The organism is Planktothrix tepida PCC 9214 (assembly GCF_900009145.1).
GTDB lineage: Bacteria > Cyanobacteriota > Cyanobacteriia > Cyanobacteriales > Microcoleaceae > Planktothrix > Planktothrix tepida.
Window position 1 is genome coordinate 591,483 of the sequence record NZ_LN889782.1, and the last position, 57,671, is coordinate 649,153.

Sequence of the window (57,671 nt, forward strand, 5' to 3'; positions counted from 1 at the left end):
ACTGATATTCTTAAATATAAACTTGTCATGGGTAAAATCCTATAATGGTCAATACTTCTGCTGTTTCCATTCGAGAACAACAACACTCCCTCATCCGCCAACTCGCCAACCAAATTGAAGTGAGTTGGAGTCAATATTTGGATTTAGAACCTTACCATCTCCCTGAAGATTTAGGGTATGTGGAGGGTCGCCTAGAAGGGGAAAAACTCATTATTGAGAATAGATGCTATCAAACCCAACACTTTCGTAAGCTGCATTTAGAATTAGCTAGAGTTGGCGAAACCCTGGATATTCTTCATTGTGTGATGTTTCCCAGAGTGGAATATGATATTCCTATGTTTGGGGCTGATTTAGTCGGGGGACGGGGGCAAATTAGTGCCGCCATTGTTGATTTATCCCCAACCCATTTAGACCGTAGTTTACCGTTATCTTATCAACAACAATTACAACCACAACCCCAACAATCTTTTTCCCATCCCCGTGAAGTTCCGACTTGGGGAGATATTTTTTCAGAATTTTGTTTATTTGTACGACCCACAACACCGGAAGAAGAAACGCAATTTTTACAAGTTGTTACTCAATATTTGAAAGTTCATTGTGAATATGCGATCGCTCAATCTCCTATTTCCGAAGAACAAAAATTGGAAATGATTGCGGGTCAAAAGCATTATTGTACACAACAACAACAAAACGATAAAACTCGCCGTGTCCTGGAAAAAGCCTTTGGTCAAAACTGGGCAAATTATTATATGACAACGGTTTTGTTTGATTGTGTAGAAACCTAACGGCTTAAAAAATAATTCCCTTGTTTAGTTCAGTTCAGTTTGCCTGGGTGAATCTACTTCCAGTTGTTAATTCGATTTTGTAACTTCTGATTTATTGCGTTTTTTACCTTGGGTTTTACCTTGAGTTTTGCCTTGAGTTCTACCTTGGCTGAGATCTCCAGAATCCATATCATGGGGTGAGGCTTTAACTCCTCCAGGTCGAGTTGTGCGGAAGGTAACATTCACCCCTTCATTGGATTGTTCTAAGACTAACAAGGGAGTCGGTTTTGCTTTTTGATCCCATTCAATATGAACAATACGTCCTTGGATGGTGGGTTGCCAATTATCATGTTCATCGGTAGGACTTAAATAGGTTTCCAAACAATCAATAATTTCATTTATGGTTGTTGATGTGGATTGAGTGGGTAATTTCATTAGGCGAATTTGGATACGAAATAACACCCGTTTTTTAGTATCTCCAGCAATACCTGTTTCATATTCAACATCAAAGATAGAATCGACTTGGCGGGCTGTTCCTGCATTACTTTGTTCTCCAACGGCGGCTTGCGTTGGACGAAGAGCAATGGAGATTTGTTGTTTAACTTTCATCTTAATTTGAACGATAATGGCGTAGTGGAAAACATCCTCAGCCATCCGCATTCTCAAATAATCTAAGTTAAATTCCCGTGAATGAATTAAATCGGGATTTTTCTCCATTTTGGCAATTGTACCGACTGCCAATTTATATTTTTTTTGGAGTTCTTTATTCCTAAACAGTTCCGTTTTTAATTGTTTGTCCAGGGAACGAGTTTTGAGTTGAAAAAAAATAATACTTCCTAACAGTAACAACAACAAAACACCAGACGCACCCATCCAAATTGCATCACTACCCAGTTTGCTAGTGGTAGCGGGATTGGGTTTAGGGGGAGTTGCTGCCAGCCAAGGCTGAACACTGATCAGTTGATTAGACATACGTTATAATGACTAAGCTGTATACTTAATTTACTCAATTTGGGGTTAAAAGGTTTCAATAGATTCAGAATACGTTAAAATAAAAACAGGGCAAAAATCCTGGCTCTGTAGTTTTTTAACGTGCTGAATTTATTGCTTGGAAATCGTCAGTGTTTCTCTCCTTTAATGTCAGTCCGAAATTGCACCCTTTTCAGTTTGATAAATTTCCGATCAGGTTATTAAGAGAAACCCCATTAACTCCCTGATCTTGCCAAGATGACCCTACTTAACTCTAAGTTATCAAAAATTCACTTACATTGCCTAGGATTTGGGTAAAACTCAGTGAATGGTTCAGGTCAGTTCAAGGTGTAAAATTGTACTGATTCCATCCTAAACAGTGATGCTGGACAATTCCCTCTCAGCAATACGGTCATCCTTAAGTTTTTATGCTACATTACAAGCCCAGTTTATCTTTCTACTCTACTGCAATTCGAGCTAAGAGTGTTTCCTGTTCCCTTGATTTTGGTGTTACGTTGTGAGTTACGAGCCCCTACACCACAAATATCGGCCCCAAACCTTTGCCCATTTGGTCGGACAAGAAGCGATCGCCACCACCCTCACCAACGCGATCGAGTCTCAACGCATCGCTCCCGCCTATCTCTTCACCGGGCCAAGAGGAACGGGAAAAACCTCTAGTGCGAGAATTTTAGCCAAATCTTTAAATTGTTTGGCCACTGGGAAGCCGACCGCCACCCCTTGCGGTGTTTGTGATGTTTGTAAAGGCATTACCAATGGGTCAACATTGGATGTGATTGAAATTGATGCTGCTAGTAATACCGGGGTTGATAATATTCGAGAATTAATTGAGCGATCGCAATTTGCCCCCGTTCAATGTCGGTATAAAGTGTATGTGATTGATGAATGTTTAACTGGAGATAGTTTAGTTCAAACCCGTGACGGACTAATCCGAATTGATCAGCCCCAATTGAAAGGAAAAGAAGTTTTAAGTTATAATGAAGATCAAGAAATTTGGGAATATAAAAAAGTTCTTCGATGGTTAGATCAAGGAGAACGTTCTACCCTGATTATTAAAACGAATAATTGCGAAATTAGATGTACAGATAATCATTTGTTGAGAACAGAAACAGGATGGATACAAGCCAAAAACGTCAGAGAAGGAATGAAGATATTATCTCCTGTGAATGTGGGTGTGGAACGTTCTTTGAACAGTATTCAATCCCGTCAATGGAATACAAGTTTAGAAACAGTGGTATCTGTTCAGGTCGGAGAAATCACTAAAGTTTATGATATTGAAGTAGAAGATCATCATAATTTCGTCGCTAATGGACTTTTAGTTCATAACTGCCATATGTTAAGTACGGCAGCGTTTAATGCCTTATTAAAAACCTTAGAAGAACCTCCAGATCGAGTTGTATTTGTATTAGCAACCACCGATCCACAACGGGTATTAGCTACCATTATTTCCCGATGTCAACGGTTTGATTTTCGACGAATTCCGTTAGATTCAATGGTGAAACATTTACAGTATATTGCTCAACAGGAAAATATTAATATTGCGTCCGATGCTATTTTTATGGTGGCTCAAATTGCCCAAGGGGGGTTACGAGATGCGGAAAGTTTACTCGATCAACTTAGTTTATTATCCGGTGAAATTACCGTTGAAAAAGTTTGGGATTTGGTAGGGGCGGTTCCTGAACGAGATTTAATCAGTTTATTAGAAGCTATTAACTCAGGAGATACAGCGATTATTTTAGACTGTATTCGTCAGCTTCTCAACCGAGGACGGGAACCTTTAATTGTTCTGCAAAATTTAGCCGGATTTTATCGAGATTTATTAATTGCTAAAAGCGCACCAGATCGTCCAGATTTAGTTGCCTTAACTCAACCCACTTGGGAAAAATTATGTCAATTTTCTCAACATTGGGATCATACCATTATTTTAGCAGGTCAGAAGCATTTGCGGGAAAGTGAAGCTCAAATTAAACATACCACTCAACCGCGTTTATGGTTAGAAATTACCTTATTAGGGTTACTTCCCGCAGCGTTACAAAAATCCGTTGTCACCCAAACGGTTTCTGTTGTTCAAAACCCTCAAACAACGGTTCAAACTCCACCTCAATATGTACAACGTTCAGAACCTTCACCTCCTCCCCAAAACCCCGTTAATGTTCCTGTCTATCAACCAACATCTAACCCAGAACCTCAACCTCAAGTTAAATCAGAAATTCCGGCAACTCCCGCAGAACCTCCTGTTGTTATTGATGGTAATATAGAACAAATTTGGCAACAAGTATTAGCTTATGTTCAACCTTTCGGAACACAACAAATGTTTCGTCAACAAGGTCGTTTAATTCAATATAATGCCGGAGTTGCTATGATTAAAATGGCTTCTTCAACTTTACTAAAAATGGCGCAAACCAAGCAAAAATTATCCAGTTTAGAAAAAGCATTTCAACAGGTTTTTGGTCATCCGGTTAAAATTAATTTTGATACCGGAGGAGGAACGTCTGCTTATCGCGTACAAGAAGTCACTCCCCCATCTCCTTCTTATTCCCCGGTGGAGAATTCTAAGGTTTCTTCTCCAGAAATATCACCAAATTCTTCAATTAATCATCAAGAACAACACCAAATTTCTTCATCTCCTGATCAGGATATTCGAGAATCTGATCAAATAGATCAGGTGAAACCGGAAATGGAAACAGGCAAGATGCCTGTTCCACTTGAAAAAGTTGAATTAACTCCTGAAGAAATGGATGCTGAAGCTGTTATGATGGCTTCTCAGAAATTAGCTGAATTTTTCAAAGGTCAAATGATTGATTTAGGAGAAAAACAAACTTCTAAAACAGCTATTTTATTAAGCCAAAAGGATGATATTATTGACAGCAGTGAGGATGATAATTTTATAGAACCTGATGAGATCGAGGAAGACAATTATGATGATTTTTAATCAATGAAGCGGTGCGTACTCTGAGCTTACGCACCCGACTTGAGGCTATTTTTTTAAGGGGTAATTTAAGAGTTCTCGCTGTTCTAAATAACGTTGGGCGACTCGTCTGGCTAAATTACGAATTCTACCAATATAACGAGTCCGTTCTGTAACCGCAATTACCCCCCTAGCATCCAATAAATTAAAGCTATGGGAACATTTGAGAACATAATCTAAACTCGGTAAAACTAACCCTTTTTCGATTAATTGTTCGGCTTCCTGTTCATATAATCCAAATAAGGTAAACAAGAATTCTGGGTTAGAGGCTTCAAAATTATAGGTACATTGTTCAATTTCGCCTTGTAAGTGAACGTCCCCATAATTAATGGTATCTGTCCAAGAAATTTTAGTCATGGCATCGACATTTTGCAGATACATTGCCAAACGTTCTAAGCCATAAGTAATCTCAATGGAAACGGGACGACAATCAAGACTACCACATTGTTGAAAATAGGTAAATTGAGTAATTTCCATCCCATCTAACCACACTTCCCAGCCCACACCCCAAGCACCTAATGTGGGAGATTCCCAGTTATCTTCTACAAAACGAATATCATGATCTTCGGGGTTAATTCCTAATAGTCTCAAGGAGTCTAAATACATCTCTTGAATATTATCAGGAGACGGTTTAATTAAGACTTGATATTGATAATAATGTTGAAAACGGTTGGGGTTTTCTCCATAACGGCCATCGGTGGGGCGGCGACAAGGTTCGACATAGGCGACAGACCAAGGTTCGGGGCCAATAGCGCGTAAAAAGGTATGGGGATTCATTGTTCCCGCCCCTTTTTCGGTATCATAGGGTTGAGCAATCAAACAGCCGCGATCGCTCCAAAATTGATTCAGGGTGGCAATAATTGATTGAAAATTCACGGGACGCAATATTTTTCTAATGGGTTTAACGTTAATCAATTTTACCATTAGTTTTTAGGCATCGATGAAATGCCTTTAAATAGCATGATTAACCCTCCGATCACAATTGCGATCGCCATTCCTCCCATGACTGCATCTAATACCCCTGTATTTTCCATTTAGTATTAATCTCCTCGTATTTCCCTGATTTATTCTATCACGATATTAAATCTTAGAAACCGGGTTTCTCCTTTATATTAATTACTACAAATTAAAAGAGTTTCAGAAACCCGGTTTCTGGTACTACTGCGGCTGCTTGTATCTCAAACTTTAGCAGGTCGAGTTATTGAGATTTATTGAGGGAATTAGTTTTCCTCTAATTCAATACTTGGTTCTCCTGGGTAAAAGCGATTATCTAATACTTGTTCAAGAGGATAAAGGCATTCAGACGGAAATGTTTTTAAGGGTAAATTCGTTTCACTTGCTGCTAATTCTACAGCTTTAATATAAGCTTTTTGAATCGCTTCTGTTAGATAGGGTTTTAAACTCGGACTATCTTCTAGTAATTGCTCTAAATCAATCCGTTGTACCCGAATGGTTGCTAACCAACTACGACTACGTTTTGTGGGTTGATATTCCCATTTTAATAAATGGGCAATTAAAATACTGAGTCTATTTCTTAATTGTTGGCGTTCTTGTCTTCCCAAAGATTCTATTTCCTCAATTAAATTGTTCAGATCCAAGTGATGCCATTGTTGTTCACGGAGTAACTGAGCTTGTTTTTGTGTCCAGCCATAGAAATCCTGTTCATATAAACTTTGCATGATTGATTTTTCCTGAATTTAATAATATCATAAATTAGCGATCGCTAACTTCAATAGACTGCCATTCTCTAGCATCCACAAATAATGATAAATGTTTAACATTAGTCGTGGCAACAATCACTTGATTTCCGTTGATTTCTTCTGGTATCGAGTAAAATTAATTGACTCAGAGCAACCCTTATCAAATTTTAACTGAATCTTCTTCCAGTGCTTGCCGCAAATATTCCCAAGTTTCTGTTTGTTCTTTTTCGTCTCCTTCTTCCATCCATTGTTTTGTTAATGCCTTAAGTGCTTCATGCTGGTTAACTAAAATTTCTGACTCCTGAGATCCAGATTCAGTTTGTTTTTCAACAGAGGTTAACTGTTCAGGTTTAAGGGTAACACTTTCTCTAAATGCGTGCAGAATTTTGAACAAATGAAACCAATATTCTCTAGGCGTTTTTTGGATTTCGTTTAGTAATTCCATAAACGACACTTCAGAGTAAGCTTGAGTCATCGGTTCAGACTGACTGGGTTGAGGATTAGTGAGAATTGGAGACATCCTATCACCTACTTTTTAGAAATCTTGTTATCAATTGTAATGGATTTTTATAACTGATTGAGACGGGTTAGATAAATGTTAACTCGTTGTTCCCTAAAAAAACTGGGCTACCCATCTCTCGATTTATAGATGGTATAGTTGAAAAATGCCCTCATCCTTGCTTGATTAACGCTAAACTGATAATATTGTTGATTCTTCCGACAACTACCCCCTTGAGTTGTCCTGACTAAGATGATTCGTTTACATCCGCCCAAATGGTTCATATCAAGCGCGTCGAACTGACTAACTTTAAATCCTTTGGTGGGACAACAGCAGTCCCATTACTACCGGGTTTTACGGTCATTTCTGGGCCGAATGGTTCGGGTAAATCGAATATTCTGGATGCGTTATTATTTGCTTTGGGGTTATCCTCTTCTAAGGGAATGCGGGCGGAACGTTTACCCGATCTCGTGAATAACGCCCAAAGTCGTAAAACTACCGTTGAAACCCTTGTAACGGTGACGTTTGACTTGTCGGACTATGACGGCGAACCTTTGGGAAGAAATAGTGATGAGACGGATAATGGTTTATCCTCGGAAATGGAAGAGTTAGGGGAAGAAACGGGATTAGAAATTGAGACAGAGACAGGCAAGATGCCTGTTCCACTGGGAGAGCCTGTTGATTTAGAATGGACGGTTGCGCGGAAATTAAGGGTTACAAAACAGGGAACTTATACCTCGACTTATTATATTAATGGGGAAGCTTGTACTCAAACAGAACTGCATGAACAGTTGAATAAATTGCGAATATATCCTGAAGGATATAACGTCGTTTTACAAGGAGATGTGACGGGTATTATTACGATGAAACCCCGTGAACGTCGAGAAATTATTGATGAGTTGGCGGGGGTGGCTTCCTTTGATCGAAAAATTACCTTAGCTAAGGAAAAATTAGATGCGGTTAAGGATCGAGAAGAACGCAGTCGTATTGTAGAACAAGAATTAATTGCTCAACGCGATCGCTTAGATAAGGATCGTTCAAAAGCTGAAAAATATCAACAACTTCGAGAAGAATTTCAACAAAAAAGTCAATGGGAAACGGTTCTTAATTATCAAACCTTACAACAACAACAAGGACGACTGCGAGAACAAATAGAAGCAGATGATCGCACGTTAACGGAACTCAACGAACAACGTCAACAAAAAGATCAACAAATTCACACCACCTCGGTACAACTCGAAGCCCTCAACGCTCATGTTAAGGCGATGGGAGAGGAAGAACTCATCGCCCTTCAGTCGAGTTTGGCCACCGAAGAAGCCCAACAGCGTCAACTCCAAACTCGGTCTGCGGAACTGGAAACCGCCCTGCAACAAACCGTTACCCAAATTCACCAAACCGAACAAGAACTCCGTCAACAATATCAAACCCTGGATACTCTAGCTATTGAAAAAGACCAGGAAACCTTAAATTTGGGTCAACGACAACGGGAACGGGATACTCTGCAAGCCACGGTAGAACGGAGTCGGGAGGCGACCTCTCAGGTGGCACAACAAGCCGAAAGCTGGATGGTGCAACAAACGGAACTGCACCGACAAATTGAAACCTTACAAAAAACCCTTGACCCCCATCGCACGGAACAAGCGCGGCTGCGGGAACGAGTTGAACAGTTGCAACGACAACTTTCTGAGCAGCAACAGTCTTTGGCGACCTTGGGCGAGGAGTTATCGCAAAAAACAATAGCACTGGAAGGTGCTACCACTCAACGGGATGCAACGTCTCAACAGGTGGCGACTCTAACCCAACAGGTGACGGAGGCGGAAACCAACTTACAGGTACAACAGGAAACCCAAACCCGTCTGTTACAGGAACAACGGGAACGTCAGCGCAAATTGGATAAATTAGAAGCGCAACACCAAGCCCAACAGGAGGCGACGGGAAGTTATGCGACTAAAATTATTGCTCAGTCGGGTATTTCCGGGCTTTGTGGGTTGGTGTGTCAGTTGGGACAAGTTGAACCCCAATATCAGTTAGCCTTGGAAACGGCGGCGGGTGCGAGGTTGGGTCATATTGTGGTAGAAGATGATAGTGTGGCGGCGGCGGCGATTGAATTTTTGAAGCGTCAACAAGCGGGACGAGCAACGTTTTTACCGTTAAATAAAATTCAGGGAAATCGTTCAAATCTTCCTAATTTAGCCACGATGAGAAATTTACAAGGGTTAATTGATTTAGCGGTGAATTTAATCGAATATGAACCGCGATATCAAGATATTTTTGCTTATGTTTTTGGCAATACTTTAGTTTTTAATAATTTAAGTAATGCTCGAAAAGTTTTAGGACAATATCGAATTGTGACTTTAGAAGGGGAATTATTAGAAACAACCGGAGCCATGACGGGGGGAAGTGTTTCGTCTCGGTCTACCTTACATTTTGGCACAGATCAAGGGTCAGCCGAAGCGAGAAATATTGCAGCTTTGAAAGAACGGTTAGAGGAAATTGAACGAATTTTAGAACGGTGTAACCGCAGTATTGAAGAAGCGAGTCAAACGGTGAAATTGCGATCGCAACAACTCAACGAAGTTAGACAAACCTTGCGAGATCATCAACAGCAAGTTTCCTTATTAGAGTCGGAAATTAAAACGTTAAGAAATCAACAAGAACAATTGCGATCGCAATTAGAAAAAAATACCCAAGAATTTAATACCGCCCAAATTCGCTTAAAGAATTTAGAGGCAGAAATTCCCACTTTAGAAACGAAATTACAACAAGATCGGGAAGTATTAGCGCAATTAGAAGCCACCCATAGTCATAGTGAATGGCAACAACTTCAAGGGGTATTAAGAAGTCAGGAAACTGAGTTACAACAAAAAGAAAATGCCCTCAGAACCGTGCAACAACGGTTAATTGAAATTGAGAATCAACAAACCCGTTTACAGGAGAAAATTCAAGAGGGAAATCAGAAATTAGAAACGATTCGTCAAGAACAGAAATCTTTAACACAAAAATTAGAAACTGTCAAGACTCAATCGGCAGAAATTCATCAAAAAATTCAACAAACCCGTGTAAAAGTTTCCCAAGTGGAAGCGAAATTAGGAGAGGAGAAAAAACAACGGGATCAGGTAGAAAATCAGTTAGGAGAATTGCGGTTAGCCAAACAACAATTAGATTGGCAAATTGAGAAATTACAGGAAACCCAACAGGGAAGACGGGAACAATTAACAATTAAATTAGAACAAATTGCCGCTATTCGGACTGAACTTCCTGAACCGTTACCGAATATTCCTCAAAATTTAGATTTAGCCAGTTTACAGCGAGAATTGCGATCGCTGCAAAAACGTATGGAAGCCTTAGAACCTGTAAATATGTTAGCGTTAGAAGAATTTGAACGCACTCAAGCTCGGTTAGAAGAATTAACCCAAAAATTAACCACCTTAGAAGGGGAAAGAACCGAATTATTATTAAGAATTGAGAATTTTACCACCTTACGCCGTCGCGCTTTTCAAGAAGCCTTTGATGCGGTTAATGAGAACTTTCAAACCATTTTTGCTCAACTGTCTGAAGGGGATGGTTATTTAGAAATAGATAACCCAGAAGACCCCTTTAGTAGTGGGTTAAATTTAATTGCTCACCCCAAAGGAAAACCCGTTCAACGGTTAACTTCAATGTCAGGAGGTGAAAAATCCTTAACGGCTTTAAGCTTTATTTTTGCTCTACAAAGATATCGTCCTTCCCCGTTTTATGCCTTTGATGAAGTTGATATGTTTTTAGATGGGGCAAACGTGGAAAGATTGGCTAGAATGATTAAAAGTCAAACCGAACAAGCTCAATTTATTGTTGTTAGTTTACGCCGTCCGATGATGGAAGCTTCTCAACGAACTATTGGTGTTACCCAAGCCAGAGGTGCCTACACCCAAGTCCTCGGAATTAAACTTTAAAACCCGTATAACGGTTGAGGAATTGGCCCTGGTATTGAAAAAGTTCAGTTCCTCTTCTTTTTTCCAAGATGTTAACAAGGACAACAATCTGTCACTACTGACAAATAATCTGGCAATCGACATCTGCTTTTTGATATAATTCTATAATGTAAGGGTGAGATCTTTTTCCCATCATAAAGATGGCTAGTCGCTGCGACGATTCCATTGTCTGTTTTGCCAATTTCCTCGATATATTGCCGTCGGACTCCCAATGTCAAGTTCCGGCTTTTTCGATGTCCGGTATCATCAATGATCAAACTAAATCCACGACTAATCTTGGTTTAGTGACTTTGAAGGCTCAAATTATATGATATTACCTAAACGTCTGATCAGATTAGCACTCTTTTTGGGTTGTCTAATTATTCTTCTCATTCAGAACCCATTACCAGTCCAAGCAAAAACACTAACCCAAAAACAGCAAGCGCCTATAGGTATCTTCATAGATACACTTAGTGACTTTAACATTTCTAATGGTTCATTTTCAGCAAACTTCTGGCTCTGGAGCCTCATTGATAAAGGCGAAAAAAATCCCTTTGATTCTCTGGAATTTATGAATGCTGTTAGAATAGACACACCTAACAATTTAACTATTCCTACATCTAAGGGAATTTGGGTTCAAAAAAAGGTAAGTGGAACATTTCGTCATGATTGGAATATGCGAAATTTTCCATTTGATAAACAAAAGCTAAAAATTATTTTTGAAGAAACGGAAGATGATATTCATTCATTTAGTTATCAACCCGATATCGCTAATTCTTCTATAGATCAGGATATTAAATTAGAGGGTTGGAAAATCAAGAAACTTACCCTTAATGCTATTGATAAACAGTATCTCTCTAACTTTGGTAATCCAACTTTACCACCCGGTGCAGCCAGTGCATATTCCCGATTAGAAATTATGATTGAATTACAGCGCACAAATATTACTGGCTTTTTTAAAATGATTGCTGGAGCATTGGCATCGATAGGATTATGTTTAGTTTCCTACTTTCTTTATGAGCCAGATATCGGATCACTTCTAGCCCGCTTTGGACTACACGGAACTTCCCTATTTGCCGTTATTTTGAGTCTGCGTAGTAATAGCGGCGACTTAGGTTCAATGGCTTATTTAACACTGATTGATTGTATTCATTTAGCCGTGATTGTATATATTTTAGTGGCGACTGCTATTGCAATTTATATTTGGTGGCAAGTTCAAAAAAAAGGCGATTTACCTGCTCTGACACGGATTAGTTCGCAAGTTGGTGTAGTAAGTACATTGGCTTTATTGGCTTGTATTGTGGTGTTAATAATAGGAGCAGCGACTCACAATTAAATTTGATATATAGCAATCCTATTTGATTTGTATCCAAAATTTCTGCTCAAAAGGGAACAGCTTAACTGGGAACAGGGAACAGGGGTAATACTTCTAGCTGTTTCATATCAGTTTTAAATGATTACAACCTATTTGGGATTGCTATAGAAATCCAAATAATCGTAACCCAAGCCAGAGGTGCGTTCACCCAAGTCTTGGGTATTAAACTTTAAAAACCCTTATAACGGTTGAGGAATTGGCCCCGGTACAGGTTGAGGAATTGGCCCAGGGACAGGCTGAGGAATGGGAGGGACTGGATCAGGAAGAGGGTCGGGGTTGGGAATAGGGTTGGGAATAGGGTTGGGAATAGGGTTGGGAATGGGGTCAGGAAGGGGGTTTGGGTTCGGAAGTGGATCAGGAACCGTTGGGTCAGGAATGGGGCTAATTTGAGCGATGACAGGCGGTGTAGGAGCAGGAGGATAGAAAATAATCAATGGGAATATCATAAAATTAAGCCTTTAGTTAGATTAACAATTAATTTCTTGAATAGTTTGATCCTAATCAAAATCAATGATTTATTCTTCAATCTAAAGCCATAATTTAATCTCAAGCTTTATTGAGTATCTGTTTCTTATTCGGTATTCCTATTGAATATTGTTCCGGCAATTATTACATCTTGAAGACTTAGCTTTGTGTGGCGTTAAACTTCATATACCAATCTAATTTTAGGGGTTGATTCGGTATTAGATCGCACTCTAAATTTAGATTGATAAATCCCATCCGCTAAATCAATTTGAGTTTGAAAATAACCTGACTCATCTTTCTGCATTGGGATTTCTTGCCCATTAGAAAAACACCCCATTAAGGAAGCGGCTTTATTCTGGGGTGCAAATAGTTGAAATTCCATAACATCCCCTACAACATTTTTAACGGATGGGTTTAATCCTTAATCTAAGATTACCCGTAGCTCCCTATTCTTGTGATCTTCCTAATGATAGTTAAAAATGTAAACAAATTTTGTAAGCTGTATGCTCATTCAATAAACGTGAAGGCTGATGAATTACAAATGAAAATTAAAGAATATTTTAAGGCTTCCATTTATTAATCCTATAGGATGAGCTATCAACCATTTTTTTTATTTCTTTTGATAGACAGCTTTTTGATATGAATTCCGTAAACTCAGAACAGTGTCGCTGAATATTTTGTGTGATCAATAAAAAATAAAGCAACTATTTATGGTGTATAAAAATACAGAATTTTTTATGTCTAATCCGTCAGTCTTAGATTACCACTATCTTGATATCCAAGATTCTATTCCTCCTGAATTAGCAAGCCATAAAAATTCTGCTGAGTCTCAGATTAACTCAACAATAAAAACCCAAGCTGGGTTATGGATTGCCCTCACTATTATAGCAATCTGGACAGTTTGCTTTATCAGATTTTTATCTTTAGATCTGCCTCAAACTAATTGGGTTATAATTGGGTTAGCCCTGCTTCTACAAACCTTTTTATATACAGGTTTGTTTATTACGGCTCATGATGCCATGCACGGTTCTCTTTATCCTAATAATCTAAAGCTAAATCATTTAATTGGGTCGATTGCGGTCACGTTTTATGGATTATTCTCCTATGAAGAATTGCTCAAAAAACATTGGCTGCATCATCGCTACCCCGCCAGCGATCATGATCCTGACTTCCATGATGGTGAGCATCAAAGTCTCATTTCTTGGTATCTCTATTTTATGATCCGATACTGGAGTTGGTGGCGGTTAATTAAATTAGCATTTGTATTCCATAGCCTGCAATTTTTATTTCATATCTCTATCCTTAATTTGGCTTTATTTTGGATCATTCCGTTTATCTTTAGTTCCTTTCAATTGTTTTATTTTGGAACTTTTCTCACCCATCGAGAACCTCAAGGAGGATATCAAAATGAACACTGTGCCCAAAGTAATTCATTACCTGTTTTTTGGTCATTTATGACTTGTTATCACTTTGGTTATCATCAAGAACACCATCAATATCCTAATGTTCCTTGGTGGCAACTTCCTAACGCTCGTAACCTTGAACTTAACCCTTAATCTTTTACCCTCCCTGGAAAAATGATGTCAGAAAAAACTGGATTTGCTAAACAAACCCTGAATAAAATTGCAGAAGTTGCCCTTTCTACCCAAATTAAGGCACAAAAATTAGAAGTTGATATTGAAACGAATCTGCAAAAAATTACTCATGGAGATATTGATCATATTGCTATTAAAATTAATCATCTCACAATGCAAAATCCTCTGCAAATAGAGATCTTTAAATTAGATATTGGTCAAGTTACGGTTCAACCTATGAGTGCAATTCGGGGAAAAATTAAATTAGTTCATCCTTCAGAAGGTAAACTAGAGTTAGAGGTTAATGAAGGCAACCTCCATGAAGCTCTTCATCGTAAATTGCAACAAACCGTTCAGTTAAAGTTACTGGAAAATGGTAGAATTGCCTTTAAAATTAATCCTAGGGAGGGACTGGGAGAAGATCCAGAACTCACTTTCATGGCAATTCCTAAAATTAATAGCGATCGCAAAACCTTATTACTTGAACTGTTTCCCTTAGCTACGCCGTCTTCCCTTCCTCCTGAACAAATTACTCATCTTTTCACGACCTTTAGCGAAATTCTTGATCTCAAAAATTTGGAAAAAGCAGGGACAACCCTAACCCTCGATCAATTTGAAATTACATCAGGTTGGTTACATCTTAAAGCTAATGCCCATATTGATGAATTTCCATCCAGTTAACGTTAATAAAACTTCGGTTAAAAGTGAACAGTTAAATGTTAACAGTTAACCGCTAATAGTCAACATTAAGGATGATGTCAGTGATAGTATTTTTTTGCAAAATTAAGTATATCTCTGCTATTTATAAATCCTGATCCTTAATGATTTATGACGCATTTTGGTATTATTTGCCCCCCCTATCCCGGTCACTTAAATCCTCAGTCTGCTTTAGGGCGAGAATTACAAAATCGAGGACATCAAGTTACCGTTTTACAACTGATTGATCTGGAGAAAAAAGTTCAATCCGAAGGCTTAGAATTTTATCCCGTTGGACTGTCTATTTATCAACCCGGACTCTTAGCAGAAACCTTTCAGCAACTGGGTCAATTAAGTGGAATTAAAGCTCTGCAATATTCCGTCGATTTCTGTCAACGGTTCACGGAAATTTTGTGTCAAGATGCACCCAAAGCGATCACTAAACTAGGAATAGAAGCTTTATTAGTTGATCAACTTGAACCTGTGGGAGAAACGATTGCAGAATATCTCAATTTATCCTTAATTGTTGTGTCCTGTGGTCAAGCCATTCATCGTCGTGGGGATGTTCCTCCTTTTTTTACCCCTTGGTTATATCAAAATCAACCTTGGGCAAAACTTCGCAATCAAATTGCCTATTTTATTTTAGATTATAGTTGTCAACCGATTTTAAACACAATTAATCAGTATCGACAACAGTGGAAATTACCGCCTTATCCTCATTTTTATGGCGCAACTTCAACTCGACTTTGCCATATCAGTCAACAACCAGAAGCCTTTGATTTTCCAATTCCTAATTTACCGAACAATTTCTACTATACAGGCCCTTTTCGCAATCAATCACCCCAAAAAGTTTTCTTTCCTTATGAACGTTTGACCGGACAACCTTTAATTTATGCCTCTTTAGGAAGTGTACAAAATACAAAGGTTAATTTATTTCGGTCAATTGCAGAAGCTTGTCAAGAATTAGACGTTCAATTAGTGATTACCCACGGGGGCGGAATGAGCGAAACTGAAGTTAAAACCTTACCCGGTTCTCCTTTAGTGGTTGAGTATGCACCCCAGGTTGAAGTATTAGCAAAAGCCAATTTAACGATTACCCATGGGGGGATGAATACGGTAATAGATTCTTTAAGTTCTGGCGTTCCTTTAGTCGCAATTCCGATTACCTTTGAACAACCGGGAACTGGGGCGCGAATTCGCTGGACAAAAACCGGAGAAGTCATCCCTATTAGCCGTTTAAACGTTGCTCGATTGCGACAAGCGATTCAACAAGTTTTAACCGAAAAATCTTATTCAGAAAATGCCTTAAAAATTAGGGATTCTATTCGCAAAGCGGGAGGCGTTAAACAAGCCGCAGATCTTATAGAACAGTGTCTTAAACAACCTCTAAACCCCCAAAATTATCATGAACCCATCTACTCAGACCGGATACTTATCAGCACGACCTCTGAAGCCAAACCATAGTAATAAATTGGGTTTATATCCTTTAAATTTAGATAAAACTCGTGATGGTTTAGTTTTTATTCCCGTTAGTTATCATCCTGCTCAACCTGCTCCTTTCATCTTAATGTTACATGGGGCGGGTAGCAATTCCCAAGCCGGAATTACGCCCTTTCTCCCTTTAGCAGAATCACAAGGATTAATCTTATTAGCGATTGATTCTCGTCGCCAAACTTGGGATCGACTTCGAGGGACTTTTAGTGTTGATTTAGCCTTTATGGATTTAGCTTTAAGTCAGGTTTTAAGCAACTATAATATTGATTCATCTCATTTAGCGATCGCAGGTTTTTCTGATGGCGCAACCTATGCGTTAAGTGTGGGTTTAACCAATGGAAATTTGTTTTCTCATATTATGGCCTTTTCCCCTGGATTTATGGCACCTGCGGGACTTTGTGGTACTCCTCGTTTATTTATTTCCCACGGAACCGAAGATCAGGTTTTACCGATTCAATCTTGTAGTCGTAGAATTGTACCTCAAATTCAACAAGCCGGTTATGAAATTGTTTATCAAGAGTTTCCGGGGGGTCATACTATTCCTCCCCATATTGTGTTAAATGTTCTAAAATGGTTCAAACCTCCATCATCATAAATAATGATCAATAGACAGAATTCAGCTTTATCCCAACTCAAGATTTATGTCTTTAGGTCATGTTGAAGGAAAAAATTTTTCTATAATCTTGATCCATAAAACCTCGTAGAGTCTTTGGACATGGATCTTAATCGTTTCTCTAAACAAGTTCTGGCGATGCAAAATCGCTTTTCTACCTTACTTCAGGGTACTGAACCCATCAAAGGTTTAACGCCCCAGTTAAGCTCTACCTTTGTCATGGAGATGGGTTGGGCGTTGGAAGAGTTACAAGTTGCTCAGGAGGAATTACAACAGAAGAATATGGGTTTAGCAGAAGCATTAGAAGCCTCTGTTCATGAACGCAAACGTTATGAAGATTTATTTTATTTAGCGCCAGAACCTTATTTAATCACAACTTTAGAAGGAACTATTCAACAAGCAAATCGAGCCGCCGCAGAATTATTGGGAATTCCTGAACAATTTATTGTCGGAAAACCTTTATCTTTATATATCCGCGAAGAAGACCGTCAATGCTTTCGTTCAGAACTCATTCGCCGACAAGAACGAGATTGTTTTCACGAGTGGGAAATCGGATTAACCTGTCGTGATGGAAGATCCTTGGATGTGGCTTGTATAACCCGAATTAACCGAGATAGAACAAACAAAGCAGTTAGTATTCATTGGGTTTTAAGAGATCTGACTGAACGCAAACGTATTGCTTTATTACAACAAAGCCCGATTAATTCTTCTGAGCAAAGGACGATTTTCCTGGAAAATCGTCCTTTGCTCAGTTATCATTTAGGAGAATTAATTCCCCTCCCCCAGGGAACATTGTGGTATGTTGTTCAAGGATTAGTTAAATTAACCACCCTCAATCACCAGGGTCAAGAAATTCTCATGGGTTTAATCGGGCCAGGAGTTCCTTTCGGCACAGAATTAACCTCTCTACCGATTTATGAAGCGAGTGCTTTCTCTCACGTTGAATTAATCAGTTTTACCCATACTGAAGTGGCAGCATCTCATGATTTAACTCAGGTTTTATTTACGGGTATGATCTCTCGTCTGCACCAAACTGAAGCTTTATTAGCATTATCGGGAGAACGACAACTAGCAACTCGTTTGTATCAGTTGCTTCATATCTTAAAGCAGGAAGTTGGTACACCGATTGATGAAGGAATTTGTCTGAATATTCGTCTGACCCACGAAGAATTAGCGATGGCTTGTTGCACAACCCGTGTTACTATTACTCGCTTACTCAAACAACTTCAAGATGAGAAAAGAATTACGTTTAATGAAAAAAGACAAATTATTCTCCTTGAAAATTCAAACCTTTTAAAACCTAGGAATTTGTAATTAAAATCACAATTAAGGTAAGCTAAGATCTACTGAATTCTAAATTAAGGATAGATGGATCATGGCTGATACTAAATCTCCATCCCTGAAGCGACAGATAGGCGTTTTAGGGGCCATTGGTATGGGGTTAGGTTCCATTATTGGAACTGGGGTTTTTGTTAGTATTGGAATAGCTGCTGGACTGACAGGAACCTCTGTGATTGTAGCTGTTATTCTTGCCGCGTTTGTTGCTATTTGTAATGGATTAAATAGCGCCCAACTTGCTGCCAACCATCCCGTCAGTGGGGGAACTTATGAATACGGTTATAAATATCTCAATCCGGGGTTAGGATTTATTGCGGGTTGGATGTTTCTATTAGCTAAAACCGCTTCAGCCGCGACTGCTGCCCTCGGATTTTCGGGTTATCTTATTCAAGTATTAGGCGTCAGCCAAAGTGTATTCATTCCTATTGCTCTGTTAACCGTTTTTGTCTTAACGGCTATTGTTTATACTGGAATCAAACGCTCAAATACGGCTAATTTAATTATAGTTTCTATTACGCTTTTATCATTATTGTTTTTTATTATTTCAGGTTTCCCTTTAGCATTTTCAGCAACCGGATTAAACCATTTTCTTCCGTTTTTACCGTCCACGAGTTCTGCCATTCCTAATTTATTAGAAGCCACCGCATTAATGTTTGTTGCCTATACCGGATATGGACGAATTGCCACAATGGGGGAAGAAGTTAAAGACCCGGAAAAAACCATTCCCCAAGCGATGATTATTACGCTTTTGATTTCAATGTTACTTTATTTAGGAGTCGCGTTAGTAGCAGTTGGAGTGGTGGGGGCGGAAACCTTAAGTTTAGCTTCAATAACAGCCGCACCGTTAGAACAGGTTGCCAATCGTTTTGCTTTACCCGGAAGTAATCAGGTGATCACATTAGGGGCGATGACGGCGATGTTAGGGGTTTTATTAAACTTAATTTTAGGGTTATCTCGTGTTGTCTTTGCCATGGGAAAACGTCACGATCTGCCTCGATTTTTAGCTCAACTGAATACCACTCAAACCACTCCCACTTTGGCGGTTATTGTTGTGGGAATTGCGATCGCAGTTTTAGTCTTAATAGGCAATGTCAAAACTACTTGGTCATTTAGTGCCTTTACGGTTTTAATTTATTATTCAATTACTAATTTAGCTGCTTTGAAACTAACACCGGAAGAACAACTTTACTCTCCGATATTAGCTTATATTGGTTTAGTTTCCTGTCTCTTTTTAGCTGTTTGGATTGAACCGAAAGTTTGGTTACTGGGATTTGGATTAATGTTGGTCGGTTGGATCTTGAGACTAATTATTCGCCATTCCCTAGAACAATAAGGATAGGATTGTATGACCTAACCCCCCAACTTTCTCTCCTGGCACAGGAAGAGAAAGTCATCTAATTAATATTAGAAAAAAATCCTCCTCTCATTGAAGGAGAAGGAGTAAGGGAGATATTAAGCGATTTTTAGAGAAATGCAGGAAACAACCGTGACTATAAATTACGGTGTAACTTTATCAATGATATTTTTGCCTGCTTCTGCCGTATTATCTTTTAATTTATCACCCGTGTTCTGAACTCCTTTTGAATAGGTTTCACCCCAATCTTTAAAGGCTTCTGCTGAATCTCTGGTAATATTTTTGAAGCGTTCATTCAGAGGAACATCTCCTTCTGCTTCATCTAAAAATTCTCCGGTTGTTTTGGGTCTATCGGATTTTTTTTGATGAGCAACTTTGTCTATTCTTTCCTTAGAAACCGGGTTACTTCTATCATATTTTTGAACATCAACCGTTGTGTTCAGTAAGACAAAGCCCACTAAAAACACAGCAAAAAAACGTTGAACTTGAAGCTGCATTAAAAAAGAACGGATATTAGAAACCATTCTAAAAAAGCCGGATTTCATGATTAATGTTTTCCTGTTTTCAAGAGGATTTTATTTTTTAATCCAAATCTACAGTAACGAGATTAAAATAATTATTCCTCTATCATAAGTAATAAGTTATTAGTTTTCCACAAACCCTTTCTTTAATTTTCTCTCTAGCAGAAGATATAGATTGTTTAAGCCTTGCTAATCTCTTGATTTCACCTCAAATCAACTGAGGTAGAAATCAGCAACTCCTCACGCGCGTCACCTGGGCGATACACCACACCCGATCTCAACCGTAAGTTGTGGTAGGGATAGCTTATCTGTTGGGTTTCTCCTAAACGTGCTAACCTTAATAACACAAGACAACCCGTAGCCAAGTCAGGGTTATGTTCGAGCAAGCCAGCAAAATTCAAGACAATGGAACCCTTGTTGTTCCCGCCATCAGTCACTATGTTTGTCGAACATTAGTGAATTTTCAGCATCAACATCCTAACTGGATTAACTCCCGTTATCGTCATATTCCTTGGCAACAATCTGAATATCAATCCTCATTGATTCGTCAGCTTAATCAAGGATTAAGTCAAGCTAGACATCAAGAGGCACTATTTGTTAAACTAAAAGCCTATCTAAACCGCTTGTTCAGTGTTGAATTTTTACGTTCTCCTGAGTATAAATCCTTAATTGTTAAACTAGAACAACTCACAGACCCCGATTTAGCGTTATTGTTTGCGGATTATTCTTTAGCAAATCAATCCCCTTCTCACGGTTTATTGAATGGCAGAAGTCCCAGCGAAGTGGGTATTAGTATTTTATTACTAGATGTTGAAAATCTGCCCTTAGATTTGGAAACGGAGAAATTTTTAGAAACAATTTGCTTATATCCCGTGCAAATTAAAGTCGCCTTTGCCAATTGGCGTAGCATGGGAAAAAAAGATTTAGAATATCATCAACGGGGTTATCAATTAATTCATGTTCCCCCCGGAAAAGATAGCGCGGATTTAAAAATGTCAACGGTGGGTTCCTCGATTTTTGTTCACTATCCGACGGCAAAAGAAGTGTTAGTTTGTTCTTCAGATCTCGGTTTAACTCATTTATGTAATACCTTACAAAATCATGGGTTAACCGTTTATCAAGTGAGTAAAAATAGATCGAAAATTAGAGTGCTAAATACCCGTACAGGTCAAATCAATACTTATTCCTTAACTCCTATTCCGCCGATTCCGACTTTAGATCAATTTATTGTGCAATTACAAGAAATTATTAAATTAGAGCAAAAACGATCTCATTGCCAATGGATTAAACTAAATCGGGTTGCTTTTTTATATAAAGATAATTATCATTTAACCGTTAGCCAAGTCGTGGCTTCCCATTTTTCCGATTATCAAGGCCGAGATATCTTTGTCAAAAATCCCCATATTTTTGTCGTTCATCAACCTTCTGAAAAATCTCCCAGCTATGTCACCTTATTTGAGATTCAACCTTCCTCAACTCAACCCCACACTTTACCCGAAACAGAATTCTCTCAACTTCCTGTAATTGAGTCTTTAGAAGATCTGGAAAATGCCTTAATTGCAATTATGCAGGAATTAACCTTAAATTCTTCTGAAAATCATGTTTCTTTATCAATTTTAGGCAGTCAATTCAATCGAAAATATGGAATTCCGATTACTCAAATCATCAAGAAATTAAGATTAGGAGGCAATTTTCAAAAGCTCTTAACTTTAAGCAATTCTTTTAATTTAGAAAAAACCGATAAAGATTGGAGAGTTAAATTACAATCCCCCTAGAAGTGTAACCTAGCACGTCTCTACAAAATTGACAAGATTTGTTATACTAAGAACAATCGTTAAGAAATGTAAAGAATGATGAATCACAAAGTCGTTGTTATTGTCGGCGCAACGGGAGGCATCGGAGCAACCGTTGCTCGAAAATTAGCCCAAAACGGAACCAAACTGGTCTTAGCCGCCAGAAATAGTACGAAATTGGAAACCTTGGCGAAAAACTTAGAAACAACGGAAGTATTACCCGTTTCTACAGATATCACCGACCCCCAACAAGTAGAAGGTTTAATGCAAAAAACCGCCGATTATTTTGGTCAAATTGATATCTTAGTTAATGCTGCGGGTGCAGGAATTTTGAAACAGTGGAATAAAATTGAACCTGCTGATTTAGATGCCATGTTAAATCTTAATTTAAAGGGATCTGTTTATACCTGTCAAGCTGCTGCTAATATTATGAAGCAGCAAAAATCAGGACATATTTGTAACGTTGTCGGGATTTTAGGCAAACATTCAATGGCGATGTCGAGTGCCTATTGTGCGTCTAAATTTGGATTAGTGGGGTTTAGTAAATGTTTTGCTGATGAAGTCAGACGCTATGGAATTAAAGTGACCTTATTCTATTTTGGGGGTGTAGATACTCCCTTTTGGGATAACGTCAGTTTAAAAGTTGATCGCTCAAAAATGTTGAGTGCGGAAACAGCGGCTAACTCCATTCTTTATGCGTTATCAGCAGAACCCCAAGCCATTCCAATGGAAATTAATATTCAACCCGAAAGTCATTTATTTTTCTAAAATTAATTATATTGTTGCTTATTGAACGCTGAATGATGGAGTTTGATCATGTCCATTTCTATGTTCAAGATGCCAAACGAACACGGGATTGGTTTATTCATAATCTAGGATTTCAAGGAATTGGGAGTCGGAACTGCGTTCACACCCAAACCGAAATCGTTTACCAAGGTTCAGTTTATTTTCTATTGTCTTCCCCCCTCACGTCTGAGAGTCCTGTGGCGCAATTTTTACAGGTTCATCCGTCTGGGGTGGTAGATGTTGGCTTTCAAGTTCAAGATTTAGAATTAAGGATTAAACCGCTTCTCGAACAAGGCGTTCGGGTCATTTCTCCCTTACAATCTTATTCCTATCAAGGAGAAACTTTAAAATGGTTAACCTTAGAAGGATGGCAAGGATTACGTCATACCTTCACCGAACAAACGGGGGCTCTTCCTGGAAAACTGCTTCCGGGTTTTCCTGAGCTATTTCCCCCCGCTTCTCCGGTTTTACTGTCCATTGATCACGTTGTTTTAAATGTACAATCTGGAGATCTAAAAACCGCCATTTCTTGGTATCAAAATTATTTAGGGTTTCAACCGCAACAGAGTTTTGAAATTCAAACTGAACGTTCTGGATTAAATAGTCAAGTCTTGGTTCATCCCCAAGGTCAAGTTCAGTTTCCGATTAATGAACCCACATCAGCTAATTCTCAAATTCAAGAATTTTTAGAGATTAATCGCGGTTCAGGAATTCAACATATTGCCCTAAAAACTTCAAATTTAGGGCAACAGGTTAATCATTTAAGACAAAGAGGATTATCTTTTTTAACGGTTCCCGATGAATATTATTTGCAATTACAAAACCGTTGGCATGATTCCCCCTTGTTAATCGATTGGGAACGTTTAAAAGCGGATCAAATCTTAGTTGATTGGGAACCCTTAACGCCGGAGGCGATGCTATTACAAATCTTTACCCAACCGATTTTTGAACAACCAACATTTTTCTTTGAATTTATTGAACGAAAAATTTGTACTGTTCAAGGTCAACTCCGACAAGCTCAGGGTTTTGGCGAAGGAAATTTTAAAGCCTTATTTGAAGCCATAGAACGGGAACAAATTAAACGCCAAGCTTCAATTTGAGAATCAAGTCGGATTAACCGGAAATTTCCCTGAAATAGATCATCAAGCGATTCAGGAGAATGAACCCTGAATTGAGAGGTTATCGTTCTCTCAAAGGCCTGAAGTAGACTCAAGGGTCTAAAAACCCTTAGAACTTATGTTAGAACAGAGGTAAAGACAATTTTAGTCGGGAACCCCCATCACGCCAAAACAGAAAGAAATAAAGCCTCTACCCCCCTACTTTATCCCTATTCATCTAAAATTTTGGAGACTTCTAATGACAACTGCTGCTAATTTAATTCGGATTGCTGCTGGTGAAGTGGGGTATGCGGAATATCCTGCTGGTAGTAATGGTAATAAGTATGGCCAATGGTACGGGATGAATTACGTTCCTTGGTGTGCAATTTTTGTATCCTACTGTTTTGATAAAATTGGTTTACCCCTGCCGATTAGAAGTGCTAAAGGATTCGCCTACTGTCCCGATGGGGTGTCTTGGTTTAGAAATCGGGGTCAATGGTTTTACGATGCCAGAGTTGGGGATGTGGTATTTTTTTGTTGGCGAGGAGATGGAATTGCAGATCATGTTGGCATTGTGGAATCCGTTAAATCCGATGGCAGTATTATCAGTATTGAAGGGAATACAGGAGTCGGAAATGATGCGAATGGAGGGGAAGTCATGCGACGTTCCCGGACTCCAGGGATTATTTTAGGTTTCGGACGTCCCCCCTATACCAATCCTGTCGCCTCCCAAACTCAAGCGTCTCGTCCGACCACACCAACCCCCACTCCACCCCAACGTGAAGTTGTTAAGGTTCCACCCAATTATCATAAAGATTTAGTTGATCGGTTAATAGGGGGTAAATCGGATAAAGCACAGAAAAAATAAATAACAGAAAAACGAATTAAGCGATATTTTATGGCTCATGAATTCTACAACTTTCACGATTGATAGTCGCATCCTCGACTGGTTAGCAGTATTCGGATACTTGAGTATTCTACTATTCGTGATGTGGAAGGTTTTGAATACTCAAAAGAAATCAGAATAACCCAGTTTTTAAGGATTACTAAGACCGGACAAAAAGGGTAAGGCTGCTAATCCTAAATATTGAATTCCTTCCGGGGTAACTTCAAACCGACAAGGTAAGATTTCTACCCCTTCTGAAATGGCAGTTCTTAAAAGTTGACCATAAACCGGGTCTGCCATATCTCCGGGGGCAAATTCGGTACAATCTCCACGATTAATAAAATATAACATCACCGCACGAGCGCCTTGTTTAACAATTTCAATTAATTCCTTTAAATGTTTTTGTCCTCGTTCTGTTACGGTATCAGGAAATAAAGCGATTTTTCCCTTACACCAAGTCGTATTTTTCACTTCTAAATAAATCGGTTTATCCTCCCCTTTCAAGACAAAATCGACCCGACTTTTTAAATCTATTCCATAGGGAACTTCTTTCTTAATTTCGCTATAATTTCCTAAGTCGGGAAATAACCGTTCTATTAAGGCTAAATGAATGACTTTGTTGGGTAAGGCGGTATTAATTCCAACCCACGTTAATTGCTGACCGAAGGGGTCAACCTCCGAGGTTAACTGAATTAACTCCCAAGTATAGGGATATTTACGAGTTTTCCCGGCGTTGTGAGACACCATCACCGGGTTTCCAGGGATGCAAACCCCTGTCATGGGCCCAGTATTGGGACAATGGGCCGTGATGACCTCTCCAGAGGTTAACTCAATATCCGCTAAAAATCGTTTATAGCGTTTCAATAAAACCCCAGACTCAAGGGAGGGATAGCGATACAAATAAGAATCCATGATGAACTTGTTTGAATATTGGTCAATTCCCGATTAAACTAGGGTTTGCATTTTAACCCCTGTGGATGTTTCGTGTCAGAAGAACCAAAACGCTCTCGTTCGTTAGTCGGAATTGCCACTATTGTTGCAGTTGCCACCCTGATTAGTAAAGTCTTTGGCTTAGTTCGTCAACAAGTGATGGCGGCGGCGTTTGGTGTGGGGCCAGCCATTGATGCTTATAATTATGCTTATGTTATCCCCGGATTTTTATTAATATTATTAGGGGGAATTAACGGCCCCTTTCATAGTGCCATTGTCAGTGCGTTAGCAAATCGAGACCGCAAAGATGCAGAAGCTTTAGTAGAGACGGTTTCTACATTAGTCGGAATATTTTTATTAATTATAACAGTCGGATTAGTCATTTTTGCCACTCCTTTAATTGATTTAATGGCTCCGGGTTTAATGCTAACACCGGAAGGAATAGCGACTCGAAGTATTGCCATAGAACAGTTAAAAATCATGGCTCCGATGGCGTTATTTGCTGGGTTAATTGGCATTGGATTTGGCACGTTAAATGCGGCGGATATGTATTGGCTGCCATCGATTAGTCCATTATTTTCCAGTGCGGCTTTAATCTTAGGATTAGGGGTATTAATTGGAATTTTAGGGGATGATGTTGATAGCCCTAAATATATGGTTTTAGGGGGAGAAGTTTTAGCGTGGTCAACTTTAGCAGGGGCAGTTTTACAATGGTTAATTCAAGTTCCGGCGATGTGGAAATCGGGGTTAGGAACCTTACGACTCCGATTTAATTTTAAAATTCCAGGGTTAGAAGATGTGATGAAAGTCATGTTACCCGCTACATTATCATCAGGAATGTTACAAATTAATGTCTATACGGATTTATTTTTTGCCTCTTATATTCCCCAAGCTGCATCAGCAATGGGCTATTCTGGGTTATTAGTCCAAACTCCCTTGGGAATCATTTCTAATATGATTTTGGTTCCGTTTTTACCGCTTTTTGCTCGATTAAGAGATCCTGAAAACTGGCCAGAATTAAAAGACCGCATTCGTCAGTCGTTAATTTTAACGGCAATTACGATGTTACCCTTAAGTACATTAATGGTGGCTTTAGCCTTACCGACGGTGAGAATTGTTTATGAACGGTATGCGTTTAATTTAGAAGCATCGGAGTTTGTCGCCTCAATTTTAGTGGCTTATTCGGTGGGGATGTTCTTTTATTTAGGACGAGATGTATTAGTCCGAGTGTTCTATGGGTTAGGAGATGGAGAAACCCCATTTAGAGTTAGTATTTTTAATATTTTATTAAATGGGGTATTAGATTTTATTTTAGTTAAATTTTGGGGCGCACCGGGTTTAGTGTTAGCAACTGTTTCCGTAAATGTTGTCTCAATGGGGATGTTTTTATGGCTCTTACATATTAGATTAAATGGTTTACCCTGGCGAGAGTGGAGTTTACCGTTTTTGGGATTAACAATAATTAGTTTAATTTCTGGTGCAGCCAGTTGGGGAACCTTACAAGGGTTAAGATTGTTAATTAGTAGTAATGACTTTTTGATATTATTAATGGAATTAGTAATTCCGGGTATTGTCGGAATAGTCGTTTTTTCAATCTTAATTCTATTTTTAAGATTACCCGAAGTGGATTTATTAGTGTCTCGACTCCGCCAAAAGTTTCAAAGGTAGAAATCAAGAAATCGGGTTTCTGTAGTAAGCTTTGATATAATTCCCCAAATAACACTAAGAAACCCGGTTTCTGGAACTCTCGTCAACGGTCAACTATTCTGCATTTTTTCTCATATTTCTACGCAAAATCCACAGTCCAAACCAAATCACTAAACTTAATAACACAATTTTAGAAACGGGGCCTAAATATTCATCGACTAAATCATAATGCTCTCCCAATAAATAGCCTGCCCCTGTTAAGAAACTCACCCAAAGGGCTGTGCCAATGGTAGAATAAATCAGAAAGGGAATTAATGGCATATCGTTGAGACCCGCAGGTAAGGAAATGATAGTTCTAACCCCAGGAACTAAACGACATAAAAAAACGGCCACGCCGCCATATCGAGTAAACCAATTATTTGCTTTATCGATATCTGCACCTGACACTGTAATCCATTTTCCATATTTATCTGCTAACTGTCTTAAACGTTCTTCTCCAACGAATTTACCTGCATAATACCAAGGAAATGCCCCTAATATTGTTCCGATAATTCCCGCTAAAATAGCAGGTATCATTTCCATTTTTCCTTGGGAAACCGTATAACCGGCTAAGGGCATAATTAACTCAGACGGAATGGGGGGAAACAGATTTTCTAAAAACATTAATAAACCAATTCCCAGATATCCCAGGGAAACCATTGTATTCGTAATCCATTCAGTCATAATCTTTTTTTAAAGTGTAGTTGCTCAAATTTAGAAACCGGGTTTCTGAAGGAAAAATTTGATTTTATTCCCTAAATAAAACTCAGAAACCCGGTTTCTGGGGTAAAACCTATCTCACTCTAAACTTAATTTATGTTCCTGATGTCCAAGAGTTGATATACTCAATTTGTTCGGCGGTGAGGCTATCAATTTTAATCCCCATTGCCACCAGTTTCAAACGCGCAATTTCTTCATCAACATCCTTGGGAATGGAATGAATACCTGCTTCTAATTCGCCTTTATTTTTGACTAAATATTCACAAGCTAAAGCTTGGTTGGCGAAACTCATATCCATCACCGCACTCGGATGTCCTTCGGCGGCGGCTAAGTTAATTAAACGACCTTCTCCTAACACAACAACGGATTTACCTGTGTTGAGTTTATATTCTTGGGTGAAGTTACGAACTTCTTTAATTTCCGTTGATTTAGCGGCTAAGGTTTTCAGGTCAATTTCAATATCAAAGTGACCCGAATTACACACCATGGCGCCATCTTTCATCACATCAAAATGTTCACCGCGAATAACGTGCTTATTCCCTGTAACGGTAATAAAAATATCGCCCAGAGGTGCAGCTTCTTCCATAGGCATCACGCGGAAACCATCCATCACCGCTTCAATGGCGCGAACAGAGTCAATTTCCGTTACAATCACATTAGCACCTAAACCCCGTGCCCGCAGTGCTGTACCTTTTCCGCACCAACCATAACCCGCAACGACAATATTTTTACCCGCTAACAAAACGTTAGTGGCGCGGATAATTCCATCTAAAGTTGATTGACCTGTGCCATAACGGTTATCAAAGAAATGTTTGGTATCAGCATCATTAACGTTCATGGCGGGGAAGGTTAACACGCTATCTCTTAACATCGCTTTTAAACGCACAATTCCGGTTGTGGTTTCTTCCGTTGTGCCAATAATATCTTGAATTTGATCTTGACGTTCTTGAATTAAGGTCGCCACCACATCACTACCATCATCAATAATAATATTAGGACGATGATCTAAAGCTTTCTGTACATGACGAGTATAGGTTTCGGCGTCTTCCCCTTTAATGGCATAAACCGGAATTCCGTAGTCAACAACTAAACTCGCTGCAACATCATCCTGAGTAGACAAAGGGTTACTGGCAATTAACACCGCATCGGCACCACCCAATTTTAAAGCAATGGCTAAATGAGCGGTTTCTGTTGTAACGTGGCAACAGGCGGCTAACCGCAGACCTGCAAAGGGTTTTTCTTGGGCAAAGCGTTCTTGAATCAAGCGCAGCACAGGCATTTCACGTCCTGCCCATTCAATGCGTTGTTTTCCTTTCGGCGCGAGAGAGGGGTCTTTAATTTCGTAGTTTGTACGGACAGTTGTTGCAGTCATGTAGTTGTTTCCTAGACAGACAAATCGTTTCCAGTTTCAAGAGGATGCTAAACTTGAGCACCCTGTTGCTGACGTCCCTATGCAACGGAGGGTTCCTCGTCAGAATTCGCACAATTGTTGCAATTTATTAACATAAAGCCTAGCGCGAAAGGTGTCATTCGGCCATAGGTGACATCCAGAAACCGGGTTTCTATTGATTTAACAAACAATTCAACACAAAAACCACACAAGGAACGGTCACACTATTCCCAATTAACCGACGAGCAGTTGAATAGGAAGTAACCATTTTAAACTCATCGGGAAACCCTTGCAAACGTAGCATTTCTCGCTCCGTTAACCGTCGTTGTCCATTCACTAATAAATAATTATAGGATGCTCCGGCTCTTAAGGCACAAGAATAAGGATAAGCACTAATATGACCTGCTTTATTTTCGTGCCAAATTGTAGGTTCAGTATCGATTTTTCCTTGATATTTTACTAAACGATTGTTACGAATTTTTTCAGAGGCATAATAAAAGTCTGAAACTTGCGGTTCTAAAATATCGCTTAAGGGTTTCATCGGTATTTTTTGAATATCCCATTGAAAGGGTAACGGTTGCCGATAACCGACAATAAAAATCCGTTCTCGTTTTTGGGGTAATCCAAAATCTAAAGCATTTAACACTTTATATTCAACAGTATAACCCAATTCTTCTAAAACTTCAATAATAGCTTTTAAGGTTTTCCCTTGGTTATGTCCAACTAATTGTTTAACGTTTTCTAAGATAAAGTAATTAGGTTTTTTACACGCTAAAATTCGAGCAATGTCAAAAAACAATGTTCCTCTGGTATCTTCAAATCCTTTAAGCTGTCCACAAATACTAAAGGGTTGACAAGGAAACCCCGCTAATAAAATATCATGATTAGGAATATCCTCAGCTTTAATTTGGGTAATATCTCCGGCGGGTTGTTCCCCGAAATTCATCTGATAGATGTTTTGAGCATCAGAATCAATATCGCAAGAAAAAACACAGACTGGCTTAATATTCCCAGGTCTTAAGGCTTGATTAATAGCAATTCTAAATCCACCAATTCCACAAAACAAATCAATATATCTCATTGCTAATTACGACGTTCAGATTCTTTTTTAATCGCCTCCAGAGTATTTTTTAAGCTACTTTCATAAACATTATAAAATAAGGTTCGGCTTGGAGTTGAACCTGGTTCAACATTAACTTGATGTAGAATTCTGACTTGTTTTGCAGAAATGGGTTCAATTTTCCAACTTCCTTCTAACCCTTTCAAATCTCCTTCAAGCAGTTTAAAATCAATTTCTTTAGGATAGGTTTCAGTAGCAGATATACGCAATCTTGTTGTTTGATCAAAAACAAAGGCTTGTATTTTATACACCTGTTCAAAAATTTTTTGATTTCCTTGAGATTTTAATAAATGGCTACTAATCACATTCGGTAAAAAATGATAAAAATTATTATAATCTGTTAATACTTTCCAACTGGTATCTGCCGAACTATTAACAATAATTTGAGCTTTATATTGTCCATTTTTTCCGGTTAAACTTGCCCCTTGAGATTGACTAGCAATTACGGCGGAAGGAACCCATTCCGCTAGAGTCAGAGGACTATTGATTAGAGTTAGACTTAAACCAACCGCAGCAACCCATGTTGTTAGAAATTTCTGAGGTTTTTGGAGATCAAACTTAAAAGCCATGGGTGAGTTACTGCGATGTAAAATCGCGTTTAGAATAAATGTTAACTAGATAGATTATAACAAATTTCTATTATTCTTACAGTGTCTAGTAGCTTTATGATCCAGAAAGAAATGCACCCTCAACTCAATTAATTATTAATCGTGAACAAAATGTTAGCTGAGATGGTTCTTCAGTATTGACAAACATAGACTAACATCTGTTGAGTTGCATTACTTTGGGGCGAATAAGTGGTATCATATTCTAGGACATACCAAGTATTGTTATTACAATTTGCGGCTGCATGAAGGGTTTCATTTCCAATGGTATAAATAAATCGCTTTCCTTCTTTTCCCGCATAAATACTATCTGCGTCAACGGAAATGTCTTCTCCGGTATCTGCTTTCCCCATATAAACCCAATTCTCAGCTAGGGCTGGATAGACAGCAGTAAAAAGGCTCATAATGCCGCTGACTAAGATGCTAACTTTCGCTTTATTCATCAGTTTTCCTTTTGGGGTTAGACTGTCTGTATAATAGCTGAACAATAGAGAGAAGTTGGCTAAATTTTATAGAAAATTAACCTTTACATCTTTTAATTCAGCCTTTATTATTGTTAATATATCAAGTTGATAGTCAAGTCAAAATTGACTGACTTGTAACTGATTTTTCTCTACAGCCGAGAGTTGATCTAACTGTTGCCAAACCTCTTGTAATAAGGTATCTAAACCCATTCCAGCTACCGCAGAAATCATGAAAATAGGGCTTTGATGGAATTGTTGCAATTGGGAAACCAGTGCTTGAATTTCCTCACTGTCTACATCCACCGCATCCACTTTATTAAATGCGACAATTTGAGGACGTTCTCCTAATCCTCTACCATAAGCTTTTAATTCCTCTTGAATGGTATGATAATTTTCAATCGGATTACTATCGGTAATATCAATTAAATGCAATAATACGCGAGTTCGTTCAATATGGCGTAAAAATTCATACCCTAAACCTGCCCCTAAATGAGCACCTTCAATTAACCCCGGAATATCCGCAAATACTGTTCCATCTCCCGTGGGTTTTCTCACCACTCCCAAGTTAGGAATTAAGGTGGTAAAGGGATAATCCGCAATTTTAGGACGGGCAGCCGATAACGCCGAAATCAAGGTGGATTTTCCGGCATTGGGTAAACCAATAATTCCAACTTCTGCTAATAATTTTAATTCTAATCTTAACCGTCGATTTTCTCCTTCTAAACCGGGTAAAGCGTATTCTGGAGCGCGATTTCGATTACTTAAAAAGTATTTATTCCCTAACCCTCCTTTTCCCCCGGCTGCAACACAAAGCTGTTGATTTTTTTCTACTAAATCCCCTAACATCTCATCAGTATTGGCATCATAAACAACGGTTCCCAATGGCACTTGAATCAAACGATCTTCTCCATTCGCCCCCGTCATATTTTTAGGGCCACCTCGTGTACCATGACCCGCTTGAAATTTATGATTATATTGAAAATCTAGCAAGGTTTGTAAATGTTCAACGGCGACTAATATTACTGAACCCCCTTTCCCACCATTGCCACCCGCAGGCCCCCCAGCCGGAACATATTTTTCCCGTCGAAAGGCAACAACTCCATCGCCTCCTTTTCCGCCTTCGACTTCAATTTCAACTTGATCAATAAATTGCATTTTATTTTTAGATAAATTTAGATAGGAAGTTAAACTGATAACTGATAACTGATAACTGATAACTGAATTATTAGCTGCGATTTCCTTGGAAATAATAATAGGTTGCCATGGGAACAACCGTTGCTACGATTAACAGAACCACAACAATAATTGTAGCACTGGTATCGTTGGTTTCTTCGGCGGATTTAAAGGTACTGTCAACGTTAATATTATCTTCTTCTATGGGTGCACCTGGATCAGGTTCTCCTGATAATACAGTCGCAATACGATCGCTGGCTGCAATAAACGCTTCATTATATTTATCTCCTTTACGAAGGGGATATTTTAAGGTGTCTTGGGCGACGCTTTCAGCAATTTCATTCGTTAATAAGGATTGGGTTTTTTCTCCGGTTTTAATTGCACTATTATTGTTGATTGTATCCAAAACTAACAAGGTTTGATTTGCAGCCGTTTCTGGCGTTGGAAACCATTTTTTAAACACTTGTTCAGCAAAACTATCAATAGTTTCTCCATAATCTAAACGATGAACCGTTAAAAATCGAACTTCATAGCCTGTTTTTTTTGCTAAGTCCGATAAGGTATTATTTAAACGTCCTTCCGTACTCCGGCTGAGAACGTCATCCATTTCCACAACCCAAGTATCACTAGGCGAGGATAACGCCGGAACTTGATAAACCCCTGTTGCTAAAGCTGGAGTTGTCCAAAATCCAACGATAACCGTTAAAAATAGGGAAATCATGAATCCCGGTAATAAGTTTCCCCAATTTAATCTTGTTTTAAGCTGTTGTATCATTGTCAAAATTGATGATATAAGTCCAGGGTTCCCCATATTAATTATACAAGACAATGGTTGTCCGTTGTCCCTTGTGAGTGAACTCTCAACCACCACCGGCCAACACTATCCCCAGTAACCTTATGCCAAGTTTGTTTGATGTTGAACATTTGAGGGTTGCTTATCCCCACTCCCGAACGCCGCAAAGTTGGGCTGTGAATGATGTCTCCTTTTCCCTACAACCGGGAGAACGTCTAGGACTTGTGGGAGAGTCCGGTTGTGGGAAATCCACCATTGGGCGGGCGGTGATGCGGTTGTTACCCACCACCAGCCAAATTGAAGGACAAGTGAGATTTGAAGGACAACCCGTGTTTGATATGGATGCAAAACGGTTGCGTCAGTTTCGCGGGGAAGCTGTGGCTTTAGTTTTTCAAGATCCCATGACTCGCCTTGACCCGTTGATGACCATTGGTGATCATTGTTTAGAAACGTTAAAAGCCCATCGTCCGCAATTATCCAATTCTCAAGCTAAAAATAAAGCTTTAGAAATATTAGAAGCGGTGAAAATTCCTGCAAATCGTTGGTCACAATATCCCCATGAATTTAGTGGCGGAATGCGTCAACGGGTAGCGATCGCTTTAGCTTTATTATTAGATCCCAAATTAATTGTTGCGGATGAACCGACCACCAGTTTAGATGTCACCGTTTCGGCTCAAATTTTAAAGGAATTAACTCGACTTTGTGAACAACGAGGAACCGCAATTTTATTAATTTCCCATGATTTAGCAATGGTCGGGGAATATTGCCATAAAATCGCCGTGATGTACCAAGGAAAAATGGTTGAAATGGGAGCATCTCAAACGGTTTTTCAATCTCCCCAACATCCCTACACCCAATCTTTATTAAAATCGGCGTTACATTTACAGGATATTGAAAATAAAGAAGCAAATCCGACTTTGGAAACGCCTGGTTCCTCTTCTCAACCTTTATTATCCCTGAAAAATGTACAACAATATTATACCCTAGAATCAAGCTTTTTACAACAATTGTTTTCCAAGCAAAAGAAATCCGTAATTAAAGCTGTTGATGGAATCAATTTAGAATTATATCCAGGGGAAATATTAGGTTTAGTCGGAGAGTCAGGTTGTGGAAAAAGTACCCTCTCCCGAACGATTTTACAACTGATTCGCGCCACTAACGGCAGTGTTGAATTTTTAGGCACTGATTTAACTCAATTATCCCGTGAACAGGTACGAAAATATCGCCGTCAAATGCAAATGGTGTTTCAAGATCCCCATGCTTGTTTAAATCCCATGATGACCGTTGGTGAAAGTATTGCTGACCCGCTTTTAATTCATCAATTAGCAACACCAGAGGAGGCAAAAACACAAGTTTTAACCATGTTAGATCGGGTAGGATTAACACCTACTGAGGAATATTATCAACGCTATCCAGGGGAATTATCCGGTGGACAACAACAACGAGTTGCGATCGCGAGAGCCTTAATGACTCATCCAAAATTATTAATTTGTGATGAACCTGTCAGTATGTTAGATGCCAGTGTTCAAGCTCAAGTTTTAGAATTAATGTTAGAATTAAAACAAGAGTTTAATTTAACCTATTTATTTATTACCCATGATTTGTGGGTAGCGAGGTTTTTATGCGATCGCATTGCGGTGATGAATGGAGGTAAAATTGTTGAATTAGGGGCAACAGAAGACATCTTTACTAATCCTCAACATCCCTATACCCAAACTTTATTATCGGCTGTTCCTTCCCTTTCTAAATTAGAGCAGGAAATAATTTAAAAGATGAAAAAATTAGTCTTAATTGGTGGAGGACATAGCCATGCGATCGCCCTGAAAAAATGGGGGATTAATCCTTTATCAGAAGTTGAATTAACCTTAATTACCAATGTTGTTAAAACTCCTTATTCAGGAATGTTACCCGGTTATATTGCCGGGTTTTATACCTTTGAGCAATGTCATATTGATTTACCATCCTTAGCTGAATTTGCTCAAGCCAAACTTTATATTGATCAAGCCATTAATTTAGATTTAGAAAAAAATCTAGTGATTTGTGAAAATCATTCTCCTATTCCCTTTGATCTTGTATCTATTGATATTGGAAGTACCCCCGCAACCTTAACCATTCCCGGCGCAATAGAACATACTATTGCTGTTAAACCCATCTCCAAATTTTTGCAATATTGGCAGCAGTTAGTTGATGAAATTCAGCAAAATCCTGAACAAAAAATCCGGTTAGCTATTATTGGGGGAGGTGCGGGAGGAGTAGAATTAGCGTTTAATATTCATCGTCATCTCACGCAAATTTATCAACAAGCCAATCAACCTTTAAATCAGTTAGAATTACATCTGATACATCAAGGTGAACGCTTATTATCTGAACGTCACCCGTCCTTAAGTCAAAAAGTAGAAACTTTGCTGAAAAAGCTTCAGATTAATTTACACTTAAATCAAACCGTTGATCAAGTTGAAGCAACTGAAAATTCTATTAAAAAAATTAGCTGTAAATCAGGATTAACCTTAGACTGCGATCGCATTTTTTGGGTAACACAAGCATCAGCATCCCCTTGGTTAAAACAAACCGATCTAGCAACCAATGAACAAGGATTTATTCGAGTCAATGATAACTTACAATCTATTTCCCATCCCCAAGTTTTCGCCGCCGGAGATATCGCCACAATGGTTAATTATCCCCGACCCAAAGCCGGAGTTTTTGCAGTTCGTCAAGGTCAACCCTTATTAGAAAATTTAAAACGAAGTTTACAAGAAAAACCCCTCAAACCCTTTATCCCTCAACAGGAATTTTTAATTTTAATTGGTACAGGAGATCGAAAAGCGATCGCCTCTAAGGGATGGTTTAATATAGGGCCGAATTCGTTATTATGGCGATGGAAAGATTATATTGATCAAAAGTTTATAAAACAGTTTAAAACCTAAATTAAAAGTAGAGACGTGCCTGGGCGGAGCCATGCCGTAGGCTTTTGGCGCGTCTCTACAGTAGCGCTATACAAGATTAACTGTGTCGTTTTTGATGCCAATTCCAAGCGTGGCTTATCATATTTTCAAGATCAGGATATTGAGGATTCCACCCTAATATTTTGCGAGCTTTTTCTCCACTTCCAACTAAACTGGGTGGATCTCCAGGACGGCGATCGCATTCAACCGCTTTAATTTCTTTTCCAGTAACTTTTCTCGCAGTTTCAATCACCTCTTTAACAGAAAATCCATTTCCATTCCCTAAATTAAACACATTTGTTTTTCCCCCTTCTAATAAATATTCTAACCCTAAAATATGGGCGGTTGCTAAATCAGAGACATGAATATAATCCCGAATACAAGTTCCATCCGGTGTGGGATAATCTGTTCCAAAAATAGAAATAGAATCTCGTTTTCCTAATGCCACTAATAACGTTAAAGGAATTAAATGGGTTTCAGGATTATGATCTTCTCCTAATAATCCGTCTGGATCTGCTCCAGCCGCATTAAAATAACGGAATCGCACAGATTTGAAATCATAAGCGACATCAAAATCTGCTAAAATCCGTTCTACCATTAATTTAGTCGCTCCATAGGGATTAATCGGATTTTGGGGATGGTCTTCAGGAATTGGAACAACATCAGGAACCCCATAGGTGGCGCAGGTGGAAGAAAACACAAATTTATTAATTCCAGCCTCTTTCATCGCTTCTAATAGCGTTAACGTTCCAATCACATTATTGCGATAATATTTATCTGGGTGGGTGACTGATTCCCCGACATAAGCATAAGCCGAAAAGTGCATAACCGCATCAATTTTTCGGCTGGAAAATAAGTCATCCAGCAACGGACGATCATTAGTATCCCCAATAATTAATTCAGTTTTTAAGACCGTTTCTACTAAATCTTGATGCCCATAAACTAAATTATCGAGAATAATGACATCATAACCCGAACGTTGCAGCGCTAGAACAGCATGGGAACCAATATAACCCGCTCCTCCGGTGACTAAAATAGTGGTTCTCTCTTCAGCCATAAATTTATTCTCCTCTGTTGTCTTCAATGAATTTAATTTACTCTTCTAGCTGTTGAACGGAAACATCAACCGCTTTCACATCAATAGTTCCTGGGGGTGTTAACCGACTAAAATGTCCCTCCTCAACTTTTAGCAGTTCTCCACAGTTTGGACATTGACATTGGGTGGCATTCAAAGCGGGAAATTCATGGCTACAAACGGGACATTGACCTTGAATGAGATTACGTTTTAACCACCACTGGACACCCCAGATCAACAAAATAGGAGTAATGACAATCACGGCAATTAAAATTAGAACACCCTTGACTAACCAGCCTAGACCAATGGAGATCAGAATGCCAATTACAGCTAATGTCATGAGCCAGTTACTCAAACCTGAAAATTTGATTTGTAGAGTTCTGAACCGCTCTTGGTTCACAGCTATCTCCTTAATTATTCAAGCCAGAATACATCTGATGGAAATCTTAAAAGGTTAATTTCGCCGTTTATTTCGATTTCTCTTAATGTGTGGCAAATTCGGGTTTTGGCTGGTTTCAGTTCTAATCCGATAGGTTTTAACCATTCTTCGATTTCAATCATGCACTGTTGAATAATTTCTAATTGTGGACTTACCACGATGAAATCATCGGCATATCTAATGACTAGGGCTTGAACACGGTATTTCTTTTTTGGAAATTTATGTTCAATTAGTCTAATCATTCCATCCAGTGCGATGTTAGCGAGTAGAGGACTGATAACACCTCCTTGTGGTGTACCTGCCTCGGTTGCCTCAAATATGCCGTTGTCCATTACTCCAGCTTTCAACCATTGTCTGATTTGGGCTTTTATTATTGATGGACAATCAATTTTGGACAGTAGGTAATCATGATTAATCTGGTCGAAGCATTTTGAGATGTCAGCATCTAGGATGTAATATTCCCCTTGTTTGATGCTATGGAAGACTCGTGACATTGCGTCATGGGCAGAGCGTCCGGGTCTAAACCCGTAGCTTTCACCCTCAAATCTGGCTTCCCATTGTGGCTCTAATGCAGATTTCACCAAGGCTTGCCTTACTCTGTCGTTTATAGTTGGAATTCCTAGAGGTCTTTCCTCACCGTTGGGTTTGGGTATCCATTTCCTTCGGAGTGGTTTTGCCTTTTGGTATTTATTCAAGTTTTGGGCAAGTTCTAATCGTTGTTTGGGTGTGATGGATTTAACCCCATCTATCCCGGATGTCTTCTTGCCTTGATTATCTTGAGTTACCCTTCTAATTGCTAAGAGTTTGGCGTAATATGACTTGACTAGAAGTTTTTGGAGCTTCCGAGCTTTTGCATTTTGTCCCGATAATGATGCCTGGTAAATTCTCTTTTGCAGCTTAAATACTACCCGTTGAACTTTCGCCCAATTGATAGTATTCCATGCAGTCGTAGTCTTGGTTATACTCGTTTTCACCGTTTTAACTGCTAATTAAAACCTTACCTAACAACTAAACCGGACTCCATGGGCATATCTTAAACATTACGTTTAAGCATTAGCTTCAGAATCCATCTCTCGCCCTCATAACATACGCTTTAGATTTGTAGCTACCTAACAGTATTCGACCTCTGTAGGAGTATACGAGGGGTTTTAACGTTCCTTGGAAATGGGTTTATTGCCTTTAGAATCATCCTATCCGCCGAGGTACTTTTGGGAGTCTTAGTAAGTGTTGAACTGAAATACTTACCTTTTATAGAAGTATCGTTGAAACTTCCATCTTTTCCCTTTGTTCTTTTGAACGCAGCGTAATCAAGTCAATTTCGCTACTTTATTATAACGACGGTTCAAGTCGGATGTTCACTTTCGTTATTCTTGGGCAATTGGCTAGAGAAATTACTTAGGTATTTGACTTATATCCGATTCCCCTTTACTCCCAGCTTCAGTGTTTTGATAATCAGTCTGACACTGTGGGAATTGCCGTATCTCTTTGGAATGGGCTACCGTACTTTATTGTTCGGAAAGCCGCACCATTGACTCCGAGATTGACCTTCCTTTAGGGTCACATTTCCAAAGTTAAGACAGGTTTTGATTGGATTTATTGTTGGGTTTGAATGCCCTTCTATCAATTGTCTACACCTATCTCCCTGCTTACGTTTGGGGTTTATCCCTAGACTTTGACAGGAACGTTTCGCACCAATTCTATAATAATACTACTTTTTGTTGGAGCAACTGTTGGACTCGGTTTTGAAACGCGGGTTTGCCAAAACTAGCTAAACTTTGCTGACGTAACCAAGGCCCATTGCAGCGTTGATCTTCACCCTTGAGCAGTTCAATGCAAGCTTGAGCAACGGCATCTACATCCCGATGAGGCACTTGCCAGCCTAATTTACCGTCCTGTAACGGATCAGCCGAACCATCGCTATCCCCAGCAATAACGGGTTTTTCACAAGCCATAGCCTCTAAATAAACAATTCCAAACCCTTCTTGAGACGGCATCACATAACCATCACAGACCCGATAATGATCGACTAATTCTTCCGTGGGAACAAACCCCGCAAATACAACGCGATCGCTAACCCCTAAATCTTGAGCTAACTGTTGGAGTCTGGGTTGGTCATCCCCTCGACCAATGACTAAATATTTAACATCGGGAAACACTTGAGCAATTTGGGATAAGGCGCGAATAGTGACATCGACTCCTTTATAGGGATCACCTTTCCACAGTCGGGCAACGGTCATTAACACCCGTGCATCTTGTAACCCATACCGTTCAATCAAGTGCTGCGGTTTGGGGCCGGGAGTAAAGTGTTCCCCATTGACCATACAAGGTAACATTTCAAACTGCTTAGGATTGAGGTGATTGGCAAGACACGCTTGATCTCGACTATAGTGGCTAATTGTCCAAATTTGATCAGCGTTTTGGAGTGCGTTTTGATACTTCTGCGGTAAAGGTTCCCACACTTCTTTGCCATAGGTTAAGACGGTGTAGGGAATTCCTAACGGTTGGCAGATGGTTTGTACCAAGTGGGATAAATTAATATGGCCACATAACACGCGCTCAGGCCGTTCTTGGAGTAAATCTAGGAGTAAAGCTTTTGCTAATTGCAAGCGTCCCCAGGTGGGAAATTGGGATTTAAAATATTGAAATTTAAACAAACTTGATGGGGTTTCTAAAGGGTTAAAAGATTCAGGAGAATCGCGTAAAATTAAAACATAACTCTCTGGATTAATAGGCTGTTTTGAAGGTTCATAAAGTTGATAAAAATCTTGATAAGCCGTTAAGATATCTTTAACATAGGATTGAATTCCACCTTCACAAGAAAAAACGGCTAAAAAGCACCAAGTTAAACGAGAATGAGTTTGTCCTAGTTTGGGGTGTTTCTGTAATAGCATAGCTGGGTTTCAAAAATAATATTTTTTTTAGGCACAAAATCCAAAATTGCAAGCTAATCTGGTTCCAAATCAACGGTTTTGTACGCTCTGGGCGTAACACCCTGGATCAATAAGTTATAGCAACCCCTGTTTATCTGTTTACAAAAAACGATACCTGTGATAGTCCCCAAGATTTAGCCTAGCACGCTATCCTAGTAAACTCACAGGTATCCGTAAAGATTTTGAAATAATGGGAAAATCCGTCGGTTTAGAAACCTAACGTTAAAGACTTGTCGATGGGAAGGGCGGCGCCAATTCCTAACCACAGCGTTACTAACGTTCCAAATAAGAAAACCGCACTTGCGACAGGACGACGGAAGGGGTTTTGGAATTTGTTAACACTTTCAATGAAAGGAACAGCAATTAAGCCCACAGGAATCGAAGACATTAACATGATTCCTAAGAGTTTATTGGGAACCACCCGTAAAATTTGGAAAGTCGGCCAGAGATACCATTCCGGCAGAATTTCTAACGGCGTAGCGAAGGGATTAGAGGGTTCTCCCACCATTGCCGGGTCAAGAACAGACAGGGCAACGATTAAACCGAAAGACCCCAGAATCACCACCGGGAACGTATATAACAAGTCATTGGGCCAAGCAGGTTCACCATAGTAGTTGTGACCCATGCCTTTAGCCAATTTAGCACGAAGAACAGGATCACTAAGATCCGGCTTTTTTAAGATGGACATGATTAAAAGTGCGCTCCTTTTTTGAGGAATCTAGCAAATCGTTGCTGGTTTTTCATTGTTGCTGCAACGCTCTAAATTCAGTGTAGCAAGGGCTACTCCCAAACCCGAAACTTGAGATTTTGGATTTTAGATTTTGGATTAAAAATCAAAGGAGTAGCTGAAAAACCTCAGCCCTAAGCCTTGTATTTACAGGGGGCCAGAAATGCCTTGCTTCCGAATCATCAGGAAGTGGGCTAACATAAAAACGGCAATCAGCCAAGGCAGCACAAAGGTATGTAAGCTGTAGAAACGGCTGAGGGTGCTTTGACCTACGGCAGTACCGCCGCGCATCAGTTCCACAATGGTAGAACCGACAACGGGAATGGCTTCAGGAACCCCAGATACAATTTTCACAGCCCAATAACCCACTTGATCCCAAGGCAGAGAATAACCCGTTACCCCAAAGGAAACGGTGATCACGGCTAAAACCACACCCGTGATCCAAGTTAATTCACGGGGCTTTTTGAAACCCCCGGTCAGATACACGCGGAAAACGTGCAGGATCATCATTAACACCATCATGCTGGCAGACCAGCGATGGATAGACCGAATTAACCAACCAAAGCTTACATCCGTCATAATGTACTGAACGGAGTTGAAAGCTTCGGTGACGGTCGGTTTGTAATAGAACGTCATCGCGAATCCAGTGGCAAACTGGATTAAAAAGCAAACTAAAGTAATTCCACCCAAGCAATAGAAGATGTTGACATGAGGGGGGACATACTTACTTGTAATGTCATCCTCAAGGGCTTGGATTTCCAGCCGTTCATCAAACCACTTAAAGGTCTGAGAGTCTTTTATTCCCTTAGAAAACATGAAGCTAGAATTCCTAACAATGAATTGCTTTGACACTCCCACCCCTAAAGAAGGTGAGATTCTTTAAAGATTTCACTTCAAATATCCCTACAAATAGGGTTCTTGGGCGCAATCCTTTTGCTATAAAAGCGGTCTGCTATCCTTATCTTTCAATAAGCTCCTCAAGCGTTTAGGGTTGCTCCCCTGGTTTCGACGAGTCCCGCCGTACCTTATTTTGAGCTTAACAGATAAGATATTTGAAAGTGGCTTTAGCCACAATGCCTATCCCAACCCCTGAAGGGGTGGGCTTGCAGCACGATCAAATTCTGTTAGCTATTGTTTTGCTTTCAGGAACCTACGATAATCAGCAAAATATTTGATCATCTGTCCTGTACTTGCTTTATCCCGATGGTGTTGCCACTGATCAGTTCACAAGCCTTGACGAACTCAAGCAAAGTCCGAAACGCAATGGCATGATAGAGATGCGTTTAAGTCTCTAGGATTGATATCCTCCGCCGATTATCGGGGGATTCCTGACTCTGAGAAATTTGGCTTACAATCAACCATCACCCAGAGGAACAGGGGGTTCGGTTTTCATCCGATTGACAGCTTAGGCTAAAAGCCCGGTGTGTTCTCCCCTCCGATCAAAAATGTAACATAACTTTAACTCAATTTTCACGAAAGTCGGGAATCAACATTTGATGCTGAGAGTCCCTAACGGTCTTGGTTTAAAATCAAGTGGTCAAGGTTCCCCAGGGGTTGATCTCGAACCCGAATATTAAAATAGCGATTGAATCACCACCATGTACAAGCGAGTTTTTCAGATAGCCTCTCTCATTATTCTGCCAATTACCTTAGTCTGGATCACTTGGGTCACTCCGGTTTCGGCGTTGACTGAAGACCAAAAGATTTTTAGCGAAAGTTGGCGAATTATTAATCGCGCTTATATTGATGAGAGCTTCAACCATCAAAATTGGTGGTCTATCCGCGAGAAATGGATGCGACAACCCTTCAAAAACCGGGAGGAGACCTATCAAGCCATTGAGAAAATGTTAGCTACCCTGGATGACCCCTTTACTCGTCTGTTACGACCGGATCAATATCGCAGTCTACAAGTTAATACCTCTGGGGAACTCATGGGAGTGGGGCTACAAATTGCCTTAGATTCAGAAACAGGGGGTTTAACAGTAATTGCTCCGTTAGAAGGTTCTCCGGCTGAACAAGCAGGAATTCAACCCCGTGATCGCATTTTGAAAATTGATGGGTTGCCCACTGCTAATTTAACCTTAGATGAATCTGCGGCTCGGATGCGAGGGCCAATCGGTAGCCGGGTGACATTAACGGTATTGCGGGATGGTAACACCGTTGCAGAAGATTTGGTTTTAATTCGCGATCGCATTGCTCTTAACCCCGTCACCGCAGAATTACGGTCAGATTTGGGAGAAACGCCTCTAGGTTATATTCGTTTAAGTCAATTTAGTGCTAATGCAACGGAAGAAGTCGCCCATGCCATTCAAGCTTTAGAAAAAAAAGGAGCAAAAGCTTATATTTTAGACTTAAGAAATAATCCAGGGGGATTATTACAATCGGGGATAGAAATTGCTCGTCTTTGGTTAGATGAAGGCACGATTGTTTATACCGTAAATCGTCAGGGGGTTCTAGGGAGTTTTGAAGCGGTAGGTTCAGCCTTAACCCACGCTCCTTTAGTGGTTTTAGTCAACCCAGGAACGGCGAGTGCCAGTGAAATTTTAGCCGGAGCTTTACACGATAATCATCGGGCTGTTTTAGTAGGAGAAAAAACCTTTGGAAAAGGGTTAATTCAATCTCTATTTGATTTATCCGATGGGTCAGGATTAGCGGTTACGGTTGCCAAGTATGAAACACCCAATCATACAGATATTAATAAGTTGGGGATTATGCCGGATCGGGTTATTCCAGCAGAATCTTTACTGCTTCGCAGTCAAGTCGCAACTGCATCAGATCAACAATATCAAGCGGCTTTGGAATTATTGTCCTCTCAATTTATGATTGCCAAAAACTGATTAGATTACGGGAATGGAGAACAAGGAAAAGGGTTTTATTGGATTCTAAAATGCCGTTTAAATGCTCATTAGCTGACTATGTTAGATTATGATTTGGTGATTTTAGGAGGAAGTTTAACGGGACGCTATGCTGCTTTATTAGCGTCTCAAATGCAGGCGCGGGTCGCTTTAGTTGAGCCGAAAGAACTCACTTTAACACCAGAATATCAAGGGTTATTTCCGATTGCAGCTTCTATCCAAAGTCAACATCAAGTTTTCCTCAGCAAGAAAGCGGATTCTGAGATTAATTTTAAGGGCAAAACAATAAAACGGTGGTTAGATTTAGTCAGAGCTAACCAGACAGAAATTTATTCCCCACAACGGTTAGCCACTGGGGGAATTGATGTGATTGTGGGTGAAGGAGAATTTATTGAGTCTCCGCGTTTGAGATTTAGCGTTAATAACCGAGTTTTGCGATCGCGAAATTATTTATTAGCCTTAGCACCCCAACCGAAAATCCCTGCTATTGAAGGGTTATTATCCACAGGATTTATAACCCCCAATACCCTCGATTTGTTTTTACAAAAACAGCCGAATTTGTCGGAAACGGTTGCCCAACGATTAGCAATTATTGGTGGCGATCCCGCAGGGGTTGAGTTGGCTCAGGTGTTCACTCGTTTAGGAGTGGAGGTAATTCTAGTAGTGGAAGGAACGCAAATTTTAGCTCAAGAAGAGCCAGAAGCGGTACAGTTAATTCAAGGAAAATTAGAAGCGGAAGGGGTAAAAATTTTAACTCAAACTCCAGTCATTCAAGTTAAAAAAATTGAGGATAAAAAATGGATTCAAGCGGGAAATACCGCCCTAGAAGTTGATGAAATTCTCCTAGCTTGTGGGTCTAAAATAGATTTAGAACCCTGGAATTTTAGCTTGATTAACGTTAAATTTAAAAACAATTATTTATGGGTTAATGAAAAATTACAAACCACAAATCCTAGAATTTATGGTTGTGGAGAGATTTTAGGAGGGTATTCCTTTGAACATATCGCCCAATATGAAGCTCAAATTGCCCTCAAAAATGCCTTATACTGGCCCAGGTTTACGGTCAATTATCAAAGCATTCCTTGGGCTATTTTTTCCCACCCGCAATTTGCCAGAGTTGGGTTCACAGAAACCCAAGCAAAAAATCGGTATGGAACTCAGGTTATTGTTGAACAACAATCACTCAAACAGATCACTCAAGCTCAAATTTGGGGAGAAACAACGGGATTTTGTAAACTCGTTGGCTTGTCTAATGGTAAACTATTGGGGGCTACGGTGGTGGGTTCTCAAGCGAGTGAGTTAATTCATACCCTTGCTTTAGCAATTCGTCAAGGGGTAAACTTGAAAACGTTAGCAGAATGTCCTGCTATTTTACCGACGTTTTCCGAAGTTTATCATCAAAGTGCGATCGCCTGGATTAATCAACGTCGTCGTCAAAATACAGTATTATTTGATTGGATTGAGAATTTATTTCATTGGCGACGATATTGGGGAAATTAAGTCTGAAAATGTTTAGAATCAGATCTCAGCAAATGCAAAAATTAAATTCTACTTTTTTATCAATGTTTTCAATTTCAAAATTTAGATCTCTACGGTTGATAAATGGATATCAATCCTTGGCATTCATCAGTTTAGCTATCCTAATTTTAACGGTTTCTGGTTGTCAAAAACCAGTGGCTCAAGTACAGTTAAGTCAAGATCAAGAATGTTTTGGATGTGATTTTAAAGGTAAAAGCTTACAAGGGCAGAATTTAGAAGGAGCTAAACTTAATAATTCTAACTTCAGTCAAGCAGATTTGAAAGGAGTTAATCTCAAAGGGGCGTTGTTAGATAGTGTAGATTTTACAGGAGCTAATTTAACGGGTGCTGATTTAAGTGGAACTGCTTTAACTCAAGCTAATTTAACCAATGCTAATTTGAGTCAAGCTAATCTTACAGGGGCATTTATTCGAGGTGCTAAACTCAATAATGCTAAACTCAATGATGCTAATTTTAAAGAGGCTGATTTGAATTCAGCAGACTTAACGGGAGCTAATACAAAAGGAGCTAATTTTCAAGGGGCAATTATGCCGGATGGCACGATTCAAAAGTAACCTCAAAAACAGAAATCGGGTTTTTATCTCTAATTATCTGTATAATTTATTAGTTAGGTTAAAATCCCGGTTTCTATACCCTATTTAATTATGCTTAAAGCAATTTTATTTGATTTAGATGGAACTCTTACTAATACTGACCCCTTTCACTATCAAACCTGGGCAAATGTTTTAGCAACTTATCAAATTACAATTGATTCAAGCTTTTATAAAACTCATATTAGTGGCAAAACAAACGCTGAAATAGTCAAGGATATATTTCCTCATTTTTCCGCAAAAGAAGGATTAAAATTAGCTAATTTAAAAGAATCAAAATTTAGAGAATTAGCTGTTAATTTAGAACCCTTAGAGGGATTAAACGATTTTTTGTATTGGGTTAAAAAACAATCTTTTAAAACAGGTTTAGTAACGAATGCGCCCCGTGAAAATACAGATTTTATGCTGAAAATGCTGAATCTATCCGATTATTTTTATCAAGTTATTTTATCCGATGAAATTGGAATCGGAAAACCCGATCCGGCTCCTTATCAATATTGTTTAAATCAATTAAATATTCTAGCAGAAGAAGCGATCGCATTTGAAGATTCTCCCTCTGGAATTCGGTCTGCAATTGCTGCGGGGATTAAAACCATTGGGGTTGCTTCCACTCATGAGCCTAAAATTTTAACAGATTTAGGGGTGGCATTGGTGATTGAGGATTTTAACAATTCAGCTTTGGGGGCATATCTCCAAAAAATTGAATAAAATCCTAATAATGTTGAGCTTAAGTTAGATTTTCTATCTGTTCAAGCTCAACATCATTACATTTTGTTGTGCGGAATGTGGGCTAAAAGCAAGATCATGTATTTTTGAGTAAAAGTTAAAATTAGTGATTATGGATTTTAATTCAAAATTTTTTCGAGCCATTCTCGTTTGACCTGATGACCACGTTCCATTTTATAAACCTCAGACCGTGCATAAGCTAGGGCAGCTGCGGAATATTCCGAGTCTCGATCAATGAGCCGAAAAAGCTCTTTTAGACTATTTTTATAAAGTGTTATCATTGTAGAATCTGTAATTTTTGAACGGTAAATTTCCATGCGTTCTATTAACACATGAATGGTTGTAGCCAATTTCTTGCGATCACGTACAAATTCTTGATAATTAAGATGATATACCTGAATAGAAATCTCTGCTCTTTCATATTCTCTCGTACCGGGACGTTTTGCCGGAATAGGCTGACCATTGGGACGGAAAGTGAGTAGCTTCCAGTCCTCTGGATCAATTGAGTCAAGAAGATCTACATCTTCCATTTCTAAATTGTCTACTTCTTGCCTAGCTCTAAAAGCTCCAGAAATGGGAAAGCGATCCCACTTTCCTCCGTTTGTATTGTTTGCTGTATCAACACGGTGCTGATTGCACAGTTGACAGGAGTAGCGATAATTACGCCAATCAAATGCAAGCCACCAATAGCCTTCGTGGTCAGGATCTTCATATACTCGATTTTTAGGACGAAAATGATCAACATCCTTATTGGAACCTGGATTTAAGCTTTCTGAGTACCAACATTTGCCATTACGGAGTTTAGCTAAATAGGAATTTAACTCTTGCCAGATTTTCTTGCGTGAACTCTTATCTAATCCTTCCGAAATCGCCTTCCTTCTTGCGGCACGAATGTCTTCGCCAGCGGATCGAGCTTTTTGTTCGGCACATTCTATTTCTTGTCTTAGCTCATTAAGGGCTTTATCAGCCTTTGCTTGCCATCCATCGGGAATCTCTAATTGGTCAATATCGATCCAGCGCATTAGTTAATGCCCTCTGCCTCTAATTCTGCTAGGACTTCTTCGAGGACTTCACGAGCAATCCGATCAACCTCTTCTCGTCGCTCTGGACTGAGGAATCGAGTACCAGCCATCAAATCACTGTATCTACGACTCCAGGCACGGATAAATGCTGCATAGTATGGATCACTAAATGCCTTTTGGAATCCTGCATCTTCTAAACGTTTGTTTATTTCTTCGAGTTCTATAGCTTCCTCTGGAGTGAAAGAACCTTCCTTAGCGATTAAGCGAACCTTGGTGTCTAGGTCGGCAAGTGTTTCCTCATCGAGATCACTCCTCATTCCAAACATCTCACTTGTAAGGATGCCAGTAAATCCAAGTCCACGCGGATTAACCGTTGGCTGTTCCCATGTGCAAGCACCTGTTTGCCAATCTCGTTTGAGAAGGTGAATTTGCTCTTTAAAGAGGCTGGCAATGACTAAAGGATCATGAGTTGACATAAGAATTTGGCTTGTTTGTTGTTCTTCTGACTCATTAGAATTCTCGCTCATTACACGAGTAAGGAGTTTCAGGTAATCCACACTCCAATGAGGATTGAGATGTGTATCAGGTTCATCAAGTAGTACCAAAGACTGATGAGACTTCGTGAAGCGCATTAAACCCAATACCATGAGTAGTTGTTGCTCACCTTCACTTAACTCGTGAAATGTAATTGCCACTTGCTCTGTATTTGTTGCCTTTACACGCACCTGAATTTTTAGATCGTAAATCAATTCTGAGAAATCTATACTTTCCAGAGCGAGGAAAAATGTTCGGGCATTTTTGTATTCCGCAGCCAAGGCGTGTAAGCTCTGTAAGTCGGGTAGAAAAAAGTAGTAATGTTCCTCGCCCTTTGACTTATATCCCTCACTTACCTTTTGTTTAATCACCATTGGAGCGATCGCAAATCGTCGGAGTCGCTCCATAACACGTTGCATAACACCACGTGCGCCCCAAAATTCAGTAGCCTGCCCTGATTTTGCCCATCCAGGCTTACGAATAACGAATAGTGCCGACTCAAAGCCAACAATTCGCAGTCTGTCTTCAAGAAATTGGCTGATAGCAGGATCTTCTTTATGAAAAAATGCTAATAAAACATATTTTGCATGATGGTTTTCGGCACAGAAAAAGCGACGCTTCTCTAAAAGATTAGCAAGAGTCTCTGGATCATCAGATTTCGCGTCTAGCAAGCTATTGTAGTGAGCTTGATTCATTGGCAAGAAATGATCAGCCAAGCGATTTGTCGGTCCCGAATAATAACCGAAGACAAACCGGGGTAATGGAAGCTTGTTTCTAGAAATCTTTACGAATTTTTCCTGTTCGTCGTTGCCCTTCTGAAGGGGACTCATTTTTAGCAGGGGGCTTCTCATCTTTCTGGGATTCCAAGAAATATCGACTATTTGTTCATTTATTTCATAACGTAATCGATAGCCTCTCATTGTTTCTTTAATCCATGTAGATCCCTTTGACCATTCATGCAAATCACGAAAGATAATGACTAAGGATTCAAACAAGTTAGATTTTCCTGTACCGTTCCAGCCAAGAATGATGTCTATGCTATGAGACGGGTCGAAGCGTACTGTATAGTCAGTCAAGTTTTTGAAATCCTCCAACCAAAGATCTATCAACCGAAAACGTCCGTTTTCCGAGATTTGATTATCTATATCTTTAGCGATTGAGCTTTGTTTTTGTGGGGGACGTTCTTGTCTTGAATTCTCGAAAGCAATCCGCACTTCAGGAGTTGCCCGTAACGCCTCATAAAACTGCACAACTTCTTCTGCTTGGCATCCTGCTTGATCAAAAAGTTGGTGGGCATCTGCTTTGTCTCCTAACTGCTTAAATGCAGAGCGGATGGCTTCTACATAATCGTCTAATGATTGTCGCATAGAGGTTGTTTGCTTTTTACATCTCTAGCCTTAAGCCTAAACTCTGATAACTCTTGTGCTTTTTTAGGAGAAACTGCCATTTCAAACGAATGGGTGATTTTTCCATCATTTATGTGCATCGGATTTACAACTGGAACCTCTCCACGTACATAATCTGACTTATGTAAAGCACTTCCAAAAGGCCCTGTCTTTATTTCTGACAAAATCTCAGATAGAGAAACAGGTTGTCTATTTGAAAGATCAGTGCTTGCACGCCAATCATCTGTTAACTCTCCTGATATTGCAGCAGTAATAACAGCTTGTCGAAAACGTTGGAGAATATGTGACACACGCTCCAAACGATCGCGACACGCATCAACCCGTGCAAGCAATGAATCGAGCTTATCGGCAATTCGCTTTTGTTCTTTTCGTGGTGCTACTGGAATCTGATGTGCTTTCAGAATAGTTTGGCTGAACTATTGAGAAGCCCCTCTTCAGTAATATAAGTTCGAGCATGAGTTACAACCCCGTCAGTTAAATCACCAATTACAAGCCACGGAATAGTTCCACCTGAGTAAAATCGAGAATCTGTTCTTTTTGGGGTACCTCCACTGCCCCAAGTGCCAAGCTCTTCAAGTGCAACTTTAGCCCATCCATTTGGCAATTCACTCACTGCTCAACCTCCCAATCTTCAACTTGCAACCCCTCAACACGCCGGAACTCTTGTGTATTGTGTGTTACCAGGGTTAAATTATTTGCTAAGGCGATCGCAGCAATTTGTAAATCATAAGCTCCAATCGGTGTTCCTTTAATTTCTAACTGCGATCGGATCACTCCAAAACTTGTAGCGACGAGGTCATCAAAGGGGAGCGAGACAAACTGCTCCAAGAAAGCTTGCTGTAGAGCAAAATTTCGTTCGGGATTAGAACTTTTCATTGCTCCAAAACAGAGTTCTGCTTTAACAATTGAACATACCGCTATTTCCTGAATCGCAACTGACTCAAGTTTCTGCTTTAAGTTTAAATTTCTGCCTTTCAAATAAATAATACAGAGATTTGTATCAAGAAGATATTTCATTCCAGGGGTTCGCGTTCAGGTTGTTCGTTTTGAGGATGTCTAATAAAGGAGTCGTCCTGAATACATCCGTAAAACTGTGAAAGCGGTGTTGCTTCCATTGGTTTAGGTAGGCTAGTTTGATAGACAATGATCACCTCGATATCCATATTCTGTACATCAGGCAAGCGAACTTTCAAAAAACCATCACTACCGATATGAGATTTTAACTTGATGCTGTGCATAATATGAAGACCTACCTAAAAGTTAATTTCCTCACCTAATTCTTGCAGAATTCCCTGCAACTCGGCGATCGCAGCTTCCAATTCACCTATTGCTTCTTGGGCTAAGATAGCAGGTTCGGGTAAATTATTGTTATCATCTTCGCTTTCATTGTTAAGCCAGGAGATATCTAGATTATCCCCTCGTTCAGCAATCCAGTCACGGGAAAATTTTCTAAAGCGTCCTTTCTCTCCAGTATCAGTGCGTTTAGCTAAACTAACTGAACTACCGAAGGGATCATCACCAAAGGCTGTTTCAAACTCCTCAAAATGTTGACGCATCAGGGATGTTCGCTTACCAAATTGGGGAGTATTAGCACGCAGGTCATACACCCAAACTTCTTTGGTATTACCCTTTTCTGTCTTCCCACGAGTAAAAAACAATACATTGGTTTTGACACCCTGAGCATAGAAAATACCAGATGGCAACCGCAGAATTGTATGAAGATTGCATTTGTCCATCAAGTCAGTTCGGATCTGTCGTCCCACATTACTCTCAAATAGCACGTTGTCAGGAAATACAGCCGCAGCGCGACCACCCGGTTTTAAGCCTAGATAAATGTGTTGTAAGAAGCAAAATTGTTTGTTGCTGGTGGAAAAATCAAAATCTTTTCGGTCAGGTAAACCCCCACCTTTTTTGCTACCAAAAGGTGGATTTGTAAGAATTAGAGTTGCTGGCGGTAAGTTTTTTCCATCGGATGAAAGTGTATCGCCATAACGAATACCTGTGCCTTGCGGATTAAAATCGAGTCCATGCAGCATCAAATTCATTAATGCTAAACGGTGTGTGTCTGACACAAGTTCCATTCCGTAGAAAGTATTGGTGTGATATTTTTCTTTTTGCTTTTTAGTCCAACTATTGGGATCGCTATATTCTCGAATATATCTATCAGCAGCAATCAAAAATCCACCCGTACCAGCAGCAGGGTCTTGAATGATATCTTCTAAGGTGGGACGCATGACATGAACCATACTGTCAATTAACGGACGTGGCGTAAAATACTGACCTGCACCAGCCTTTGATTCATTGGCATTTTTTTCAAGGAGTCCTTCATATACATCTCCTATACTTTCCCGTCGCGCATTGTACCAATCAAGCTTGTCTATTTCATTAACAAGTGTAGAAAGCGTATTTGGTCTATTGATAGAAGATTTAGCATCTGCAAAAATTGCTTTGACAATGACAGAACCATCTTTCTCTAAGTGATTCAGAAGTTGCTTATAAAATTCAAGCTGTTCAGATTCTGGCTTGGTTTTCAAATCGTCCCAGCGATAACCCTCTGGAATCAGACTTTCAGTTCCCGTTTCCTTAGCCATCTTGAGAAACAGTAAGTAGGTTAGCTCGATCATGTATTGATGAAAGGATATCCCGCCGTCCTTGAGGACGTTACAGAGATTCCAGAGCTTGGCAACAATGTCGTGGGTGGCAGTATTCATAAGGTTATATTATACATCTTCTTTAGCCAAATACCTTTTGATGTTAGACATTAGGTGTTAATGGGGATATGTATCTATTAACCAATAAGTTGTCATTTCTCCTTTCCCTTTGACTTCAACTTGTCCCCGTTTTTCAAAATTATAGCGATGTTTTAACCGTTCATAGGTATTTTCTGTGACTTGAATTTTACCCGGTAAACCTGATGATTCCATGCGATAAGCAACATTTACAGCATCTCCCCACAAATCATAAATAAACTTTTTAACGCCAATAACTCCAGCAACCAATGACCCTGTATTGATGCCAATTCGCATTTGTAAAGGTTCCTGATATTTAGCTTGAAAATGAGCGATCGCTCCTTGGGTTTAACCCGAGTAGATAAGGGAGTAAAACCAACAATATCAGCAAATAAAATCGTGACTTCATCGAATTGTTCAGCAATAGCACTGGTATCTGTTTTTAAGCGTTCCGCAATAGTTGCGGGTAAAATATTAAGTAATAGTTGCAAGGCTTCATTTTGATTTTGTAGTTTTTTCTGGAGAACTTTAAGTTGTAATTGAGTTTGAATACGAATTAAGACTTCTTCGGGTTGATGCAGGGTTTTATCATTTATATGCTTCGGTAAATTTTAAAATAATTTGAAATTGAAAATTTTGAGTTAAATCTTTCAATTTTTCAATTAACGCTTGATTTTCAGGGGGAATTTGATCAATTAAATCTAATATTTTTAGATCGCTTCCTTGAGCAGCGGCACAATAGAGATGACTCTGCCACTCTGGAGACATTGTGTTCAGAAGATCACCCAAATCTTCTGCTGAACTTTGAGGATTTGTGGGAACAGCTTTTTCGAGTAGCAATTCATCCTGTTGATACAAATATTTTACACCTAAATGTTGATTAATTTTATCTAGTAAATGATCGGCTTTGAAGGGTTTAGCAATAAAATCCTCACAACCCGATGTTAAAATTTCTTGTTGATTTTCCTCAAAAACACTCGCTGTTAAAGCAATGATTTTAGTTTGTTTTCCCAGAGATGTTGCTTTGATTAAAGCTGATGCCGTTAACCCATCCATCACGGGCATTCTCACATCCATTAAAATTAAATGAGGTTGCCAAGCTTCCCAACAATTGATGGCTTCTTGACCATTTCCAGCTTGTTTAATTTTAAACCCAATTTCTGATAATAATTCGCTTAATAATAAACAGCTATCCAAATTATCATCTACAATTAAAATTCGATATTCAGGTTGATTGGGAGCCAGGGAAATCACCTTAGATTTATTAGCATTGCAGGAAAATTCACAGGAGTCTAAAAAATGAATCGGAATTTCAAACATAAATAAACTTCCGACTCCGAGTTGACTACTAACATGAATATCTCCTCCCATTAGTTGTATATATTTTCGACTAATGGCTAAACCCAATCCTGTTCCTTGATTAGAATTCCGTCCTGATTCTGTTTGCTTAAAGGGTTCAAATAGTAACTGTATTTCTTCAGAGGAAATTCCTAATCCTGTATCTTCAACTTCAAATAAAATAAACTCCGATTTTTCCTGAGAAGAAGAATTAACCGAAAGATTTTCCAGGTCAATATTGGCTGAATTCCCATCCTCTGATTTAGGAGAAGATGAAGATTCAGACTTAAAGATTTGATATTCGCGTCTCACTCTTAATGTAACTTGACCTTGGGTTGTAAATTTAATCGCATTGCTTAATAAATTTAATAAAACTTGTCGCAATTTTCCTTGATCCGTTTGCAAATAACGGGGTAAGTTAGGTGCATATTGAAATTGTAATTGTAACCCTTTAGATTCTGCTTTCATCTGCAACATTTTTCTTAACCCCTCTAAAAGATTAATTAAATCAAACTGATGCTCATTAAGGGTTGTTCTTCCCGCTTCTATTTTAGACATTTCTAAAATGTCATTAATCAACGTTAATAAATGTTCACCAGCATGATTAATAATTTCAAGATACTGATGATGCTTGGGAGATAGAATTGTATCTTCATTCATCAATTGAGTAAACCCTAAAATGGCATTTAAGGGAGTTCTTAACTCATGACTCATATTGGCTAAAAATTCCGATTTAGCTTGATTAGCCGCATCAGCAGCCGCTACTGCTTTTTGAAGTTCGATAGATTGTTTTTGGGTTTTTTCTAATAATTCAGCTTGCTGTAAAGCCACCCCTAATTGATTACTAATTTGCACTGCAATATTAATTTCTTCCTGTTTCCACTGACGGGAACTAGAGTTTTGATAGGTGGCGAGTAATCCCCATAATTGATGGTTAGAAAAAATGGGGACGATAATATAAGCTCTGGCTTGTAAACTTTCTAATAACTGAATATAACATTCGTCAAAATTAGCTTGATAAATATCAGAAACAGCCCGGTAATTGACTCCCTGACTATACAATCCTCCTTGGGTGGTTTGAAGATAAGTATCTTGGATGACAGGGGATAAATAATTAGGCTTGGAGTTACTCTCAAATAATTTAACAGTACACCGTTCATTCGCAATAGCATTTTCTTGAAGTTTAGGATGATAATTTTGTTCTTCAAATAAAGAAATCCATCCCCCATTAACAGATTCTGCAATGAATTCCCCACTCCAGTCAGGACGAAAACGATACACTACAACCCGATCACAATTAATCACTCGTCTTAATTCTGAAGCGGTGGTGGAAAAAATGGTTTTGATATCTAAGGTTTGGCGCATCCGTTGGATGGCTTTTGCTAACGCTTGTTCTCGTTCTAAACTTTCTTGTAATGCAATTTCAGTATTTTTGCGATTGGTAATATCTTCAGAAATACACAGCATATGAGTGGTTTTTTGATGGTTGATAATAGGGATTTTTAAAGTTCTTAATAAAATGTCACCCTGAGCCGGAGTCTGAATTAAAATTTCAGGAATTTCTATCGGTTTTTGGTGAGTTAAAGCCTCTAAAATATGGGAACGAAAATGCTGGGCTTGTTTTTCAGGTAACAGATCATAAATGTTTTTTCCTAAAATTTGCTCGCGGCTAACTCCAAAGATTTTTTCACTGGCTTTATTCCAAAGAACAAATTGAAAGTCACTTTCAACATTTTTAACATATAAAGCCAAAGGAATATTCTCAATAATCGTATTTAAAAATTGTCGTGATTTTGCTAATTCTTGATCCAGGTTTTTGCGTTCTGTGATATTATTAAAGGTACAAACAATCCGTTCTAATTTTTGGTCTTCATTGAACTGAGGATCAATATTCAACAATAACCAATGAATGGTTGTAGAATAGGGTTGTTGATCCAGTCCAAGAATTAAGTTGCGGATGGGTTGACCTTGGGCGATCGCTTGATGAATGAAATCCATTTTTTCCCCCAAGGGTTTGCCCTCTTCATTGAGAAGTTTCACGGGCAATGAAAATAGATTTTTTCCCTCTAATTGGGGTTCAATGGAAAATAACAAATTTTGAGCAAATTGATTACTTAAAATAATCTCTCCTTGGGGCGTTAACAATAACACGCCAACCGGCATTTCTCGAATCAGAGAACGAAAGCGTTTTTCACTTTCTTGCAGGGCATTTTGATATAGTAATTGAGTGCTATAGCGTTGATCTAACAAAGACGTGACTAAAGTTCCCACCAACAGCATTAAGGTCACGATTCCAATTTGCAATGCTAACCCTGAATGGGCAGAAATTTCCTCAGAATTGAGCGTAATAGAAGACTGTTCAACAATGTTAGTCGCCCACATTCCCGTGTAGTGCATTCCACTGATAGCAATGGCCATGACCACGGCACTGCATCCCTTAATCCAATTAAACCCAGAGGTACCCGAATGCCTTAAGTAAAACGTCATCCCCAAAGCAGCAATTGAGGCAAAAATGGCGATGGCGACAGACATCAGAACACGCCCTAAATTGTATTCCATCACGGTGCCTGGAATCATCATGCCAGCCATTCCAACATAGTGCATGGACACAATGGCTAATCCCAAGACCACCCCACCGGAAAGAACTCCGAGACTGAGTTTGGGTCGATTCCATAACAGCAACGCCAGCCCAGAGGCGAACACGCCCACCCCCCAGGATAGGATAGTGATCTTGAGGCTGTAGGTCACGGGGAGGGGAAGTTGAAACGCCAACATCCCGATAAAGTGCATTGACCATATCCCTGTGCCCATCGCCAGTGAGCCTCCCCAGGCCCAGATGAGACGCTTTTGTAGGGGTGACTCTGGAGTAACCCATCCGGTTATATCCAACGCCGTATAGGCGGCAATCACCGCAATTAAAAAAGAGAGAACCACTAAAGACGGTTGATAATGACCTTGAATCACCGTCATCATGACTAATAATTCGTGCATTGTTTAGGGGTGAGTGAAATCAAAGGGTATTAACTGCATCATAGCTAGATTCCTTTGCCTCCCAGAGTAAACATTGAAGCGCAATAA

The 57,671-nt window shown here is 39.3% G+C and carries 50 protein-coding genes and 3 pseudogenes; 22 read left to right on the top strand and 31 right to left on the bottom strand.

What is annotated here, in order from left to right; genetic code table 11:
- The first annotated feature begins 44 nt into the window (after positions 1-44).
- Positions 45-785 (top strand): phycocyanobilin:ferredoxin oxidoreductase, encoded by a 741-nt coding sequence (locus tag PL9214_RS05540; RefSeq protein WP_072717824.1) that lies wholly within the window; start codon positions 45-47, stop codon positions 783-785.
- A gap of 66 nt (positions 786-851) precedes the next feature.
- On the opposite strand, the gene PL9214_RS05545 is transcribed toward PL9214_RS05540, so the two are convergent.
- Positions 852-1,736 (bottom strand): hypothetical protein, encoded by an 885-nt coding sequence (locus tag PL9214_RS05545; protein WP_072717825.1) that lies wholly within the window; start codon positions 1,734-1,736, stop codon positions 852-854.
- 514 nt (positions 1,737-2,250) lie between these two features.
- Between PL9214_RS05545 and dnaX the strand changes: the two genes are divergently transcribed.
- Positions 2,251-4,683, top strand: a complete 2,433-nt coding sequence (gene dnaX, locus PL9214_RS05550; RefSeq protein ID WP_072717826.1) for a DNA polymerase III subunit gamma/tau — start codon at positions 2,251-2,253, stop codon at positions 4,681-4,683.
- A gap of 45 nt (positions 4,684-4,728) precedes the next feature.
- Here the strand turns inward: dnaX and glyQ are convergent, their stop codons facing one another.
- The 3 genes from glyQ to PL9214_RS05565 all read right to left on the bottom strand — a co-directional run bounded on the left by glyQ (position 4,729) and on the right by PL9214_RS05565 (position 6,939).
- The gene (gene glyQ, locus PL9214_RS05555) at positions 4,729-5,595 is read right to left on the bottom strand and encodes a glycine--tRNA ligase subunit alpha (RefSeq protein ID WP_072718671.1); all 867 of its coding nucleotides are present in this window, start codon (positions 5,593-5,595) and stop codon (positions 4,729-4,731) included.
- A 344-nt stretch (positions 5,596-5,939) separates the two neighbouring features.
- Entirely contained in the window at positions 5,940-6,398 is a 459-nt protein-coding gene (locus PL9214_RS05560; protein WP_072717827.1) for a DUF29 domain-containing protein, read from the bottom strand.
- 181 nt (positions 6,399-6,579) lie between these two features.
- Positions 6,580-6,939: a hypothetical protein gene (locus PL9214_RS05565; RefSeq protein ID WP_072717828.1), complete on the bottom strand. Its 360-nt coding sequence runs from the start codon at positions 6,937-6,939 to the stop codon at positions 6,580-6,582.
- 254 nt (positions 6,940-7,193) lie between these two features.
- Here PL9214_RS05565 and smc point away from each other — a divergent pair, with 254 nt between their 5' ends.
- Positions 7,194-10,850: a chromosome segregation protein SMC gene (gene smc / locus PL9214_RS05570; RefSeq protein WP_072717829.1), complete on the top strand. Its 3,657-nt coding sequence runs from the start codon at positions 7,194-7,196 to the stop codon at positions 10,848-10,850.
- A gap of 124 nt (positions 10,851-10,974) precedes the next feature.
- Here the strand turns inward: smc and PL9214_RS05575 are convergent.
- Positions 10,975-11,170: pseudogene (locus PL9214_RS05575) on the bottom strand (transposase); the annotation flags it as partial.
- A 26-nt stretch (positions 11,171-11,196) separates the two neighbouring features.
- Here PL9214_RS05575 and PL9214_RS05580 point away from each other — a divergent pair.
- On the top strand, positions 11,197-12,204 hold the full coding sequence (locus PL9214_RS05580) for a hypothetical protein (RefSeq protein WP_072717830.1): 1,008 nt from the start codon (positions 11,197-11,199) through the stop codon (positions 12,202-12,204).
- A 218-nt stretch (positions 12,205-12,422) separates the two neighbouring features.
- On the opposite strand, the gene PL9214_RS05585 is transcribed toward PL9214_RS05580, so the two are convergent.
- On the bottom strand, positions 12,423-12,689 hold the full coding sequence (locus tag PL9214_RS05585) for a hypothetical protein (RefSeq protein ID WP_083579891.1): 267 nt from the start codon (positions 12,687-12,689) through the stop codon (positions 12,423-12,425).
- Between the two features lie 194 nt (positions 12,690-12,883).
- Positions 12,884-13,090, bottom strand: a complete 207-nt coding sequence (locus PL9214_RS05590; RefSeq protein WP_072717831.1) for a glycogen-binding domain-containing protein — start codon at positions 13,088-13,090, stop codon at positions 12,884-12,886.
- Positions 13,091-13,445: 355 nt separating this feature from the next.
- Between PL9214_RS05590 and crtW the strand changes: the two genes are divergently transcribed.
- From crtW to PL9214_RS05620, 6 genes are all read left to right on the top strand, one after another.
- Positions 13,446-14,264 (top strand): beta-carotene ketolase CrtW, encoded by an 819-nt coding sequence (gene crtW / locus PL9214_RS05595; protein ID WP_083579951.1) that lies wholly within the window; start codon positions 13,446-13,448, stop codon positions 14,262-14,264.
- Positions 14,265-14,285: 21 nt separating this feature from the next.
- Positions 14,286-14,963: an LmeA family phospholipid-binding protein gene (locus PL9214_RS05600; protein ID WP_083579892.1), complete on the top strand. Its 678-nt coding sequence runs from the start codon at positions 14,286-14,288 to the stop codon at positions 14,961-14,963.
- 147 nt (positions 14,964-15,110) lie between these two features.
- Positions 15,111-16,442, top strand: a complete 1,332-nt coding sequence (locus tag PL9214_RS05605; RefSeq protein ID WP_083579893.1) for a glycosyltransferase — start codon at positions 15,111-15,113, stop codon at positions 16,440-16,442.
- Entirely contained in the window at positions 16,384-17,067 is a 684-nt protein-coding gene (locus PL9214_RS05610) for an alpha/beta hydrolase (RefSeq protein WP_072717833.1), read from the top strand. The genes PL9214_RS05605 and PL9214_RS05610 overlap by 59 nt, the downstream gene beginning before the upstream one ends.
- Before the next feature lie 120 nt (positions 17,068-17,187).
- Complete coding sequence (locus PL9214_RS05615; RefSeq protein ID WP_072717834.1) at positions 17,188-18,399, top strand: PAS domain S-box protein; 1,212 nt, start codon at positions 17,188-17,190, stop codon at positions 18,397-18,399.
- Positions 18,400-18,460: 61 nt separating this feature from the next.
- Positions 18,461-19,756 (top strand): APC family permease, encoded by a 1,296-nt coding sequence (locus PL9214_RS05620; RefSeq protein WP_072717835.1) that lies wholly within the window; start codon positions 18,461-18,463, stop codon positions 19,754-19,756.
- A gap of 164 nt (positions 19,757-19,920) precedes the next feature.
- Here PL9214_RS05620 and PL9214_RS05625 read toward each other — a convergent pair whose 3' ends face one another.
- Positions 19,921-20,322: a hypothetical protein gene (locus PL9214_RS05625; RefSeq protein ID WP_072717836.1), complete on the bottom strand. Its 402-nt coding sequence runs from the start codon at positions 20,320-20,322 to the stop codon at positions 19,921-19,923.
- Between the two features lie 350 nt (positions 20,323-20,672).
- Between PL9214_RS05625 and PL9214_RS05630 the strand changes: the two genes are divergently transcribed.
- The 5 genes from PL9214_RS05630 to PL9214_RS32665 all read left to right on the top strand — a co-directional run bounded on the left by PL9214_RS05630 (position 20,673) and on the right by PL9214_RS32665 (position 25,002).
- Positions 20,673-22,073 carry an NYN domain-containing protein gene (locus PL9214_RS05630; protein WP_072717837.1) on the top strand — a complete coding sequence of 467 codons (1,401 nt, stop codon included), beginning with the start codon at positions 20,673-20,675 and terminating at the stop codon, positions 22,071-22,073.
- A 75-nt stretch (positions 22,074-22,148) separates the two neighbouring features.
- Positions 22,149-22,859 (top strand): SDR family oxidoreductase, encoded by a 711-nt coding sequence (locus tag PL9214_RS05635; protein ID WP_367400262.1) that lies wholly within the window; start codon positions 22,149-22,151, stop codon positions 22,857-22,859.
- A gap of 32 nt (positions 22,860-22,891) precedes the next feature.
- Positions 22,892-23,977, top strand: a complete 1,086-nt coding sequence (gene hppD / locus PL9214_RS05640; RefSeq protein ID WP_367400263.1) for a 4-hydroxyphenylpyruvate dioxygenase — start codon at positions 22,892-22,894, stop codon at positions 23,975-23,977.
- Positions 23,978-24,233: 256 nt separating this feature from the next.
- Complete coding sequence (locus tag PL9214_RS05645; RefSeq protein ID WP_072717839.1) at positions 24,234-24,842, top strand: CHAP domain-containing protein; 609 nt, start codon at positions 24,234-24,236, stop codon at positions 24,840-24,842.
- A gap of 37 nt (positions 24,843-24,879) precedes the next feature.
- Positions 24,880-25,002, top strand: coding sequence for a hypothetical protein (locus PL9214_RS32665; RefSeq protein WP_255528402.1), 123 nt, complete (start codon positions 24,880-24,882; stop codon positions 25,000-25,002).
- A gap of 8 nt (positions 25,003-25,010) precedes the next feature.
- Here PL9214_RS32665 and sfsA read toward each other — a convergent pair whose 3' ends face one another.
- A complete protein-coding gene (gene sfsA / locus PL9214_RS05650) occupies positions 25,011-25,772 on the bottom strand; it encodes a DNA/RNA nuclease SfsA (RefSeq protein WP_072717840.1) in 762 nt (253 codons plus the stop codon).
- Between the two features lie 72 nt (positions 25,773-25,844).
- Between sfsA and murJ the strand changes: the two genes are divergently transcribed.
- On the top strand, positions 25,845-27,458 hold the full coding sequence (murJ, locus tag PL9214_RS05655) for a murein biosynthesis integral membrane protein MurJ (RefSeq protein WP_072717841.1): 1,614 nt from the start codon (positions 25,845-25,847) through the stop codon (positions 27,456-27,458).
- Positions 27,459-27,551: 93 nt separating this feature from the next.
- Here the strand turns inward: murJ and PL9214_RS05660 are convergent, their stop codons facing one another.
- From PL9214_RS05660 to psb32, 7 genes are all read right to left on the bottom strand, one after another.
- Positions 27,552-28,160, bottom strand: coding sequence for a DedA family protein (locus PL9214_RS05660; protein WP_072717842.1), 609 nt, complete (start codon positions 28,158-28,160; stop codon positions 27,552-27,554).
- Positions 28,161-28,290: 130 nt separating this feature from the next.
- Complete coding sequence (gene ahcY / locus PL9214_RS05665; protein WP_072717843.1) at positions 28,291-29,568, bottom strand: adenosylhomocysteinase; 1,278 nt, start codon at positions 29,566-29,568, stop codon at positions 28,291-28,293.
- 190 nt (positions 29,569-29,758) lie between these two features.
- Positions 29,759-30,667 (bottom strand): DNA cytosine methyltransferase, encoded by a 909-nt coding sequence (locus PL9214_RS05670; RefSeq protein ID WP_072717844.1) that lies wholly within the window; start codon positions 30,665-30,667, stop codon positions 29,759-29,761.
- A 2-nt stretch (positions 30,668-30,669) separates the two neighbouring features.
- On the bottom strand, positions 30,670-31,275 hold the full coding sequence (locus PL9214_RS05675) for an SRPBCC family protein (RefSeq protein ID WP_072717845.1): 606 nt from the start codon (positions 31,273-31,275) through the stop codon (positions 30,670-30,672).
- A gap of 170 nt (positions 31,276-31,445) precedes the next feature.
- Positions 31,446-31,715 carry a hypothetical protein gene (locus tag PL9214_RS05680; RefSeq protein ID WP_245824181.1) on the bottom strand — a complete coding sequence of 90 codons (270 nt, stop codon included), beginning with the start codon at positions 31,713-31,715 and terminating at the stop codon, positions 31,446-31,448.
- A gap of 177 nt (positions 31,716-31,892) precedes the next feature.
- Positions 31,893-32,930 (bottom strand): GTPase ObgE, encoded by a 1,038-nt coding sequence (gene obgE, locus PL9214_RS05685; protein WP_072718675.1) that lies wholly within the window; start codon positions 32,928-32,930, stop codon positions 31,893-31,895.
- Between the two features lie 70 nt (positions 32,931-33,000).
- The gene (gene psb32 / locus PL9214_RS05690; RefSeq protein ID WP_072717847.1) at positions 33,001-33,723 is read right to left on the bottom strand and encodes a photosystem II repair protein Psb32; all 723 of its coding nucleotides are present in this window, start codon (positions 33,721-33,723) and stop codon (positions 33,001-33,003) included.
- Positions 33,724-33,845: 122 nt separating this feature from the next.
- Here psb32 and PL9214_RS05695 point away from each other — a divergent pair, with 122 nt between their 5' ends.
- Together PL9214_RS05695 and PL9214_RS05700 are read left to right on the top strand one after the other, a co-directional pair.
- Positions 33,846-35,510, top strand: a complete 1,665-nt coding sequence (locus PL9214_RS05695) for an ABC transporter ATP-binding protein (RefSeq protein WP_072717848.1) — start codon at positions 33,846-33,848, stop codon at positions 35,508-35,510.
- Positions 35,511-35,513: 3 nt separating this feature from the next.
- Positions 35,514-36,665 (top strand): FAD-dependent oxidoreductase, encoded by a 1,152-nt coding sequence (locus tag PL9214_RS05700; RefSeq protein ID WP_072717849.1) that lies wholly within the window; start codon positions 35,514-35,516, stop codon positions 36,663-36,665.
- 76 nt (positions 36,666-36,741) lie between these two features.
- Here PL9214_RS05700 and galE read toward each other — a convergent pair whose 3' ends face one another.
- From galE to petB, 6 genes and pseudogenes are all read right to left on the bottom strand, one after another.
- Positions 36,742-37,740: a UDP-glucose 4-epimerase GalE gene (galE, locus tag PL9214_RS05705; RefSeq protein WP_072717850.1), complete on the bottom strand. Its 999-nt coding sequence runs from the start codon at positions 37,738-37,740 to the stop codon at positions 36,742-36,744.
- Between the two features lie 37 nt (positions 37,741-37,777).
- The gene (locus PL9214_RS05710) at positions 37,778-38,158 is read right to left on the bottom strand and encodes a hypothetical protein (protein ID WP_072717851.1); all 381 of its coding nucleotides are present in this window, start codon (positions 38,156-38,158) and stop codon (positions 37,778-37,780) included.
- A gap of 62 nt (positions 38,159-38,220) precedes the next feature.
- Positions 38,221-39,171, bottom strand: a pseudogene (locus tag PL9214_RS05715) (reverse transcriptase domain-containing protein); the annotation flags it as partial.
- 723 nt (positions 39,172-39,894) lie between these two features.
- Positions 39,895-41,088 (bottom strand): glycosyltransferase, encoded by a 1,194-nt coding sequence (locus tag PL9214_RS05720; protein WP_072717852.1) that lies wholly within the window; start codon positions 41,086-41,088, stop codon positions 39,895-39,897.
- A 247-nt stretch (positions 41,089-41,335) separates the two neighbouring features.
- Positions 41,336-41,815, bottom strand: coding sequence for a cytochrome b6-f complex subunit IV (gene petD, locus PL9214_RS05725; RefSeq protein WP_072717853.1), 480 nt, complete (start codon positions 41,813-41,815; stop codon positions 41,336-41,338).
- Between the two features lie 186 nt (positions 41,816-42,001).
- Positions 42,002-42,670 (bottom strand): cytochrome b6, encoded by a 669-nt coding sequence (petB, locus tag PL9214_RS05730; RefSeq protein ID WP_072717854.1) that lies wholly within the window; start codon positions 42,668-42,670, stop codon positions 42,002-42,004.
- 782 nt (positions 42,671-43,452) lie between these two features.
- Here petB and ctpA point away from each other — a divergent pair.
- The 4 genes from ctpA (at position 43,453) to PL9214_RS05750 (ending at position 47,546) form a co-directional block, all read left to right on the top strand.
- Positions 43,453-44,691 (top strand): carboxyl-terminal processing protease CtpA, encoded by a 1,239-nt coding sequence (gene ctpA / locus PL9214_RS05735; RefSeq protein ID WP_072717855.1) that lies wholly within the window; start codon positions 43,453-43,455, stop codon positions 44,689-44,691.
- 78 nt (positions 44,692-44,769) lie between these two features.
- A complete protein-coding gene (locus PL9214_RS05740; RefSeq protein ID WP_072717856.1) occupies positions 44,770-46,209 on the top strand; it encodes a dihydrolipoyl dehydrogenase family protein in 1,440 nt (479 codons plus the stop codon).
- 116 nt (positions 46,210-46,325) lie between these two features.
- Positions 46,326-46,802, top strand: coding sequence for a pentapeptide repeat-containing protein (locus PL9214_RS05745; protein ID WP_245824182.1), 477 nt, complete (start codon positions 46,326-46,328; stop codon positions 46,800-46,802).
- Positions 46,803-46,892: 90 nt separating this feature from the next.
- Positions 46,893-47,546, top strand: coding sequence for an HAD family hydrolase (locus tag PL9214_RS05750; protein WP_072717857.1), 654 nt, complete (start codon positions 46,893-46,895; stop codon positions 47,544-47,546).
- A 137-nt stretch (positions 47,547-47,683) separates the two neighbouring features.
- Here PL9214_RS05750 and PL9214_RS05755 read toward each other — a convergent pair whose 3' ends face one another.
- The 9 genes and pseudogenes from PL9214_RS05755 to PL9214_RS05800 all read right to left on the bottom strand — a co-directional run bounded on the left by PL9214_RS05755 (position 47,684) and on the right by PL9214_RS05800 (position 57,584).
- Positions 47,684-48,586 (bottom strand): HNH endonuclease family protein, encoded by a 903-nt coding sequence (locus PL9214_RS05755; RefSeq protein ID WP_072717858.1) that lies wholly within the window; start codon positions 48,584-48,586, stop codon positions 47,684-47,686.
- Positions 48,586-50,487, bottom strand: coding sequence for an AAA family ATPase (locus PL9214_RS05760; protein WP_083579895.1), 1,902 nt, complete (start codon positions 50,485-50,487; stop codon positions 48,586-48,588). Before PL9214_RS05760 ends, PL9214_RS05755 begins: the two co-directional genes overlap by 1 nt.
- Entirely contained in the window at positions 50,472-50,816 is a 345-nt protein-coding gene (locus PL9214_RS05765; RefSeq protein ID WP_072717859.1) for a restriction endonuclease subunit S domain-containing protein, read from the bottom strand. Before PL9214_RS05765 ends, PL9214_RS05760 begins: the two co-directional genes overlap by 16 nt.
- A 107-nt stretch (positions 50,817-50,923) precedes the next feature.
- Positions 50,924-51,139, bottom strand: coding sequence for a restriction endonuclease subunit S domain-containing protein (locus PL9214_RS05770; protein WP_072717860.1), 216 nt, complete (start codon positions 51,137-51,139; stop codon positions 50,924-50,926).
- Complete coding sequence (gene vapC / locus PL9214_RS05775) at positions 51,136-51,543, bottom strand: type II toxin-antitoxin system tRNA(fMet)-specific endonuclease VapC (RefSeq protein WP_072717861.1); 408 nt, start codon at positions 51,541-51,543, stop codon at positions 51,136-51,138. Before vapC ends, PL9214_RS05770 begins: the two co-directional genes overlap by 4 nt.
- A complete protein-coding gene (locus PL9214_RS05780) occupies positions 51,540-51,764 on the bottom strand; it encodes a hypothetical protein (protein WP_072717862.1) in 225 nt (74 codons plus the stop codon). Before PL9214_RS05780 ends, vapC begins: the two co-directional genes overlap by 4 nt.
- Positions 51,765-51,779: 15 nt before the next feature.
- Positions 51,780-53,237, bottom strand: a complete 1,458-nt coding sequence (locus PL9214_RS05785; protein WP_072717863.1) for a class I SAM-dependent DNA methyltransferase — start codon at positions 53,235-53,237, stop codon at positions 51,780-51,782.
- Between the two features lie 57 nt (positions 53,238-53,294).
- A pseudogene (locus PL9214_RS32195) lies at positions 53,295-53,758 on the bottom strand (adenylate/guanylate cyclase domain-containing protein); the annotation flags it as partial.
- An 85-nt stretch (positions 53,759-53,843) separates the two neighbouring features.
- A complete protein-coding gene (locus PL9214_RS05800; protein ID WP_072717866.1) occupies positions 53,844-57,584 on the bottom strand; it encodes an MHYT domain-containing protein in 3,741 nt (1,246 codons plus the stop codon).
- Positions 57,585-57,671: the final 87 nt, after the last annotated feature.

Bases quoted from the DNA above. Each gene is read 5' to 3' on its own strand.
- PL9214_RS05695 (WP_072717848.1), top strand. From the start codon at position 33,846: ATGCCAAGTTTGTTTGATGTTGAACATTTGAGGGTTGCTTATCCCCAC.
- PL9214_RS05680 (WP_245824181.1), bottom strand. From the start codon at position 31,715: ATGAGCCTTTTTACTGCTGTCTATCCAGCCCTAGCTGAGAATTGGGTT.
- PL9214_RS32665 (WP_255528402.1), top strand. From the start codon at position 24,880: ATGAATTCTACAACTTTCACGATTGATAGTCGCATCCTCGACTGGTTA.
- smc (WP_072717829.1), top strand. From the start codon at position 7,194: ATGGTTCATATCAAGCGCGTCGAACTGACTAACTTTAAATCCTTTGGT.
- PL9214_RS05670 (WP_072717844.1), bottom strand. From the start codon at position 30,667: ATGAGATATATTGATTTGTTTTGTGGAATTGGTGGATTTAGAATTGCT.
- psb32 (WP_072717847.1), bottom strand. From the start codon at position 33,723: ATGATACAACAGCTTAAAACAAGATTAAATTGGGGAAACTTATTACCG.
- sfsA (WP_072717840.1), bottom strand. From the start codon at position 25,772: ATGGATTCTTATTTGTATCGCTATCCCTCCCTTGAGTCTGGGGTTTTA.
- PL9214_RS05540 (WP_072717824.1), top strand. From the start codon at position 45: ATGGTCAATACTTCTGCTGTTTCCATTCGAGAACAACAACACTCCCTC.
- PL9214_RS05720 (WP_072717852.1), bottom strand. From the start codon at position 41,088: ATGCTATTACAGAAACACCCCAAACTAGGACAAACTCATTCTCGTTTA.
- PL9214_RS05785 (WP_072717863.1), bottom strand. From the start codon at position 53,237: ATGAATACTGCCACCCACGACATTGTTGCCAAGCTCTGGAATCTCTGT.
- PL9214_RS05630 (WP_072717837.1), top strand. From the start codon at position 20,673: ATGTTCGAGCAAGCCAGCAAAATTCAAGACAATGGAACCCTTGTTGTT.
- PL9214_RS05755 (WP_072717858.1), bottom strand. From the start codon at position 48,586: ATGCGCTGGATCGATATTGACCAATTAGAGATTCCCGATGGATGGCAA.
- PL9214_RS05660 (WP_072717842.1), bottom strand. From the start codon at position 28,160: ATGACTGAATGGATTACGAATACAATGGTTTCCCTGGGATATCTGGGA.
- PL9214_RS05750 (WP_072717857.1), top strand. From the start codon at position 46,893: ATGCTTAAAGCAATTTTATTTGATTTAGATGGAACTCTTACTAATACT.
- PL9214_RS05580 (WP_072717830.1), top strand. From the start codon at position 11,197: ATGATATTACCTAAACGTCTGATCAGATTAGCACTCTTTTTGGGTTGT.
- hppD (WP_367400263.1), top strand. From the start codon at position 22,892: ATGATGGAGTTTGATCATGTCCATTTCTATGTTCAAGATGCCAAACGA.
- ahcY (WP_072717843.1), bottom strand. From the start codon at position 29,568: ATGACTGCAACAACTGTCCGTACAAACTACGAAATTAAAGACCCCTCT.
- petD (WP_072717853.1), bottom strand. From the start codon at position 41,815: ATGTCCATCTTAAAAAAGCCGGATCTTAGTGATCCTGTTCTTCGTGCT.
- PL9214_RS05675 (WP_072717845.1), bottom strand. From the start codon at position 31,275: ATGGCTTTTAAGTTTGATCTCCAAAAACCTCAGAAATTTCTAACAACA.
- obgE (WP_072718675.1), bottom strand. From the start codon at position 32,930: ATGCAATTTATTGATCAAGTTGAAATTGAAGTCGAAGGCGGAAAAGGA.
- galE (WP_072717850.1), bottom strand. From the start codon at position 37,740: ATGGCTGAAGAGAGAACCACTATTTTAGTCACCGGAGGAGCGGGTTAT.
- PL9214_RS05625 (WP_072717836.1), bottom strand. From the start codon at position 20,322: ATGAAATCCGGCTTTTTTAGAATGGTTTCTAATATCCGTTCTTTTTTA.
- PL9214_RS05610 (WP_072717833.1), top strand. From the start codon at position 16,384: ATGAACCCATCTACTCAGACCGGATACTTATCAGCACGACCTCTGAAG.
- PL9214_RS05760 (WP_083579895.1), bottom strand. From the start codon at position 50,487: ATGCGACAATCATTAGACGATTATGTAGAAGCCATCCGCTCTGCATTT.
- PL9214_RS05565 (WP_072717828.1), bottom strand. From the start codon at position 6,939: ATGTCTCCAATTCTCACTAATCCTCAACCCAGTCAGTCTGAACCGATG.
- PL9214_RS05585 (WP_083579891.1), bottom strand. From the start codon at position 12,689: ATGATATTCCCATTGATTATTTTCTATCCTCCTGCTCCTACACCGCCT.
- PL9214_RS05560 (WP_072717827.1), bottom strand. From the start codon at position 6,398: ATGCAAAGTTTATATGAACAGGATTTCTATGGCTGGACACAAAAACAA.
- PL9214_RS05635 (WP_367400262.1), top strand. From the start codon at position 22,149: ATGATGAATCACAAAGTCGTTGTTATTGTCGGCGCAACGGGAGGCATC.
- PL9214_RS05700 (WP_072717849.1), top strand. From the start codon at position 35,514: ATGAAAAAATTAGTCTTAATTGGTGGAGGACATAGCCATGCGATCGCC.
- PL9214_RS05780 (WP_072717862.1), bottom strand. From the start codon at position 51,764: ATGCACAGCATCAAGTTAAAATCTCATATCGGTAGTGATGGTTTTTTG.
- vapC (WP_072717861.1), bottom strand. From the start codon at position 51,543: ATGAAATATCTTCTTGATACAAATCTCTGTATTATTTATTTGAAAGGC.
- crtW (WP_083579951.1), top strand. From the start codon at position 13,446: ATGTCTAATCCGTCAGTCTTAGATTACCACTATCTTGATATCCAAGAT.
- PL9214_RS05600 (WP_083579892.1), top strand. From the start codon at position 14,286: ATGATGTCAGAAAAAACTGGATTTGCTAAACAAACCCTGAATAAAATT.
- PL9214_RS05740 (WP_072717856.1), top strand. From the start codon at position 44,770: ATGTTAGATTATGATTTGGTGATTTTAGGAGGAAGTTTAACGGGACGC.
- PL9214_RS05590 (WP_072717831.1), bottom strand. From the start codon at position 13,090: ATGGAATTTCAACTATTTGCACCCCAGAATAAAGCCGCTTCCTTAATG.
- PL9214_RS05545 (WP_072717825.1), bottom strand. From the start codon at position 1,736: ATGTCTAATCAACTGATCAGTGTTCAGCCTTGGCTGGCAGCAACTCCC.
- PL9214_RS05615 (WP_072717834.1), top strand. From the start codon at position 17,188: ATGGATCTTAATCGTTTCTCTAAACAAGTTCTGGCGATGCAAAATCGC.
- petB (WP_072717854.1), bottom strand. From the start codon at position 42,670: ATGTTTTCTAAGGGAATAAAAGACTCTCAGACCTTTAAGTGGTTTGAT.
- ctpA (WP_072717855.1), top strand. From the start codon at position 43,453: ATGTACAAGCGAGTTTTTCAGATAGCCTCTCTCATTATTCTGCCAATT.
- PL9214_RS05620 (WP_072717835.1), top strand. From the start codon at position 18,461: ATGGCTGATACTAAATCTCCATCCCTGAAGCGACAGATAGGCGTTTTA.
- PL9214_RS05605 (WP_083579893.1), top strand. From the start codon at position 15,111: ATGACGCATTTTGGTATTATTTGCCCCCCCTATCCCGGTCACTTAAAT.
- PL9214_RS05800 (WP_072717866.1), bottom strand. From the start codon at position 57,584: ATGCACGAATTATTAGTCATGATGACGGTGATTCAAGGTCATTATCAA.
- PL9214_RS05645 (WP_072717839.1), top strand. From the start codon at position 24,234: ATGACAACTGCTGCTAATTTAATTCGGATTGCTGCTGGTGAAGTGGGG.